This is a genomic window from Promicromonospora noduliphila (assembly GCF_056951025.1).
The window spans coordinates 5722210-5779880 of sequence record NZ_CM167806.1; the positions used below are offsets into that span (position 1 = coordinate 5722210).

Here is a 57671-nt window from a genome sequence, read left to right on the forward strand (position 1 = left end):
CAGCCCGGTGCCGGGAAAGCTCGTCCAGGCGGGCGTGTCCTCGATGCGCAGCGGCACGGTCTCGGCCAGCCGGCCGGACGGGTTGACGCGGCCGAACAGGACGTCGGCCATCGCGCCGCCGCCCGCCTGGCCCAGCAGCCAGCCCTCGACGATGGCGGGCACCCGGTCCGCGAAGCCGGACAGGCGCACCACCGAGCCGTTGGACAGCACGACGACGACGCGGGGGTTGACCTCCAGCACCCGGTCCAGCAGGTCGAGCTGCGCCGCCGGGAGCTCGATGTCCACCCGGTCGCGGCCCTCGGCCTCTGCCGACTGCGGCAGTCCCGCGAAGAACAGCACGACACCGGCGTCCTGCGCCGCGGCGACGGCCTCGGCGGCGAGCGCCTCCGCGGCGTCGGCGGCCGCTGCCGCCCTGGCCCGCCGCCTGCCGGACGCCGAGACCTTCCCGTCGACGGCGCCGGTCCTGCCGGTACCGCCCTTCTCCCGTTCGAGACCGAGGTTTCTTCGCCTTGAGACCGTCGAAAGCCGAGGAACCCCGGTCTCGAAGGGCAGACCACCGACCGGGCCCAGCTCGTACCCGGGGGCGAAGACCACGTCGGTCGCGGAGTCCTCGACGGCGGCGAGGGCGTCGTCCAGCCGGGTCGGGACGATCTGCGACGAGCCGGCACCCTGGTAGCGCGGCGTGCGGGCGAGCTCACCGATCACGGCCAGGCGGGTCTGCGGCGCCAGCGGCAGCAGCCCGCCGTCGTTCTTGAGCAGCACGATCGCCCGGGCCGCCGCCTCGCGGGCCAGGGCGTGGTGGGCGGCGTCGTGCCAGGCCTCGGGGTCGTGGCCGCGCTCGGCGAGCAGCCCGGTCGCCCCGGGCGCATCCTCACCGCGCCCGGCGGCGCGCGGCGCCCGCGCCGCGAGCGCCAGCGCGACCACCCGGGTGGCCGACCGGTCGACGTCGGCCACGTCGAGGGTGCCGGACCGCACGGCCGCGACGATCTCCCTGACCCGCTCCGGACCGCCGGCCGGCATCTCCAGGTCCAGGCCCGCGCGGAGGCCCGCGAGGCGGTCGTGCACGGCGCCCCAGTCGGACATGACGAGCCCGTCGAAGCCCCACTCGTCGCGCAGGATGCCGGTGGTGATGCGGCGGTCCTCGCCGGTGTGCGTGCCGTTGATCCGGTTGTACGACGACATGAGCGTGGCCGGCCGCGCCGTCGTCACCACGCGCTGGAAGCCACGCAGGTAGATCTCGCGCAGGGTGCGCTCGTCCAGGTCGGCCGAGACGCGCATCCGCTCGGTCTCCTGGTTGTTCACGGCGAAGTGCTTGACGCACGCGGCCACGCCGCCGCGCTGGATCCCCGTGACGAGCGCCGCGCCGATCTCACCGGACAGCAGCGGGTCCTCCGCCACGTACTCGAAGTTCCGCCCGCACAACGGGCTGCGCTTGATGTTGATGCCCGGCCCGAGCACGACGTCGACGCCGCGCTGCCGCGCCTCTTCGGCCACGGCCTCCCCGACCCGTGCGACGAGGCCGACGTCGAAGGTGCTGCCCAGTGCCACGGCGGGCGGGAAGCAGGTGGCGGGGACGGCGCCCTCGATGTCGCCGACGTCGGCGTCGAGCCGCCGCACCCCGTGCGGGCCGTCCGCGAGGTACACCGGCGGGACGCCGGGGACCTCTGCGGTGGTCCAGAACGAGTCCCCGGACAGGAGCCGCGCCTTCTGCTCGAGGGTGAGCCTCCTGACGACCGCCGACGCGGCCGGGGTGGCGACGGCGGTGTCGGCGGGCGGCTGCCTGGTCATGGCGGTCACGGTATCGGTGGCCGCGACGGGCGGCCACGGCCGGGATCCGCCGCCGTCCGGCCCCGCGTGGTCACGGCGCCGTCACCGCGCAAAATGCCGTGCGCTCCGCAGGTGCCGGGAGGACTCTTGGTCCATGACCTCGTCCTCGGCAGACCTTGCTCCGACCACAGCGGCGTGGCGGCTCGTCGACCCGCCGCACCCGTCCTCGCTCGACGACCCCGACGCGTGGGCGTACCGCGGCATCGCCGACCTGCACGTCGCGGTGGAGAACGCCGACCTCGGCAACGCTGACGGCGCCCCGACGCCGATCGGGGTGCTCGTCGGGATGAACAACCAGGACTACGTGCGCAAGCTGCGGCAGGTCGCCGTCGTGGACTCGCCCGACGGGCCGCGGGTGATCGGCGAGGCCATGCTGTCCCTGCGTCTCCGGTCCAACCCGGAGCTGGCGGTCGGCGTGGTCGTCGTGCACCCGGATCACCGGCGGCAGGGCATCGGCACCGCCCTGACCGAGTGGCTGACGAGCACGGCCCGGGCGGAGGGGCGGACGTCGCTCCTGGCCCCCGTCGACTTCGGGCCGGGGGCGGGCGACGGCGAGACGCTCGCGCCGGCGTCGGGCATCGGCGAGGTCTCCGCCGACCTGCCGGGCGTGCACCTCGCGCGCAAGCTGGGCCTGACCCTGCAGCTCGTGGAGCGCCGCTCCCGGATCGACCTGCCGGTCGCGCCGGAGGCGGTGTCGCGCTTCGAGGCCGAGGCGCGTGCCGTCGCGGGCGACGCGTACCGCGTCCACACCTGGACCGCGCCGACGCCGGAGGAGTGGATCGAGCAGTACGCCGCCCTGGAGCAGGCGCTGGTGGACGACGAGCCGCGCGGCGGCATCGAGATCGAGTCCGACGTCTGGGACGTCGACCGGATCCGCACCGAGGAGGCGGCGATCGCCGCGAAGGGCGACCAGTACGTGGTGACCGCCGCCGAGCACGTGGCCACCGGAAAGCTCGTGGCGATGACCATGCTGATGTGGAACGACGCCAAGCCGGACCACACCGACCAGCAGGCCACCGTGGTGCTCAGGGCGCACAGGGGACACCGGCTCGGCATGCTCGTCAAGGCGATCAACCTGCGCGAACATGCGCGGCTGCGGCCCGGCGCGCGGCGCATCTACACGTGGAACAACGAGGAGAACCCGCACATGCTCGCCATCAACGTGGCGCTCGGGTACGTCCCGGCGGGCGGCTGCGCGAACTTCCAGGGTCCGCTCTGACAGTCTGGCCTCCGCTGCTGAACCGGGAGTCAGCCCCGTTCAGAGCAGCTCCGGCGTCAGGTCCGGGCCGTCCCCGAACGCCTCGTCGCCGTCGAACGGGTGCACCGGGCCGCCCAGGTTGCGGTGCCGCAGCCGGAGCAGGTCCTGGTCCACGCCGCCGGGCGTGAGCATGAGCATCCAGTCCTCGGCCATGTCGTAGAGCTCGGTCTCGAGGTTGCCGATCTTCACCACCACGACGTCGGTGCCGCGCGGGTCCAGGCCGATCGCCGTGAAGTCGGACTCCAGGTGGTACGGCCGGCGCCGCTCGGTGAGCACCACCTTCAGCCCGCCGGCCGCCACCACGCACACGGTCCCGGCCACCGGGTCGTCGGTGCGGACGTGCTCGACCACGCCCTTGAGCGTGACGGGCCCGTGCGGTCCGCCGTCGACCCGGGCGCCGGCCTCCACCTCGACGACGGCGCCCACCCCGGCGTCGGCCACCGCGCGGGCGGCCGCCGCGTCGGGGAGGGCGGCGTAGATACCGGTGCGGCCGCCGTCCGCCGGCGGGGTGGTGAAGGTGGGCTCCGCCAGGAGCCGCGCGAGGGTCCAGGTCACGTCGCCCGCGCCGCCGGCCATCGGGTTGTCGCCCGAGTCCGACAGGACGAAGGGCCGCGCATCGCTCGCCAGCACGGCCTTGAGGCACTCCTCGTAGGTGCCGGCAGGGGCGACGAACTCGAACTCGTCGCGCGCGTCCCAGTACCGGCGCGCCAGCCGTTCGGCCTCGCGGGAGATGATGGCGTCGTCGTCGCCCATGACCACGACGACCGCCCGGCACCGGGGCTCGTCCGCCCACGCGTACCCGACCCAGACGGAGGCGTCGAGCACGCCGTCCAGCGCCGCGACGCGCGCCACGTCCTCGTAGATGCCCTTCGCCGGCTCCAGCCGGGTGCTCGTCTTCTCGCCCGGTAGCAGCACGGGCACCTGCACCCAGGCCTTGCGCGGCCGCCCCGCCCCGTCGATGCGGCGGACCAGGTCGGTGGCCGCGCGCTCGCGCGCCTCGTCGTCGTCCTCGTGCGGCGCCATGCGGTGGCAGGTGATGAGGTCGACGGTCGCGGCGAGCTCGCGCGACACGTTGCCGTGCAGGTCCATCGACGCGGAGACCAGGCAGTCCGGTCCGACGGCGGCGCGCACCGCGTGCGCGAGGTCGGCCTCCGCGTCGGTGTAGCCGAGCACGGCCATGGCGCCGTGGACGTCGAGCAGCACGCCGTCGAACGGGCCTTGCGCCTCCAGCGCCAGGCCGATCTCGGCGCGGACCGTCTCGTACACCTCCGTGGGAACCACGCCGCCGGGGAGCGCGGCGGCCCGCAGCACCCCCACCCACTCGGCCTCCCGGCGCAGGGGCGTGCCGTCCCGGAGGAACGGGTACCGCCGGACGAGCTCGTTGCCACGCAGGAGGGTGAACGCCTCCCAGCCCGAGCGGTGCGGGGAGAACGTGCTGGACTCGATGGCCATGCCGCAGATCGCGATCCGCGGGCGTCGGTGGGTACGGGTCACGCGCGCAGTGTAGGGGCGGCGCGTTACGGCTCCGTGTTCCGGATCAGTCGTCGCCCGCGTCGTCCGCCGAGTCGTCGTCGTCCAGGTCATCGGGGGTGTCGTCGTCCCGGCCGGCCGGCGGGTTGCCGTTCTGCTGGGCGGGCTGCTTGGCCGGCCGGTCCGCGGAGTCGGCGCCCGCGTCGTCGTAGTTCGCGTCGTCCGGCGAGTCCGCCGACTGGGCGGAGCCAGCGGTGTCCCGCGCCGACTCGTTGGGCGAGTCCGCCGACTCCGGCGACGGGTCGTAGTTCGCGTCCCCCGGCGAGTCGGCCGACTGGGCCGAACCCGGGGTGTCGCGCGCCGACTCGTTCGGCGAGTCCGCCGACTCCGGCGAGGTGTCCGCCGGCGCGGCCCCGGTACCGCCGTCGGACGCCGTCCCGCCGGTCAGGGAGACGGCCGCGGACGACTCCGTGCGCGGGGCCGGGTTGTTCAGCGCGACGGCGGTGCTCGCGCCGACGATGCCGATCACGGCCGCCGTCCCGACGACTGCCCAGCGCTTCTTCATGGTCGAGGGGTTCATCCCACTGGCCTCCCGGTCTCGTGGCACCCGGCTCGGGTACCTCCTGCCACGAGTCTGTGCCGCCCGGATGAGGTGACGAGGAGACCATGATGAGACGGTTCTCATGAAGCCCTGCGGGCGTCAGCCGCGGAACCGGTAGCCCGCCCCGCGCACCGTCTCGATCCGGTCCGCCCCCAGCTTCTTGCGCAGGTACCGCACGTACACGTCCACCACGTTGGACCCGGGGTCGAAGTCGTAGCCCCACACGCGGGACAGGAGCTGCTCCCTGGACATGACCTGGCCCGGGTGCTGGAGGAACACCTCCGCGAGCGCGAACTCCCGCGCCGACAGCTCCACCTCCCGCCCCGCCACGGCAGCGGTGCGGGTCCGTAGGTCCAGGCCGACGTCGCCGTACTCCAGCCGGTCCGCCGGCGCGGCCTCCCCGTTCGCGCGGCGCAGCCGCAGCCTGATGCGGGCGAGCAGCTCGTCGAACCCGAACGGCTTGGACATGTAGTCGTCCGCCCCGCCCTCCAGGCCCGCCACCCGGTCCGACAGCGAGTCCCGCGCGGTGAGGATCACCACCGGCAGGGTCGAGCCGACGTCGCGCAGCCGCTGCAGCACCGTGAACCCGTCCAGCACGGGCAGCCCGATGTCCAGCACCATGAGGTCGTAGCCGCCCGACATGGCGTGGGCGAGCGCCGAGGCGCCGTCGGCCACGACGGTGGGCTGGAACCCGTGCGCCTTGAGGCCCTTGCGCAAGAACTGCGCGATGCGCTCCTCGTCCTCCGCGATCAGGATCTGGTTCACCCTGCCTCCTCCGTCGCCGCGTCCTTGGTCCCTTGTGGCGTTCCCTGCGGCGTTGCCTGCGGTCCGACGGCGGCGGGCCAGGTCATCACGAAGCGCGCCCCGCCGCCGTCGGACCGTTCCACCGCGACGTCGCCGCCGTGCCCCTGCGCGATGGCCCGCACGATCGCGAGCCCCAGGCCGGACCCGGGCACCCCGCCGGTCGTGCTGCCGCGCGCGAACCGGTCGAAGATGCGGTCGGCCTCCTCGGGCGGCACACCCGGCCCGGTGTCCCGCACCCAGAGCCGGACCCGGCGCCCGGCCGGCCCGTCGAGCACCTGCGTGCCGATGCCCACCTCGTCGTCGGGACCGGTGAACTTCACCGCGTTGTCCGCGAGCTGGAGAACCGCCTGGGTGAGCCGGTGCGCGTCGGCGGCCACCTCGGCGTCGGCGCGGGTGTCGACCACCCAGCGGCGCGTGCCCAGCGCTCGCGCCTTGTCGTGCACCTCGTCGGTGAGCCGGCCCAGGTCCACGGGGGCGAGGGTCACGAAGTCGGACCGCTCCGCCTTGGCGAGCAGCACGAGCTCCTCGACGATCTGCCCCATCCGGGACGTCTCGTCGAGCAGGAGGTCCCTGGTCTCGCGCACGTCCGCCGGGTCGTCCGGGTCGAGGACCTCCAGGTGGCCGCGCAGCACCGTCAGCGGGGTGCGGAGCTCGTGCCCGGCGTCGTCGAGGAACCGGCGCTGCGTCTCGATGGCCGTCGACAGGCGGTCGAGCATGGTGTTGAAGGCGCCCGCGAGGTCGCCGAGGTCGTCGTCGGTGGCGACGGCGACGCGCTGGGACAGGTCGGTCTCGGTCACCCGGGTCGCGGTGGCGCTGAGCTGCCGCAGCGGCCCGAGCAGCCGGCTCACGACGAGCCAGGCGAACACGCCCAGCAGGACCAGCGCCACCGAGCAGACGATCGCGTAGGTGCGCATCACGGCGGTCTCCGTGGCCAGCGCCTGGTCCAGCACCGCCGCCATGACGTACGCGCCCACCTCCTCCCGCTCGGGCACCGTCACCGGAACGACGACGAACCACACCCGGCCGATCTCTGTGTTGATCTCGTGCTGCACGGTCCGCTCCGACCCCGGGGTGAGGCCGGCCACGACCTCCCGGACCACCGGGTTCTCCTCGATCATCCGCCCCGTCGCGGGCGGGTTGGAGAGCTGGTGCTCGCCGTCCAGATAGCTCACGAACACCTCGTTGGTGCCCGGGACGTTCCGCTCCATGGCAACGCTCATGAGCCGCCCGGCGCCGCGGAACTCCTCGCCCGTGTCCGGGTCCACGCCGTTGACTGCCAGCCGCTGCAGCTCCCTGATCTCCTGGTCGAAGTCCTCCGAGATGTCGTCCATGATCTGCTGGGACTGGATGGCGTGGGTGAGCAGCCCCGCCGCGAGCAGCCCGATGGCGGTCACCGCGACGACCACCGCCACCACCTTCGCCCGGACCGAGGGCCTGCGCAGGCTCATGCGAGGCCCGGCGCGAGCCGGGTCCCGTCGAGCCAGCCCGCCACGACGTCGAGACGGCGCGACGTCGCCGCCTGCCAGCCGCGCTCCTGCACCCGGTGCGGGCCGGTGGCCAGGGACAGCAGCACCCCGGCCACGCGGGCGGCCAGATCGCTCAGGTCGGCGCCCCTGCTCCCGGGGGCTGCCGCGAACCCCGCCGCGTAGTCGGCGGCCAGCCGGCGCATCCGGGCGGCACGCGCGGCCTGCGCGGAGTCCTGCCCGCCCACCAGCGAGAGCACGTCCAGGTGCGCGACGAGGCAGGCCAGGTCGTCGGCGCGGTGGCCGGGGCCGGCGGCGTCCACGTCGAGCAGCCCGGTGATCCGGCCGTCCGTGAGCATGATCTGCGCCTCGTACAGGTCGCCGTGCGTCGGGTCGGCCCCGGCGCCGCGCTCGGCGAGGCGTGCGGCGACGGCGCCCGCGAGGTCGGCCGCCCGCCCCGCCTCCGCGGGCAGCGCCGCCCCGATCACGCCCGCGTAGTGCTCCGCCGACTCGCTCCAGGCCGGCCGCCGCGGCAGGTCGCGCACCTGCGCCGGCAGCCGGTCGAGCAGGTCCAGCACCTCCAGCGGCGACGGGATGCGGCTCCCGTCGCGCACGGCGGCGCGCATCTCGGTGCCGTACAGCGGGGACAGCACGAGCAGGCCGTCGTCCGACCAGCCAAGGGGCCGCGGGACCGGCAGCCCCGCCTTCGAGAGCAGGGCGTGCCGCCGGTGCAGGTCCGCGACCTTGCGCGGCCGCAGCACCTTGAGGAACACCCGGGCCGACGCCGTCCGCGCCTCGATCACGGCCCGCCGGGTGGGCCGGTAGGCCCGGACCTTGAGCTCCGGGTGCGCCCGCTCCTGCCGGCCGACGCCAAGGTCCGCCAGGAGCTCCTCCACGGCGTCCGGGCTGAACGCGCGGGGCAGCGCGGGCAGCGCCGGGTCGCCGGGGAACCGCCACACGGCGACCGTCGCGTCGCCGTCGGACAGCGTGACGACGCCCGGCTTGCGGCCGTCGCGGGCGCGGCCCACGCTCGCGCCGAGGGTCTCGGAGCGTTCCACGCCGTCCCAGCGCACCGTCGCCCGGTAGGCCACGGTGGTGGTGGAGCCGGGCCGGTGGTCCACCTGACGCACGCGCCAGTCCACGAGCTCACCACCGGCGGTGGCCACCGCGGCGTCGAGCAGACCCGCGGCGGCCTCGCCGGTCAGGAGGTCGAGGTCCGTACTCACCCGGCCATCCTCGCAGCCGGGGCGCACGGAAGCCCCTTAACCGGGATTAGAAAGCTCTCACCGAGCGGCACCCGAACCCCTGACCAGGGTCAGTCGCGCAGCTCCCGGTACTTCGTGATCAGGGCCGCCGTCGACGGGTCCTGCGCTGCCAGGGCCGCCTCGTCGCCCGCGACCGCCGGGGCGATCTCCAGCGCGAGCTTCTTGCCGAGCTCCACGCCCCACTGGTCGAACGAGTCAATGCCCCACACCACGCCCTGCACGAACGTGATGTGCTCGTACAGCGCCACGAGCTGCCCCAGCACGGACGGGGTCAGCGCGGGGGCGAGGATCGACGTCGTCGGCCGGTTGCCGCTGAACACCTTGGCCGAGACCAGGTCTTCGGCGACGCCCTCCGCCCGCACCTCGTCGGCCGTCTTGCCGAACGCGAGCGCCTTGGTCTGGGCGAAGAAGTTCGCGAGGAACAGGCCGTGCACGTCGGCCCCCGCCGCGACGGCGCCGCCGTCGCCCGCCACGTCGGCCAGCGGGTAGGCGGGGTTGGCGACGGCGATGAAGTCGGCCGGGATGAGCCGCGTGCCCTGGTGGATGAGCTGGTAGAACGCGTGCTGGCCGTTGGTGCCCGGCTCGCCCCAGAAGACCTCGCCGGTCTCGGACGTCACCGGCGTGCCGTCCCAGCGCACGGACTTGCCGTTGGACTCCATGGTGAGCTGCTGCAGGTACGCCGGGAACCGGTGGAGCTGCTGCGCGTACGGCAGCACGGCGTGCGTGTGCGCGTCGCGGAAGTTCACGTACCAGACGTTGAGCAGCCCCATCAGCGCAGGCACGTTGCGCTCGAACGGCTGGGTCCGGAAGTGCTCGTCCATCGCGTGGAAGCCCGCGAGGAAGTCGGCGAAGGCGTCGGGACCGATCGCGACGGCGAGCGAGGTGCCGATCGCGGAGTCCACGGAGTAGCGGCCGCCCACCCAGTCCCAGAACCCGAAGGCGTTGGCGGGGTCGATGCCGAACGCCTCGACCTTGTCGAGCGCGGTGGACACGGCGACGAAGTGCTTGGCGACGGCGTCGGCGCGACCCTCCTCGGAGTCCTCGATGGCGCCGGCGGCGACCAGCGAGCGCCACAGCCAGTCGCGGGCGAGGCGCGCGTTGGTGAGGGTCTCCAGAGTCCCGAAGGTCTTCGAGGCGACGATGAACAGCGTGGTCGTCGGGTCGAGGTCGGCGGTCTTCTGCGCGACGTCGGTGGGGTCGATGTTGGAGACGAACCGGCACTCCAGGCCGTCCTGGACGTACGGCTCCAGGGCCTCGTAGGCCATCACGGGGCCGAGGTCGGAGCCCCCGATGCCGATGTTCACGATGGTCTTCACGGGCTCACCGGTGACGCCGGTCCACTCGCCGGAGCGGACCTGCTCGGCGAACGCGTAGACCTTGGCGAGCTCCTCGGCAACGTCGGCGGCCACGTCCTGGCCGTCGACGGTCAGGGCCTCGTCCGACGGGCGGCGCAGCGCGGTGTGCAGCACGGCGCGGTCCTCGGTGACGTTGATGTGCTCGCCCGCGAACATCGCGTCGCGGCGCTCGGCGAGCCCCACCTCGTCGGCCAGGGCGAGGAGCGCGGCGAGCACGTCGTCGGTGACCAGGTTCTTGGACAGGTCCACGTGCAGGTCGGCGGCCTGGTGGCTCATCCGGTCGGCGCGGGCGGGGTCGGCGGCGAACCAGCCGCGCAGGTCGGGCTGGAGGTTCTTGGCGAGCTCGGTGAGCGAGCCCCATGCGGTGGTAGTCGTGGCGTCGACAGGCTGACGGGCTGGCGCGGAGGTCATGACACCACCGTAATGCCGAGCGCCTCGGCCGTGGCCTTGGCCAGTGTCTGGTCGGTCACCTCGTAGCCGGCCTCGCCCCCGCCGCCGGGTCCTCCGGCGTCGGACACCGTGCGCTTCGCGGACAGGTGCACGGCGTCCACGCCGACGCCGAGCAGGGCCGGGACATCCGCCGCCGTCACCCCGCCGCCCGCCATGACCTCGATGCCCAGCTCTGCGCTGTGCTCGACCAGCGCCGCCAGCCGCTCCAGCCCGTCGGCCGCGCGGGCCGCACCGCCGGAGGTGAGCACGCGGGCGACGCCCAGCTCGGCGAGCGTGTCCAGGGCGGCCAGCGGGTCGGCGACCACGTCGATCGCCCGGTGGAACGTCACCTCCGCGTCGTCCGCGGCCGCGACCAGGTCGCGCAGCCGCGGCTCGTCCACGGTGCCCGACGGCGTCAGCGCGCCCACCACCACGCCGTCCACCCCGGCGTCGACCGACAGCGTGACCTCGCGGAGCATCAGGTCGGCCTCCGCCCGCGAGTACACGAACCCGCCCGGCCGGGGCCGCACCAGCACGTGCACCTCGAGGATCGGCGCGCTGTCCGACGCCGGGACCACCGCCGCGGCGTCGACCACCGCCTCGATGAGCGCGGCGCTCGGTGTGATGCCGCCGGTGGCGCCGAGCGCGGAGCAGAGCTCGACCCTCCGGGCGCCAACGCCTGCAGCGATCACCGCCCCCGCTGGGTCCTGGACGGCGAGCTCGAGAGCGACATGGTGAGGCACGGGCGCCAGCGTAGCCGTGCGTGGGGTCAGCCTGTCGCAAGCCGCTGGCGCTACCGAGTCGGTAGGGTCCCATGGCATGGCCATTGATCCCAGTGCGATCCTCCAGGGACGCGCGCCCGGACGTGCCCCGGTCGGAGTGATCGTCGGGATCGTCTTCGCCTCGGTCTGCCTGCTCTTCATCCTCGCGTTCGACGCGATCACGGGCGGCGCGTCGTTCGTCGTCGGGCTGCTGCTGGCGATCCTGCCCGTGGCCGTGTGGCTGCCGCTGGTGCTCGCGCTGGACCGGCTGGAGCCCGAGCCGCCCAGCGCGCTCATCTTCGCGTTCCTGTGGGGCGCTGGGGTCGCGGCGCTGTTCGCGACCATCCTCAACACGCTCGGGCTGTCGCTGCTCACCGAGACCGAGCTCACGGGCGAGGAGGAGGGCTGGTACGTCGTCGCGACGTTCGGCGCCCCCGTGGTCGAGGAGCTGCTCAAGGGCGCCGTCCTGTTCGGCATGCTGTGGTGGCGGCGGCAGGAGCTGAACGGCCCCACCGACGGCGTCATCTACGCCGCGATGGTGGGCCTCGGCTTCGCCGCGACGGAGAACGTCCAGTACTTCATCGACGCGGCCGAAGTGGACCAGCTCGGGTACGTGTTCGTGCTGCGCGCCATCGTCTCGCCGCTGCTCCACCCGCTGTGCACCGCGATGACGGGCATGGGCGTGGCCGTGGCGGCCCTGGCCGGACCCGGCCGGCTGCGCCGCACGGCGCCCCTCTACGGGCTGCTCGGCGCGATCGTCCTGCACAGCCTGTGGAACGGGTCCACCAAGTTCGGCATCGCGGGCCTCGCCGGCGCCTACCTCGTGGGGTTCGTAGTGCTGATCGCGCTGATCGTGATCCTGGCCAGGGACCGCCGCCGGATCGTCCAGCTCATCGCGCACTACCTGCCGCTGTACGGCCCCGTCGGCATCGTCACGCCCGACGACCTGCGTATGCTGTCCAGCCTGCCCGCCCGCCGGAGCGCCCGGCGCTGGGCCAGGTCGGCGGGCGGACACGTGGCCGAGCGCGCCATGACCGACTACCAGCAGGCCGCCACCGAGCTCGCGCTGCTGCACCAGCGGGCGGGCGCCCAGCGTGACCTCGACCCGCACGGCCTGGAGCAGCAGCGGCAGTACCTGGTGTGGCTCATGCAGCAGGCCAGGGCCACGTTCCTCGCCCACCAGCCGCACCCGCCGGCCTCGCCGTGGGGCGCCACGGGCTTCGGCCCGCCCGGCCACCGCTGACGTCGCCTGGCGTCGCCGCGGTTCGGGTCCGCTGGTGCCGTGGTCGGACCCCGCCGGTGCCCGCGGGTCCGACCGCCGGGTCAGAGCGAGAGCAGCCGCAGCACGAGGGCCGCCGCCGAGACCAGCATCAGCCCGCCGGTCGGCAGCAGGCCCGCCCAGTCCTTCGCGCGCAGGTGCGTGATGACCGCGCCGAGGAAGTACAGGACGAAGCACGCCGTCGCCGCGATGCCGATCGGCGCCCACCAGATCCCGACGAGGGTGCCGAGCGCACCCGCGACGAGCAGGGTGCCGAGCACCGGGATCAGCCGCTCGGGCACGCCGAGCTTGGTGGTCAGCGGTTCGACGACCTGCGGGTTGCCCGTCAGCTTGCCGTAGCCGCTGAACGCGGTGGCCAGGATCAGGACTGCGGAGACGATGACGGAAGCGACGAACACGGGTCCTCCGAGGACGGCGGCCGGGCGCACCCGGCGGGACGAGACGGCGCCCGTCCGGGCGCCTGGTGCATCCTGCGCCAGGTGTGGCTCCTTGCCAAGGGCCGGGTTAGCGACTCACACTAGGTAAGTGACTTCCGAGACGACAGCAGCCCTCGGCCGCGGGGCCGCACCCGGCGCCCCGCGGAACCACAGCACGCCGTCCGAGGATGAGTGCGGGCTCTTCCAGCGCACGCTGGAGCGCGCCGGCCGACGCTGGTCCGGCGCGATCCTCTACGCCGGCGTCGCAGGCGCACGGCGGTTCGTCGAGTACCGCCGCTACGTGCGCGGCATCTCCGACCGGGTGCTGACGCAGCGGCTGCGCGAGCTGGAGCAGCAGGGGTTCATCACGCGCGAGGTCGTTCCGACCATGCCGGTGCAGATCCTGTACACGCCCACCGCGGCAGGCGCCGAGCTCGTGGCCGCGCTGCAGCCCCTGGCGGCGTGGGGACAGCGGCACCCGGACGTCGTCGAAGGGCTGGAGTCGTAGCACCTCGGCGGGCTCGACCACCGTCGGTCGAGCCCGCCGAGGTGCCCGAGCGTCAGAGCTCGAGCTCGAAGCTCCCCCTCCCCACGCCGGTGAGCGTGGTCGTGTTCCTGGCGAGGTAGCGCGCCAGGTACGGCGCGGGCTCACCCTGCGTGGCGACGTCGCCGGCCGGGTCCTGCAGGTCGAGCGAGAGCCGGGCGCCCGTCACGGAGATCGGCCTGCCGGATGGCTCGGCCAGCCAGCCGCCCGACTCGATCGTCCCGACCTGCACGCCGAGCTGATGGCCCTCCGCGAGGGTCCAGTCGGCCGACTTCAGGTCGAACGCCACGCGCCCGCGCCGCTCGATGCGCGCCACGTTCTCGTCGAACATGGTCGCCGTGCCGTCCGGCGCGACGTCCCACAGCCGCACCATCACCTCTCCGGCGGCACTCGCCCTGAGCGTGACCGACGGCGTCCCCGTGATCCGCACGTCCGAGGCCACGGGCCTGGAGTACGTGAAGTACGACGACGGCGCCGCGCCGGCCGCGAACGACCGCGTCGCGATCCGCGGGGCGATCGTCGGGGCGTGTTCCATGTCCCAGCCGTCGACCTGCGCCCTGGTCGGCCCGGTCGCCGCGAGGGAGGACGCACCGCCGTCGTCCACGTAGGTGCCGTCACGGAGCCTGGCCGCCGTCGAGCCGTCGGCCTCCGGCCACGTGTCCTGCGCGCGCCAGGCGCCGGTGCTGTCCTGGATCGCGTACGCCGGGTCGTCGACGCCGGGCTCGACGCCCTTGAGGAACTCGTCGTAGAACCGCATCACCTCGTCGAAGAAGCCCTCGCGCCCCATGGCGAGGCGGCCGTCGGAGACGACGTCGTTGCCGCGCACGTGGTCCCACGGGCCGAGCCAGCCACGCTCGACGCCCGTGTGGTTGTCGAGGAAGACCTGCATGTCCTCGGGCTTGGTGTTGGGCTCGATGAAGCCCTGGGTCACGAACAGCGGCGTGTCGGTACCGATGGCGTCGTCGGCCAGGTTGCGGGCGTCCCAGTACTCCGACTCGAGGTCCGGGTTGTTGCCGTCCGCCAGGTTGTCCGACAGGCACTCCGGGTGCTGGTCCTCGTAGCGGGCGTTCGCCGCGTAGTGCGCGTCGTCACCGTCCATGGGCGCCATCGTGGCGATGCTGTTGTACGCGTTGGGCGTGCCGGTCACGTTGGGCCGCGCGACCTCGTTGCTCCACAGGTAGTTGTACATGTTCCACAGGGGCTCCTGGGCGACCACCGCCTTGAGCGGCTCCAGGCCCAGGTTGTTGCCCGCCAGGCCGGTGACGGCGTCGTACGACTTGCCGTACATGCCGACGTCGCCCGTTGACCACTCCTGGCTCGCCGACCACTCGATCGCCGCGCCGATGTCGGCCTGCTCGCCCGGCCCCACCCAGTCGAGGCAGCCGGTGCTCCCGCCGAAGCCCCGGATGTCGACCATGACGAACGTGTACTCGTTCGCCATCAGGTCGGCGCCGTCGACGAAGTCCCGGAACCGCGCGGACGGGCCCACGACGTCCCAACCCTCGGGCCCGGTCTGGCCGGCGTGCGCGAAGTACGGCCCGACCGACAGGATCACCGGCGTCCGCACGTCGGAGGCGAGGTGGGCGGGCCGCAGGATGTCGGCGTGCAGCTCCACGCCGCCCGACGACGGGAAGTACGCCTCGGTCCACGCAGCACCCTCGGGCACGCGCTCGTTCTCGTCGTGGGTAACCGGGTTGCCGGGGGTGACCGTCGTCGGACTGGCCGCGGCCGCGGCCGCGCCGGGTCGGGCGCTCACGGCGGGTCCGGCGGGTTCGGCGACCGCGGCGGGTCCAGCGCTCACGGCGGGCTCGGCGCTCACGGCGGGTCCGGCGACCGCAGCGGGCCCGGCGACCGCGGCGGGTTCGGCGCTCACGGCGAGTTCAGCGACCGGGGCGGGTCCGGCCACTGCGGCAGGTGCGCCGCTAGCGGCCAGCATGAGCGTTGCTGCTGCGGCGACCGCGGGCGCCGTTCTGCTGACTCTTGTCCGGAGACTCATCGAAGCGTCCTCCCTGGGGGAAATCCAGGTCCGATATGCCTGGTTCACCCGAGGTTAGAGAACATTCATCAGCAATGCCCGGATTTGGGTGAGAGTTGACGACCACGTAACACGCTGCCGGAACGCGGCCCGCCCCCTACCCAGTGATCTGGCCCATAACTCCCGGGAGTTTGGGGCCAGATCACTGGGTAGAAGCGCACCTACGCGTCGGGCAGGTTCGCGTCGGGCGGGCCGAGGCCGAGATCGGTCCCTTGCCTCAGCGCCGAGCGTGAGATCGGTCGGTTGCCTCAACACTGAGCGCGAGATCGGTCGGTTGCCTCGAGATCGGCCCATCGATGGACCGATCTCGAGGCAACCGACCGATCTCCGGCGGCGCGAAGTAGCAACGGACCGAACCCGGGCCGCGCACAGCAGCAACCAACCGAACTCAGCGCAGGCCCAGGAACTCCGCCACGCGGTCCGACGCCGGGGCCGCCCGCAGCTCGTCCGGCGCAGCTACCTGAAGCAGCCGGCCCCGGTCCATGACGCCGATCCGGTCCGCGACGGCGGCCGCCTCGGCGTGGTCGTGCGTCACGAACACGGCGGTGGTGCCGGTCTCGACCAGCGCGGCCCGCACGTCGCCCGCGAGCCGCTCCCTGAGCTGCCGGTCGAGCGCGGACAGCGGCTCGTCCAGCAGGAGCAGCCGGGGCCGCGGGGCCAGGGCCCGTGCGAGGGCCACGCGCTGCTGCTCACCGCCGGACAGCGTCGGCACGGCCCGCCGCTCGTACCCGGCGAGCCCCACCAGGTCGAGCAGGTCGGTCACCCGCGCGTCGCGCTCCGCCCGGGACAGCTCCTGGACCTCCAGCCCGTAGGCGACGTTCCGCCGCACGTCCCGGTGCGGGAAGAGCTGGCCGTCCTGGAACATCAGGCCGAACCGGCGCCTGTGCACCGGCAGCCCGGCGAGGTCCTCGCCGTCGTACAGCACCCGGCCGCCGGCCAGGGGCTCCAGCCCGGCCACGGCCCGCAGGAGCGACGACTTGCCGCAGCCGCTCGGGCCGAGGAGCGCGAGCACCTCGCCGGGGGCGACGGCCAGCGACACGGCGTCCACCGCCGTCACCCCTGCCGCACTGCGGGCCGTGGCCCCGTACCGCACCGAGATGTCCCGGACCTCCAGCCCAGCCATCAGAACTCCCCTCCCGCGCGCTCGTCGCGCAGCCGCTCCGCGACCATCATCACCGTCGCGGTCAGCGCGGCGAGCAGCACCGACGCCGCGAGCGCCATCCCGTAGTTCTCCGCCCCGGGCCGCCCGACGAGGCGGTAGATCACGACGGGCAGGGTGGCGCCGTCGGGCCGCGCGAGGAACGACGTCGCGCCGAACTCGCCGAGCGAGACCGCGAAGGCGAACCCGGTGGCCAGCCCGACCGACCGCAGGGCGATCGGCAGGTCGACGGTCCGCAGCACCCGGCCGGGGCCGGAGCCGAGCACCGCGGCGACCTCCCGAAGGCGCGGGTCGATCGCCCGGAGCACCGGCAGCACGGTCCGCACCACGAGCGGCACGGCGACGACCGCCTGCGCCACCGGGACGAGCAGCCCGGAGGTCCGCAGGTCGAGGCCGAGGACCGGCTGGTCCATGGTGATGAGGAACCCGAAGCCGACCGTCACCGCCGACACGCCGAGCGGGAGCATGAACAGCCCGTCGAGCGTGCCGACGGCCCGGCGCGCGCCCGCCGACCGGGGCCGGCGGGACACCACCAGGGCCACGAGCCCGCCGACGACCAGCGAGATCACGGTGGCGGCCAGCGCGATCCGCAGCGACGTCGCCGTTGCCTCCCACACCGTCACGACCAGCGCGTTCCGCTCGCCGGTGGTCCCGAGCGCCACGTAGTTCCCCGGCCCCCAGGACCCGTCCGGCTCCCGGAACGACCGGGCGACCAGCCCGGCCAGCGGGAGCACGATGACCCCGCCGACGATCGCCGCACCGACCAGCGCCGTCGCCACGTCGCCCGGCGAGCGCCAGGACAGCGCCCGCGCCGCGCGACCCGACGAGACGAGGTGCAGCGCGGCCTCGCGCCGCCGTCGGGCCCGCGCGGACAGGATCAGGGCACCGGTGATGACCACGAGCTGCAGGATCGACAGCACCGACGCGGACCGCAGGTCCAGGAACTGCGTGGTGCGGGTCCAGATCTCGGTCTCGATGGTCCCGTACCGCACGCCGCCGAGCACGAGCACCACCCCGAACGCGGTGGCGCAGAACAGGAACACGACCGAGGCGGCCGACACGACGGCGGGCGCGAGGGACGGCAGCGTCACGGTCCGAAAGACCCGCGCGGGGCCGGCACCGAGCGATGCGGCGGCCTCCTCGGCCCGCGGGTCGAGCCGCTCCCACAGCCCGCCGACGGTCCGCACCACCACCGCCACGTTGAAGAACACCAGCGCGACGACGATCCCGGCCAGCGACTCCTCCAGCCCCAGGAACCCGAGGGTGCCGCCCGGCGCGAACAGCGCACGGAACGCGACGCCCACCACCACGGCGGGCAGCACGAACGGCACCGTCACGAGCCCGCGCACCAGGCCGCGCCCCGGGAACGACCGCCGGTACAGCAGGTGCGCGAGCGGCAGGCCGAGCAGCACCGAGAAGGCCGTGCCCAGGGCCGCCTGGGTCAGGGTGAGCCCGACGAGCCGCCACGTGCGCGGCCGGGACAGCACCTCGGTGAACCCGGTGAGGTCGAGCACGCCGTCAGGCACGAAGCCGCGGACCACGAGCGCGGCCACCGGCCACGCGAAGAAAACGGTGAGGAAGGCGAGGGGGACGGCGACCGCCGCCCCCCAGAGCAGCGGCGCCGGCCGCAGCCCGCCCCTCAGCCGACCACCGTTGCGGTCCACCGCTCGATCCACTCGTCCCGGTGCTCGCTCACGTCGGCCGGGTCCACCTCGAACGGCGCCTCGGCCTGGGGCGCGAACTTCTGCCAGTCCCCGGGCAGCGGCACAGAGGAGTCGGCCGGGTACATGTACATCGACTCCGGCAGCGCGGCCTGGACGTCCTGGGTGAGCAGGAAGTCCACCAGCTCCTTGGCGCCCTCGGGGTTATCCGTCCCGGCCAGGACGCCCGCGTACTCGACCTGCCGGAAGCAGGTCTCCAGCAGGGCGCTCGTGGTGGACTCCGAGCCGTCCTCGCTCACCGTGAACGCGGGCGACGTCGCGTACGACAGCGCGAGCGGCCGCTCGCCGCCCTCCCCGGCGCCCGAGAAGTCCACGTAGTACGCGTCCTCCCAGGAGTCGGCCACCTTGACGCCGTTGTCCACGAGCGAGGCCCAGTAGTCCTCGAACCCGTCCTCGCCGAACGCCCCGATCGTCGCCAGCAGGAACGCGAGCCCCGGGGACGACGTCGCCGGGTTGGTCACCACGAGCAGGTCCCGGTACCGCGGGTCGGCCAGGTCCTCCAGCGTCGTCGGCACCTCGAGGCCGGCCTGGTCGAACCACGCCTCGTCCGCGTTGACGCAGACGTCGCCCTGGTCGACCGGGGTCAGCGCCCCGCCGACCTGCTCGGCGCCCTCGGGGAGGTTCTCGGGCGTGTACTCCTCGACCACCCCGGCGTCGAGCGCGCGCGAGGCGAACGTGTTGTCGATGCCGAACACGGCGTCCCCGAGCGGGGCGTCCTTGGTCAGCACGAGCTGGTTGACCAGGGCCCCGGCGTCACCCGCCGCACTGACCTCGACGGTCAGGCCGGACCGCTCCTCGAAGCGGTCGACCAGCTTCTCGTCGAGCGCCCAGGAGTCATGGGTCACCAGCGTCACCGTGCCCGACGCCGACGGGTCGTCCCCGCCGGTCCCGGCACCGCCGTCCGGCCCGGCGGAACACCCGGTGAGCAGCAGCGCCGCCGAGAGCGCTCCGGTGACGGCTCCCGCATGAACGGTGCCGCGGTGGGTACCACAAAGACGCAACATCGTGCCTCCGACTTCCTCCGCCGGTGTGACCCGGATCAGGTTCAAGGGTCTGCGGTTCTCCGCACTCTCAGCGCCGTCGGGGCGCTCCCCTGTCGTTTCCATGCAGCCTAGTCGGCCGTCGGGGGCTACGGTGTGGAGGTGGCCCAGACTGAGACGGAACAGACACTCGCCGAGAAGGTCGGCACTCTTGCCCTGACGCTCGCGGCCGGCTGGGTCGCGCAGAAGGCGGTCAGCATGATCTGGAAGGGCGTCACCGGCAAGGACGCCCCGAGCAAGGCGGACGACCCGGAGCTCGACCTGGTGCAGGCGACCGTGTTCGCGGCGGTCGCCGCGGGCACCGCCGTCTTCGCCAAGCGGCTGGCCGCCAAGGGCGCGCACAAGGCGGCCATGCGGTTCTCGGGGCGCGTCGCCCGCTGAGGCCCGTCCGCCCGGCAGCGTCGCCGGGACCGGGGCTGCCGGGATCCCGGCTGCCGGGATCGCGGCCGACGGCCGCCGCGAGATCTCGCAGGCCGTGGTCCCACCATCGCAGCGCGACGACGGCCCCCTGACCACGAGCGCATAGGCTGAGGCCCGTGAGCTTCACGCACCTCGACGACCGCGGCCAGGCCCGCATGGTCGACGTCACCGCCAAGCAGCCGACCGTCCGCTCCGCGACGGCGTCGGGCACGGTCCGCTGCTCCTCCGCCGTCGTGCAGGCGCTGCGCGACGGCGCGGTGCCCAAGGGCGACGTGCTTGCGGTGGCGCGCATCGCGGGTATCGCCGCGGCCAAGAAGACGCCGGAGCTCCTGCCGCTGGCCCACGTGATCGGCGTGCACGGCGCGGCGGTGGACCTCGAGGTGACCGACGACGGCGTCGCCGTCACCGCGACCGTCCGCACCGCCGACCGCACGGGCGTCGAGATGGAGGCCCTCACGGCGGTGGCCGTCGCGGGCCTCGCCGTCGTCGACATGGTCAAGGGCCTGGACAAGTCCGTCTCGCTCGCCGACGTGCGGCTGGAGCGCAAGACCGGCGGCAAGTCGGGCGACTGGGTGCGCGCGGAATGATCACGGTCCGCTACTTCGCGGGCGCGCGGGAGGCCGCCGGGCGCGCCACAGAACAGCTCAGCGGCCCGACGTCGGTCGCGGGCCTCCGCAGCACCCTCACCGCGGCCCACCCGGCCCTGGGCGCCGTGCTGCCGAAGTGCGCGCTGCTGGTCGCGGGCGCCCGGGCGACGTCGGACGAGGCGGCAGTGCCCGACGGGGTCACGGTCGACGTGCTCCCGCCGTTCGCGGGCGGCTAGCTTTCCCTGGTTGTGGGCGTAGTTCTCGCGCCCACAACCCATGTCGCCGCAGCGGCCGCGACCACGCCGAAGAAGTCAGTGGTCCCCGCCGTCGAGCTGTGACCGCACGTGCGGCCAGAGCGTCAGCACCACCTCGATCCCGTCCCGTACACCGCCGGACGACCCGGGCAGGTTCACGACGAACGCGCGCGTGCCGTCGGCGGCGCTGGCCACGCCGGCCAGCCCCCTGGACATCGCCGCGGTGGGCACCCCGGCGGCAATGCCCCGCTGCCGGACGGCCTCGGCGACCCCGGGGACCTCGTAGTCGAGCACCTCGCGCGTACCCTCCGGCGTGAGGTCGCGCGGCGTGATCCCCGTGCCGCCCGTGGTGAGGACCAGCCGCGCGCCGTCGTCCAGCGCGGTGCGCAGCACGTCACGAACGGGCCCGACGCCGTCGGGCACCAGGTGCGTGACCACCTCCGTGAGGCCGGCCTGCTGCAGGAGCCACACCGCCGTCGGACCGGACCGGTCCTCGGCCTCGCCACGTGCGCAGCGGTCGGAGACGGTGATCACGGCTACCCGGTCGGACGTCATGCCGACACGCTATCGGCCTCCGGCTCCTGCGGCTTCGGCGCCGCCTCGACCTCGGCCTTGGCCTCGGCGGCCTCAGCGGCCTTGTTCCGGCGGTGCGCCAGCACGGACCAGACGACGGCGGCCGCCCAGCCGACCCAGATCACCGCGTACACCGCAACGGCCACACCCTCGGGGGCGGCGATCCAGTCGCTGTTGAGCAGCGTGCGGGTGTTGGTGAGCACGATGACACCGCCCACGAGCGAGCCCAGGACGCGCGCCGGCACGAGCCGCACCAGCCAGGCGGCGATCGGCGCGGCGATCAGGCCACCGATGAGCAGGGCCAGCACCCAGGTGAGGTCGATGCCCTCGCCGCTGAGGCCCACGAAGAAGCCGACGCTTGCCGCGATCGCCACGAAGAACTCGCTGGTGTCGATCGAGCCGATCACCTTGCGCGGCTCCATGCGGCCGCTGGCCAGGATCGCGGGCGTGCCGACGGGGCCCCAGCCGCCGCCACCCGTGGCGTCCATGAAGCCGGCCACCAGGCCGAGCGGTGTCAGGAAGCGACGGCGGAGCGGCTTCTCCGAGCGGGTCGGCAGGCCCTGCACCGTGAACCGGAGCAGCACGTAGAGGCCGAGACCGAGCAGGATCAGCGACATCACCGGCGCGGCGACCTCGGTCGAGAGCGACGACAGGAACGTGGCGCCGGCGAACGCGCCGATCGCACCGGGGATGCCGATGCGGGCCACGACCTTCCAGTCCACGTTGCCGAAGCGCCAGTGCGAGGCACCGGACGCAAGGGTGGTGCCGATCTCGGCGAGGTGCACCGTGGCGGACGCCGCGGCGGGGTTCGTGCCGATCGCGAGCAGCAGGGTCGTGGACGTGACGCCGTAGGCCATGCCCAGACTGCCGTCCACCAGTTGCGCGCCGAGGCCGACGAGCGCCAGCAGGATCAGGGTTCTCATGGTGATGACCTTCCAGGTCCGGGGTTACGGCCGGGGCCACGTCAAGGGCCCGTGCCAGGGTAACCATCCAACCCGGTCGGAAACAACAAGCATCTCAGACATCGGATAAGTGCGCATGCGAAACGGCCCACGAGCTCGTCTGGCTCATGAGCCGTTGCGCCTCAGGAGTTCGCCCAGGCCGACTCGCCCATCGTCAGCCTGCGGACGTCCTCGGGCAGCGTTCCCGCGACCAGGTCGGCGAGCGAGACCGCCTCCAGTACCGCGCGCACGTTGGCCCGCAGGGCGACCCACACGTGCAGGAGCGGTGCGGCCGGGCCCTGGAACTCCAGGTCGGACGGCCGGTTGCCACGGACGAAGACGAGCGGACCGTCCACGGCCCGCACCACGTCGGCGATCGTGATCGTCTCGGCGGGCCGCGCCAGGCGGTAGCCGCCGCCCGCGCCGCGGTGGCTCGTGACGAGCCCGTCGCGGCGCAGGTCGCTCAGGATCCCCTCTAGGAATCGGTGCGGGATGTCCTGCGCGCGGGCCAGGGCTTCGGCGCGGACGGGTCCGTCGTGGTCGGCAGCCGCCAGCTCGGCGGCTGCCCGGACGGCGTAGTCGGCTCGTGCGGAGATCCTCATGCGTCCATTCTCCCCCGTACCCCGCGCACGATGCGCCACCGCGACCGACAGCGTTGTCAGGCGACGCCAGGCAGCCTCAGGCGAGGATCCGGCCCGCGCGCTGCGCCGAGGCCGCGAACGAGCCGGTCAGTGGCAGCTCCGGCAGGATCACCGCCTGGGCGGCGTGGTAGACGTCGGGCTTGCCCACCCACGTGCGGCCCGACGGGCGGTTCTCCGTGTCGAGCTCGTGGTACCAGGAGCCGTGCTCCGCGTCGACGAGGTGTGCGCGGATCCACTCCCACCACTCGCCCTCGAGCTCCGCGTAGCGAGCGTCACCGGTGACGCGTCCCAGCACGTTCGCGGTGGCCGCCCCCTCGGCCGCCACCCAGTGGAAGCGGCGCGGTTCGACCGGCGTGCCGGCCCAGTCGGTGGTGTAGACGAAGCCGCCCTCACGCTCGGCGTCCCAGCCGTCCGCGACCGCGCGGTCGAAGAGCGAGACGGCAGCGGCGGTCCGCTCGCCCGACGTCCCGGCCTCCGCGTCGAGCTGCAGCAGGAGCCGGGCCCACTCGAGCCCGTGCCCCGGCGTCGCGCCGTACGGCTTGAACTGGTCGCGCGGCCGGTCCGCGTTGTACTCGAGCAGGGGGGACCACGCCGCGTCGAAGTGCTCGGGGATCCGCCAGTCGTTCGCCGCGGCCCAGCGCACCACCTGGTCGCCGACGGCGGCCGCCCGCTCCAGCCACATGCCGTCCCCCGTCGCCGCGTGGGCGGCGAGCAGCGCCTCGACGGAGTGCATGTTCGCGTTCACACCACGGTAGTCCGAGGTCGACGACCAGTCGCGCGACCGCTCGTCGAGGTGCAGCCTGCGCTCGGGCTCCCAGAACCGCGCGTCGAGCACGGCGAGCGCGCTGGTGAGCAACTCGGGGGCACCCGGAATCCCCGCGACCTTGCCGGTGGAGCCGGCCAGCACCACGAAGGCGTGCGCGTAGGCCTCCTTGGTACCGACGAGCTCGTCACCCTCACCCCGCGCGGCGAGCCACCCGCCGAACTCGGCGTCGGCCAGCACGTCGTGCAGGCCGGCGATCGCCCGCGCGGCATACTCCCCGGCCCCACTCACCCCCAGCAGGTGCCCGACGGCGAACGTGTGCGCCATCCGTGCCGTGATCCACGTCTCCACGGGATGGGAGTAGTCGGGCTGCCCCGCGTCGTCGAGCCAGTAGGCAGCACCGTCCTCGCGGATCGAAGCCTCCGCGAAACGCAGCAGCGAGACGAAATGCTCGCGGCGCCATGCGGCGTCGGCGGTGCTTGCGGGTTGGGTGCTGGTAGAGCCCGCGGCGGTGCGGGGCGTGTCTGCGTTCACGTGGCCACGATAGTGGTGGCTCGGGCGTGGGCGTCCAGCGGGGGCGGGGCTGTGTGGTGCGCAGGTACAAGAAGGACGGGACCCAAAGAGGCCCCGCCCACGGCAAGGAGTGTTCCTTCCGGCTGGTGTTGGCCGGGCAGGAGGCTTCTCGTGGTGTGTGGGCAAAAGCAAGGGAGCCTTCCCCCACCTCTCAGCCAGCGGCTGGGGTGGGGAAGGCCCCCTTGGAATAGTGTTCGGCGGCGTCCTACTCTCCCACCCCGTCTCCAGGGCAGTACCATCGGCGCTGTGGGGCTGAGCTTCCGGGTTCGGAAAGGGACCGGGCGTTTCCCCCACGCTATGACCACCGTAACCTTGTCAAACCACCAGGCAACCCCCCGTCACAGTCGCACCTGGCACCGGTCGTGCTGGTGCTGGTGTGCACCCCCGGTGACCCTTGGAGGGGGTGTGGGGGTGGGGGTTGGTGCCCGTGGCCCGGGAACCGCATAGTGGACGCGACACACACTCGTCATGTTCTAAAAGAACACTCATCGTGCTCAGTGCTCAAGTGCTGTGTTGGGGTGTTGAAGTTGTTGGCAGGTTAGTACCGGTCAGCTCCACAAGTCGTTGGTCCTTGCTTCCACATCCGGCCTATCAACCCAGTCATCTCCTGGGCGCCTCCCACCCCCGAGGGGGTGTGGAAACCTCATCTTGAAGCAGGCTTCCCGCTTAGATGCTTTCAGCGGTTATCCCTTCCGAACGTAGCCAACCAGCCATGCTCCTGGCGGAACAACTGGCACACCAGAGGTTCGTCCGTCCCGGTCCTCTCGTACTAGGGACAGCCCTTCTCAAGTTTCCTGCGCGCGCAGCGGATAGGGACCGAACTGTCTCACGACGTTCTAAACCCAGCTCGCGTACCGCTTTAATGGGCGAACAGCCCAACCCTTGGGACCTACTCCAGCCCCAGGATGCGACGAGCCGACATCGAGGTGCCAAACCATGCCGTCGATATGGACTCTTGGGCAAGATCAGCCTGTTATCCCCGGGGTACCTTTTATCCGTTGAGCGACCACGCTTCCACAAGCCATGGCCGGATCACTAGTTCCGACTTTCGTCCCTGCTCGACCTGTCGGTCTCACAGTCAAGCTCCCTTGTGCACTTGCACTCGATACCTGATTGCCAACCAGGCTGAGGGAACCTTTGAGCGCCTCCGTTACATTTTAGGAGGCAACCGCCCCAGTTAAACTACCCACCAGGCACTGTCCCTGAACCAGATCATGGTCCGAGGTTAGACATCCGAAGCGATCAGAGTGGTATTTCAACAACGACTCCACCCGTGCTGGCGCCCGAGCTTCATAGTCTCCCACCTATCCTACACAAACCGCACCGAACACCAATACCAAGCTATAGTAAAGGTCCCGGGGTCTTTCCGTCCTGCTGCGCGTAACGAGCATCTTTACTCGTAGTGCAATTTCGCCGAGTTCGCGGTTGAGACAGCGGAGAAGTCGTTACGCCATTCGTGCAGGTCGGAACTTACCCGACAAGGAATTTCGCTACCTTAGGATGGTTATAGTTACCACCGCCGTTTACTGGGGCTTAAATTCTGAGCTTCACCCAAGGGTTGACTCGTCCTCTTAACCTTCCAGCACCGGGCAGGCGTCAGTCCGTATACATCGTCTTGCGACTTCGCACGGACCTGTGTTTTTAGTAAACAGTCGCTTCTCCCTGGTCTCTGCGGCCCACCCCGCCTTCACCCGCAAAAGGGGTTGGACGGTTCAGGCCCCCCTTCTCCCGAAGTTACGGGGGCATTTTGCCGAGTTCCTTAACCACGATTCGCTCGATCGCCTTAGTATTCTCTACCTGACCACCTGAGTCGGTTTAGGGTACGGGCGGCTAGTCCCTCGCGTCGAGGCTTTTCTAGGCAGCATAGGATCACCAGATTCCCGCTACTGCGGTCACTATCAGCTCTCACCCTGTATGACACCCGGATTTGCCTAGGTGTCGGGCTACGACCTTGGACGTGGACAACCATCGCCACGCCTGGCTACCTTCCTGCGTCACCCCTGTTAACACGCTTACCTACTACCGGATCAGGTCCCACGCCTCCCCAACGGTCCGGTCCGAAGACCAGTGTGCTGGTTTGGGGTGGTTAGTATCACCGGGCTCGGTATGGGCGGTACTTCGCCGGTAGGAGAATATCAACTCCTTGTCCATCGACTACGCCTGTCGGCCTCGCCTTAGGTCCCGACTTACCCAGGGCGGATGAACCTGGCCCTGGAACCCTTGGTCATTCGGCGGACGGGATTCACACCCGTCATTCGCTACTCATGCCTGCATTCTCACTCGCGTAGCCTCCACCACTAGGTCACCCTGCAGCTTCCCTGGCCACGCGACGCTCCCCTACCCACCCACACACCTGAACACACACCACAAGGGCGCATGCTGGGCTTGCGATCTAACGCAATGTGAGTGCCACGGCTTCGGCGGTGTGCTTGAGCCCCGCTACATTGTCGGCGCGGAATCACTTGACCAGTGAGCTATTACGCACTCTTTCAAGGGTGGCTGCTTCTAAGCCAACCTCCTGGTTGTCTGTGCAACTCCACATCCTTTCCCACTGAGCACACGCTTAGGGGCCTTAGCCGGTGATCTGGGCTGTTTCCCTCTCGACCACGGAGCTTATCCCCCGCAGTCTCACTGCCACGCTTACGACTTACCGGCATTCGGAGTTTGGCTGACGTCAGTAACCTGGTGAGGCCCATTAGCCATCCAGTAGCTCTACCTCCGGCAAGAAACACGCGACGCTGCACCTAAATGCATTTCGGGGAGAACCAGCTATCACGAAGTTTGATTGGCCTTTCACCCCTAACCACAGGTCATCCCCCAGGTTTTCAACCCTGGTGGGTTCGGTCCTCCACGCCGTCTTACCGGCGCTTCAACCTGCCCATGGCTAGATCACTTCGCTTCGGGTCTAGACCCGGCGACTATAGGCGCCCTGTTCGGACTCGCTTTCGCTACGGATACCCCACACGGGTTAACCTCGCCACCGAGCACTAACTCGCAGGCTCATTCTTCAAAAGGCACGCCATCACCCCCACACCCCAAAGGGCCGAGGCTCTGACGGATTGTAGGCACACGGTTTCAGGTACTATTTCACTCCCCTCCCGGGGTACTTTTCACCTTTCCCTCACGGTACTTGTCCGCTATCGGTCACTAGGTAGTATTTAGGCTTAGCAAGTGGTCTTGCCAGATTCACACGAGATTCCACGGGCCCCGTGCTACTTGGGATCCCCTCCACCAGGCCATGCCATTTCGTCTACGGGACTCCCACCCACTACGGTCCGGTATTCAACCCGGTTCGACTATGACACGACTTTCTCACTGGTCCCAGGACTGTCAGATCCTGGAAGAAGGTCCCACAACCCCGCACACGCAACCCCTGACAGGTATCACACGCGCACGGTTTGGCCTCATCCGCTTTCGCTCGCCACTACTCACGGAATATCTCTTCCTGCCGGTACTGAGATGTTTCACTTCCCGGCGTTCCCCCCACACGCCCTATACATTCAAGCGCGGGTAACCGAACATGACTTCGGCTGGGTTCCCCCATTCGGAGACCCTCGGATCACAGCTCGTCTGCCAACTCCCCGAGGATTATCGCAGGCTACAACGTCCTTCTTCGGCTCCTAGTGCCAAGGCATCCACCCTGTGCCCTCAAAAACTTCAACAACAACAAAACAATCACAGAAACCAAGACAACACACTCACCCGACAACCACACCCACAAGCCACCCCACACAAAAGCAGGACAACCCAAAAACAGGATGCAGTCACACCGGCGAGCGGTCTTGGAAACATTCAAAGATGCTCGCGTCCACTATACAGTTCTCAAGCAACGGACAAACCCACCAGGCATCCCGCACACACCAATCACCGGTCCAGCCGGCTGGTCTGCGTACGACCCAGTGACCCGTATCCTCCAGAAACACTCGACCACTCACACCCCCACCCACCCGTCCGAAGACCATGCGATCCGAAGACCAGGGAGAGCGGGACGCGAGGCGGCCGGTTGCCTCAGGACCCAACAGTGTGCTCAGCAAGCCCCGCCGGCGTCGACCCCCGTGTTCCAACCAGTGACAAGCACCGGCGTACTAGCGTGGGTCACCACCGAAGGTGACTCTTCGTCAATGTTCCACCCATGAGCAACCACCCCAGACACGCACGGCCTGGGCGCGGCCTCTGCCACCACCAGCCCATAAGGCTCGGTAGTGGAGACATGCTCCTTAGAAAGGAGGTGATCCAGCCGCACCTTCCGGTACGGCTACCTTGTTACGACTTAGTCCCAATCGCCAGTCCCACCTTCGACCACTCCCTCCCAAACGGGTTGGGCCGTGAGCTTCGGGTGTTACCAACTTTCGTGACTTGACGGGCGGTGTGTACAAGGCCCGGGAACGTATTCACCGCAGCGTTGCTGATCTGCGATTACTAGCGACTCCGACTTCACGGGGTCGAGTTGCAGACCCCGATCCGAACTGAGACCGGCTTTTTGGGATTCGCTCCACCTCACGGTATCGCAGCCCTCTGTACCGGCCATTGTAGCATGCGTGAAGCCCAAGACATAAGGGGCATGATGATTTGACGTCATCCCCACCTTCCTCCGAGTTGACCCCGGCAGTCTCCCATGAGTCCCCACCATCACGTGCTGGCAACATGAGACAAGGGTTGCGCTCGTTGCGGGACTTAACCCAACATCTCACGACACGAGCTGACGACAACCATGCACCACCTGTGTACGAGTGTCCAAAGAGAACCCCATCTCTGGGGCGTTCCCGTACATGTCAAGCCTTGGTAAGGTTCTTCGCGTTGCATCGAATTAATCCGCATGCTCCGCCGCTTGTGCGGGCCCCCGTCAATTCCTTTGAGTTTTAGCCTTGCGGCCGTACTCCCCAGGCGGGGCACTTAATGCGTTAGCTACGGCACAGAACCAGTGGAACTGGCCCCACACCTAGTGCCCAACGTTTACGGCATGGACTACCAGGGTATCTAATCCTGTTCGCTCCCCATGCTTTCGCTCCTCAGCGTCAGTAACTGCCCAGAGACCTGCCTTCGCCATCGGTGTTCCTCCTGATATCTGCGCATTCCACCGCTACACCAGGAATTCCAGTCTCCCCTACAGCACTCCAGTCTGCCCGTACCCGATGCAAGCCCACAGTTGAGCCATGAGATTTCACACCAGACGCGACAGACCGCCTACGAGCTCTTTACGCCCAATAATTCCGGACAACGCTTGCGCCCTACGTATTACCGCGGCTGCTGGCACGTAGTTAGCCGGCGCTTCTTCTGCAAGTACCCTCAACCCCAAAAAGAGGCCTTGTTCCCTGCTGAAAGAGGTTTACAACCCGAAGGCCGTCATCCCTCACGCGGCGTCGCTGCATCAGGCTTGCGCCCATTGTGCAATATTCCCCACTGCTGCCTCCCGTAGGAGTCTGGGCCGTGTCTCAGTCCCAGTGTGGCCGGTCGCCCTCTCAGGCCGGCTACCCGTCGACGCCTTGGTAGGCCATTACCCCACCAACAAGCTGATAGGCCGCGAGCCCATCCCCCACCGAAAAACTTTCCAATAACCCACCATGCGGCAGATACTGAATATCCGGTATTAGACCCCGTTTCCAAGGCTTATCCCGAAGTAGGGGGCAGGTTGCTCACGTGTTACTCACCCGTTCGCCACTAATCCACGGTGCAAGCACCGCTTCATCGTTCGACTTGCATGTGTTAAGCACGCCGCCAGCGTTCGTCCTGAGCCAGGATCAAACTCTCCGTAAAAGAGAAAAACACCCACACCCCACCCACAACAGGCAAAGGCACGAGCATTCAATGATACCGGCCAGACCAAACCAAAAACTAGCTGGTCCAAACCAAACAATCACGACCCCCACCAACACAACCCGCCAACCCCACCAAGGGCCAGCAGACCACGCTCGCAGAAGCCAACAAACAATTTGGCATTGACTATCAAGCACACTGTTGAGTTCTCAAACAACCGACACACACCGCCAGGACCACCATCCACCAGACGATGACCCCACCCGGGGCAACCTCTTCAACTTACCAGACCGGAATCCGCCCCGCAAACCCGCTGATCTCGAAGATCAAGCGCACTTGCGTGATGTGACCCGCATCCGGTGACCCACAAGCCAGTCCAAGACCGGCTCGCATCAGAGATGGGTTTCAGCCCCGGCGCGGCCACCCTGCCGTTCCCGGCTGGTGTGTCCGTCGGCCCGTCGGGCTGACATCCAGAACAGTACGTCAGGCCAGGGGGTCCGTCAAAGCCAGGGAGGCGTGACAGCCGACACAGAACCGCTGCTCACCGGCCGTTTTTCCAAGAAGCTCTCAGTGTGGACCGGTCCGAGGTCATGCTGGGCTGCGCCCGCCGCCCCGCGGAACGCCGGGTTGGGCGGCGTCGGACCAAGAACTCACCCGCTCGGCCATGTCCACGTAATCTTTGGTTCAGATTTCGCCATCCGCCGCGAGCGCTCGGTCCTGAAGCCTCGCCACGGCCTCAGTTCGCGGCGTAGCGGTCCAGGACACGGTCCACGATCTCCTCCGCGGCGCCCGTGTCCCAGGTCGCGTTCCGGTCGGCCGCACCCTGCTTGCCCGACACCATCTCCGCGACCCTCCCGAAGACCGCTCCCGGCGACGTGAGCGGCGGCGCCGACCGGGCGCCCGTACCGTCGCCCGACGCTCTGTCCGCGCTCGACTGTCGTGCGAGGTTCCGCGCCGCCGCTTCGGTGTCGAGCACCAGACCCGCGCACAGCTCGGCCCCCGTGTGCGCCGACGCCGTCGCGTGCCGGGTCAGGTCCTGCAGCGCCGGCCACTCGGCGTGCCACGCGCCGTCGGCCCCGTCGTCCGCAGCGAGGCCGGCGGCCGTGACGACCTGTGCCAGCAGCGGCGGGGCGGCGAGCGCCGAACGGCGCAGCAGGACGGACAGCACCGGGGTACCCACCGACGAAACGGCGCCACGTCCTGCCGCCTGCGGTTCGGCGAGCTCGCCCACCTCGGGCCGGACACCGGCGAGCACGTCGGACGCCACCTTGCCCAGCGCCGAGCACACGCCGGCGAGCGCGGCCGACGCGCGTTCCACCGGCTGGCGGGTGACATGCCAGGGCGCCGCCGTGACAATCAGGCCGAGACGGTCGGCCCAGGCCTCGACCAGGTCGAACCGGTGCTCCGCGGGCACGCGGTCCAGCGTCCCCGCCCGGCCACCGTACGCGACAGGGAGCAGCTCGGCCTCGGCGGCGAGCCGCTCGTCCGCCTCGGCGACGGCCTGGAGCCAGGTCGCGGCCCGGGCGCCGAAGGTCGTCGGCACGGCCGCCATGGTGTGTGTGCGTGCCAGGACGGGGGTGGACCGGTGGGTCCGTGCCAGGTCGACCAGGCTCTCTCTGGCTCGGGCGAGGTCCGCGCGCACCAGGGCGGTCGCATCGCGCAGCACGAGCATCAGGGCGGTGTCGACGACGTCCCGCCGGGAGAGCCCGGTGTGAATGGCATCAGCCACCTCCGGGCCCACGCCGTCGGGCAGGGCTGCCCGCAGTCGCCTCACCAACGGGAGCACCGGGTCGCCGGTCTCGGCCGCCTCGCGCGCCACCTCGGACGCCAGGGCCAGCGCATCCTCAGAGTCGGTGACCGCCGGGTCGTCCAGGCTCCCCTCGCCCCCGAAGAGCTGCTCGATCGCGCTCACGACGGCCTCCGCCGTCGTCTCCGGGACGAGGCCAAGGTCTGCCTGGGCTCCCACCCAGGCGAACTCGGACCAGACCATGCCCCAGACGACGGCGACGTCGTCGGTCACGGACGCCGGGGAGCCCGGCGCGAGGTGCGCGCCCGGGGTGAGCAGGCCGACGTCAGGCATGTGCGGCCTCCGTCGAAGCAGCGGGGCAGTACACGAACACCGTTTTGTCCTTCCGCGGGCAGCCAGGACTCGAAGCGTAGCGAGGCTCCGGCCTGCGACGGAGCACACAAGCACTGCCGGACGTCGGCCGCGGCGCGGCGAGCGGGCCGCGCCGCTGGCAGAACCCCCACCAGCGGCGACGTCCGGCTCAGGCCCGCGTACGGGCCAGGTCCGCCTCGATCTCGCCCGCGGCACGCAGCAGGGGCGGCAGGACGTCGGCCACCAGCTCCTCGACGGCGCCGCGGCGTACCGGCGCGGACACGTTCACCGCTGCTACCACCCGGCCGGCTTGGTCCCGCAGGGGCGCGGCGATCGAGCGCAGCCCCTCCTCCAGCTCCTGGTCGACGAGCGCCCAGCCCTGGCCGCGCACCTTGGCCAGCTCGGTGCGCAGCAGCTCCCTGTCGACGATCGTGCGGGGGGTGAGCGGTTCCAGGACGACGCCGTCCAGGAAGGCATCGCGGTCGCCGGAAGGCAGGTGCGCCAGGATCGCGCGGCCCATCGACGTCACCGCGGCCGGGAACCGGGTACCCACCTGGATGACCGCCGACATGATCCGGCGTGTCGCGACACGGGCCACGTAGACGATGTCGGCGCCGTCGAGCACTGCCACCGACGACGACTCCCCGACGTCCTCCGCGAGCCGCTCGAGGTGGGGCTGCGCCACCTCGGGCAGCGAGAGGCTCGACAGGTAGGCGTACCCGAGCTCGAGGACCTGGGGGCGCAGGGCGAACACCCGCCCGTCGGTCACCACGTACCCGAGCTCCACGAGGGTGAGCAGGAAGCGCCGCGCCGACGCCCGGCTCAGGTCGGCCTCACGGGCCACCTCGCTGAGCGTCATCCGGGCCCGGTCCGAACCGAACGCGCGGATCACCGCCAGCCCGCGCTCCAAGGACTGCACGAACTCACCCGACCGGGCACCGGCATCCTGAACCGTGTCGCTCATCCGAGCTCCTCCTGCCGTCCATGCGTCCGCCGCACATCCACGGACGAGTATTCGGCCGCCTGCACCCGCCCGCACCCGCGACCGGGCGGTGGGTCGCTGGGCGGCACGCCCGCCCGGGGGCCTCCCCAGGTCCGACGGCGGAGCGCGCCGTTGAGCTCCGATGCCCCGCAACCTGGTCGTTCTCCGAACGGGTGTGCCGCTCGTGAACGTAGCGACCGTCGGAAGCGCGGGTCAACAGTTCCGACCCTGCGTAACAGGAAAGGCCCCTCACCCGGCTCTTCGCCTGATGAGGGGCCACTGTGCGCCCGAAGGGATTCGAACCCCCAACCTTCTGATCCGTAGTCAGATGCTCTATCCGTTGAGCTACGGGCGCTGGTCGCACTGTTCTGCCGTTGGCCAGCCGTTCACACGGCCGACCGACGAGAACATTACCGCCTGTTCGGCGCGGGCCCAAACCCAAATCCGCGCTTGCCAGGGAGAACTCCGTCACAGGCCTCCGCGGGTTCGATCACGTACCGAACTCGTTCGGAGACCTTCGCAGAAAAGGTCCCGGGCGTCACGCGCGGCCGGGACCTTCCTGGCGGAGACGGAGGGATTTGAACCCTCGAACGGGTTGCCCCGTTACCACCTTAGCAGGGTGGCGCACTAGACCTGACTATGCGACGTCTCCTCGCGACAGCCTGTACCCACGCCGGGTGATGCCGCGCGGACCAGGGTACCTGCCGCACGGCACGCTGAGCAAAGCGAGCGTGCTGTGCCCGCTCGGCCCGCCGTGGATCGCCGTCGGCTCGCCGTTCTCGCCGTCCGACCGAGCGTGTTGCGAGCCTGGTTCGGAGCATGCCGTCCCCGGCAGGCATACGGCCCGGCGAGTCCCCCACCGCCGTCGGCGGCGTATTTCACTCAACGTCAATAAGCGGTACATTTTCGCCCATGGACTACGACGTCTTGGTGATCGGGTCGGGCTTCGGCGGCAGCGTTGCCGCCCTCCGCCTCACCGAAAAGGGCTACCGGGTGGGCGTGCTCGAGGCGGGCCGCAGGTTCGAGGACCACGAGTTCGCCAAGAACTCCTGGCACCTCAAGCAGTTCCTGTGGGCTCCGGCCCTCGGGTGCTACGGGATCCAGCGGGTGCGGCTGCTGCGCAACGTCCTGTGCCTCACGGGCGCGGGCGTGGGCGGCGGATCGCTCGTGTACGCCAACACGCTGTACCGCCCCCTCGACCCGTTCTACGCGGACAGCGCCTGGTCCCACATCACCGACTGGAAGTCCGAGCTCGCGCCGTACTACGACCAGGCGGAGCGCATGCTCGGCGTCGTCCGGTACCACGGCCGGTCCCCCGCCGACGACGTCGTCCGCAGCGTCGCGGAGGACATGGGCGTCGGCGACACCTTCCGCCCCACCCGCGTGGGCGTGTACTTCGGCCCGGGCGGCGCCGAGGCGCCGTCGCCGGGCGAACGGGCAGCCGACCCGTACTTCGGCGGCGTGGGGCCGGAGCGCAGGGGCTGCACCGAGTGCGGCGAGTGCATGACGGGCTGCCGGCACGGCGCCAAGAACACCCTGGTCAAGAACTACCTCTACCTCGCTGAGCGGGCCGGCGCCGAGGTGCACCCGCTCACCACCGCCGACGTCGTGCGGCCGCTGGCCGGCTCCCCGGGCTACGAGGTGCGCACGCACCGCACCGGCAAGCGGTGGGGCGGCCGGCGGACCTTCACCGCACGGCACGTGGTGTTCGCCGCCGGAACGCTCGGCACGCAGCGGCTGCTGCACGCCATGAAGGACGCCGGCACGCTGCCGCGGCTGTCCGAACGGCTCGGGCACCTCACGCGGACCAACTCCGAGGCGCTGCTCGGCGCGATGACGCACAAGGTCGGCTCGACCGACTACTCCCGCGGCGTCGCCATCACCTCGTCGTTCTACCCGAACGAGAACACCCACATCGAACCCGTGCGCTACGGCCACGGCTCCAACGTCATGGCGGCCCTGCAGCACATCCTCGTCGACGGCGGGCCGTACCGGTTCGTGCGCTGGTTCGGCGAGATGGGCAAGAACCTGAAGTGGCTGCCCGTGCTGCTCGACTGGCGGCGCTGGTCCGAGCGGACGGTCATCGCCCTGGTCATGCAGGCCCACGACAACTCGCTGACCACGGTGACCCGGCGCACGCCCTTCGGCCGGTTCATGACGTCGAAGCAGGGCACCGGCGCCCCGAACCCGAGCTGGATCCCCGAGGGCCACGAGGCGGTGCGCCGGATGGCCGACAAGCTGGGCGACGACGGTGTCGAGGGCATAGCGGGCGGCACGATCGGCGACCCGTTCAACATCCCGCTGACCGCGCACATCCTCGGCGGCTGCGCCATCGGGTCGGACGCCGAAGGCGGCGTCGTCGACCCGTACCTGCGCGTGTTCGGGCACGAGGGTCTGCACGTCATGGACGGGTCGGCCGTGACGGCGAACCTCGGCGTGAACCCGTCGCTCACCATCACGGCGCAGGCCGAGCGCGCGTGCGCGCTGTGGCCCAACGCCGGCGAGCCGGACGAGCGGCCGGCCCTCGGGTCCGCCTACGCGCCCGTCGAGCCCGTGCGGCCCCGCGCACCGGTGGTCCCGGAGGCGGCCCCCGCCGCGCTGCGCCTGCCCATCGTGGGCATCAGCTAGGACTGCACGGTTCCCGACCGCGCCGAGCACCGTCCTCCTCGGGCGGACGGCGCGCGACGGCTCGGCCGCGTCCTTCCTGGCCGAGTTCCTGCAGATCGTGCCGCGGGATCGGTCGGCTGCGGCCGACCCCGCGGCCCGGTAACCCTTCCCGGCATCAGCAACGAGCCGGCATCAGCCACGAGCGGAGGGCGAGGGATTCGAACCCCCGGTGCGTTGCCGCACAACGGTTTTCAAGACCGTCACATTAGGCCGCTCTGTCAGCCCTCCTCGCGCCGTCCGCCCCCGCGGGCGGGGACGGCGCAGCCACACAGTCTAGCTACGGAACAGCGACGGCGGGCCGCCCTCAGGGTGGCCCGCCGTCCGCGGAGTGCTGAAGAGTGGCTCAGCCCTGCGCCTGGGCACCGGACCGAAGCTGGCGCATCGCGAGCTGGACCAGCGCGATGAGCGTCTGCTTGGTCGCCGCGCGGGAGCGGGCGTCCGTGTAGAGCATCGGCACGTGCGTGGGGATCTGCAGCGCCTCGCGCACGTCCTCGAGCCGGTGCTTGGCCACGCCGTCGAAGCAGTTCACGCCGACGACGAACGGGATGTTGCGCGACTCGAAGTAGTCGATCGCCGGGAAGCACTGCTCCAGGCGGTCGGTGTCCACCAGGACGACGGCGCCGATCGCGCCGCGCACCAGGTCGTCCCACATGAAGAGGAAGCGGTCCTGGCCCGGGGTACCGAACAGGTACAGCCACAGGTTGCCCGGGAGCTCCACGCGGCCGAAGTCCATGGCCACCGTGGTGGTGGTCTTGCGGTCGGTGACACCACCGGCGTCGTCGACACCCACCGAGTGCTCGGTCATGGCCGCCTCGGTGTTCAGCGGCTCCACGTCGGAGATCGAGCCGATGAACGTCGTCTTGCCCACCGCGAATCCACCGGCGACGACGATCTTGACGACCGTCGGCGCGGTGCGCTCGGCCGCCGGCTGCGGGCCAGGAGCAGTCTTGGCCCCAGCGGTGCTGGCCGGCGCCTGCTGCATCACCGGCGGCGCGGGCTGGGCCTGCGCAGGACGCGAGACCTGCGCGGCGGGCGCGGAAGCACCACCGCCACCGCCCAGCACGCTCTGGCGCGCGGGCGCGTTCGAGGAAGCGGTCGCAGTGCCGGCGTTACCCGACACCGGGGCCCAGTTGGGACCGCTACGGGCCCCGCCGTCAGAGGGCGGAAATGCCATTAAGAACACTCTCCAAGACGCTCAGCGACAGGCCCGAGTTCGAGCTGCCGTGGCCTGTGTGGACGTTAACCGGGGTCGAGGTGTGCACGGTGACGTGCCCTTCCTCCTGCATGTCCGCCACAAGGATCCGGACGACACCCAGGGGCAGCCGCAGAAGGGCCGAGAGCTCGGCGATCGACACGTACGTGTGGGCGGCATGCTGGAGGATCGCGCGCTTCTCGGGAGGCAACCCGAAACTGCTGACCGCCCCGGGCAGAACCTCCACCAGGGCCTCGAGCGGCAGGTCGGACAGCTCCGACCGCACCCGGCCTCCGGTGACCGCGTAGGGGCGCACGGTGGACGTCTCGCGGACATCCCCCTGCCCCTGGGAACCGAAAGGTGCGTACGTCATGGTCGAGTCCTCATCCCACGCTGGCGGCTCGGGTCTGCCCATCGACCGGGAGGCTGCCACGCATCTCCGAGATCAGCTGTGGCGTGAGCGTGGCCTCGGTGCGGGACACCAGGAGGGCCATCTCGTAGCCGATGAGGCCGATGTCGCACGTGGCCTCCGCGACCACGCCGAGCACCGACCCGTTCGAGACGTTCATCAGGAAGAGGAAGCCGTTGTCCATCTCGATGATCGCCTGACGGACATTACCGCCGTTGAGCTGCCGGGACGCTCCACGCGTGAGGCTTGACATACCCGAGACGATCGCCGCGAGCTGGTCGCCGCTCGTCCGGTCGAGCTGATCGGACATCGCCATGAGCAGGCCGTCGGCCGACACCACGAGCGTATGCCGGCTGCCGGGAACGGTACGCACGAAGTTGTCGAGCAGCCACCCGAAATTCGTTGCTTCGGTGCTGAGGGTCACTCTCTGTTCCTCCTAGTCAGAATCCACAGACGCGCTTGCTTGTCACCGCGACTGCGGCGCTGAGTCAGGGACATGATTCACGGTCGAGGGTGCCCACGTCGAGTCCCCATCGCCCTTCTTGCCGTTCTCGTGCTCCGACTTGCCCTCGTCGACCGACTCCGACCGGCCACGGGCTGTGGCCGACTGGAACGCCGAGAGACGGGAGCGAAGCTGCTCAGGATCACGGTCGATGCGCGCAGAGAGCCGCTCGACGGCGGGGTCCGCCCCGGTGCCCGAGGCACCACGAGTGCGGCGGGTCAGCCCACCACCGGCAACCTCGGTGCTGACGGTCGCCGGACGGTACGAGTCGCTCTCTTTCACATCATCTTCCTGATAAGCCCCTCGACGAAGCAGACTCGTCATCTCCTCGTAGAGAACGGCCGAGGCCGTCCACTCCGACCGGGCCTCCACCGAGTCACGCACGTACTCGGGGTCTAGTGGGTCCTTCCCGTCGCCGTCCGTGCCGGCGGCCCGCTTGGCCAGCGGTGCCCCCGAGCCGTACGACGGGTCGTACACCGCACCCGTCGGGTACGGCTCGGTGAACTCCCGGACCGGAGCCTCGAAGGACTGCTGCGGTGCCTGCTGCGGAACCGCCACGGGCACGGCCTGGGTGGCCGGGGCGGAGGCGAACGAGGACGGCGACTGCGCGGGTGCCGGCGCGGCGGCCGCTGCCGCCGCGGCCGCACGAGGTGCCGCGTCCACGAAGGGGTTGGTGCCAGGGGTGGTGGCCGGTCGAGCGGCGGGCGCGGAGACCTGCGCGACGGGCACCGGAACCGTGCCGCCCGCCGGGCTGCCCGGCAGCGACGAGTTCAGGGACTCCTGGACCGCCTTCTGGTAGCCCTCCTGGTAGCCGCGCTGGTACGTCGGGTCGGCGGCGAGCGGCGGCTCGGGAGCCTGGACCGGGAGCACGCCGGTGACCGGAGCGGGGTTGCCCTGCGGCGGACCGCTCAGCGGCTGGAAGCCCTGGGTCTCGAAGTTCGGCGACTCGAAGCTCGGCACCTCGACGTTCGGCGCGGGCACGTTCGGCGCGGGCACGTTCGGCGCGGGCACGGTCGGAGCGCCGAAGGTCGGCACACCGGCGACCGGACCACCGCCGACGGCCTGGATCGGACGCGACACCGGGCGCTCCTGCGCCTGGTAGGCCCGCAGCTCGCCGGTGGCGGGCTGGCCCGGCCGGCGCCCGAACAGGCCGCGCCGCTGCTGGGCCGGCTTGCCGCCCTGCTGGGAGCCCGTCCCGGTCGTGCGGCGGCTCGGGAGGTCCGCCATGAGCTCCTCGAACGCGGGCAGCGCCTCGAACGACGAGTCGGGGCCCTGCGGGGCCTCCGCCCCGAAGCCCTGCGTCTGGTTCCCGTCACCCTGGCCGGAACCGCCGAAGCTCTCCGCCGGGGTGCCGAAGCTCCGGGCCGGGGCGGGCGCGGGAGCGCTGCTCGCCGCCGGGAACCGCATCACGTCGGTGTCGGACATCCCCGGCAGCGCGGCCGGGTCCTGCGTGACCGGGTCGAGCTGCAGCGACTGCGTGCCACCGTCGCCGGGATCCATCGTGTTGAGCGAGCGGAAGCTCGAGAAGAGCGCGCTGCGCTGGTCCACGTCGACGGCGGCCGGCGTGGTGTCCTCGAACACCGGCGCGATCGGCTCCTCCTGCTGCGGTGCACGCTGACGGCTCGGGAGGGAGCTGCCCGCGGACACGCTCGACGGCGGCGCCCACGCGTTGTCGTCGTTGTACTCCTGCGGGAGCGACGGGGTCGGGATCTCCGGCAGCACGATCGAGCCGGTCGGCGTCGTCTCGGCGACCGGCTGCGCCGCCGTCGAGCTGCGGCGCCGGGCCAGGCCGAGCGCCGTCGTGCCGTCCGTGAGGGCGTTGATGTCCACCTGCTGCGCGGTGGGAGCGGGCTGGGCCGCGAACGCGGCCGCCGCGACCTGCGACGTGCCCGTCGGGACCGGCAGGCCACCCTGCGCGGGGACCGAGGTCGTCGGCGTGCCCGCGCTGCGCATCGCACCCGTGCCGGGACCCGTCGCCAGGCCGCCCGACATCTGCGAGGCGGCCGCCTGCGTGTTGGCCTCCAGCGGGTCGGTCGGCATCGGCAGCGGCATCGCGTTGTCGGGCATGAACAGCACAGCGGGGAAGCGGACCGTCACCTCGGTGCCGGTGCCGCCCTCGCCCGTGCCGAACGTCACCTGGGCGCCGAGGCGGTCCGACAGGCGGCCGACCACGTAGAGGCCGAGGCGCTGGGCGCCCACGGCGTCCGACGCGGCGTGGCTGAGCACCTTGCGGTTCGCCTCCGCGATCTCCTCGGGATTCATCCCGAGGCCGTGGTCGCGCACGATGACCGTGACGAACTGCTCGTCGCGGGCCGTGGTGACCTCCACCGGCGTGTGCGGCTCGGAGAACATCGTCGCGTTCTCCAGGAGCTCCGCCAGCAGGTGCGCGGCGTTCAGCGCGTTGTGGCCCAGCATCATCGGGTCGACGACGAGGTTCAGGCGCACCCGGTCGTACAGCTCGATCTCGGACGACGCGGTGCGGATCACGTCGGAGACCGGCATCGGCTGGCGCACGCGACGGCCGGAGTCGATGCCCGCGAGGACCAGGAGGGACTCCGCGTTGCGGCGCATCCGGGTCGCAAGGTGGTCGAGGCGGAACAGGTTCGACAGCGTCGACGGGTCTTCCTCAGAACGCTCGAGGTCGTCGAGGAAGGCGAGCTGCCGGTTGAGGAGCACCTGGTCGCGGCGGGCCACGTTGACGAACATCTCGGCAATGGAGCCGCGGAGGGCCGCCTGCTCGCGGGCGACGTCGATGGTGGTGCGGTTCACGTCGTTGAACGCGGCCGCGAGCTGGCCGATCTCGTCCGAGGACTCGACGGTGATCGGGTCGAGGTCGATGCTCGGCCCCTGCCCCGGCACCGACACCTGCTCGACCAGGGTGGGGAGGCGGTCACGGACCACACCGGCAGCCTGCGTGAGGCGGCGCAGCGGGGAGACCAGGCGGCGGGCGATGACGAGCGCCGTGATGATCGAGAAGCCGAGGGCCGCGATCGCGATGCCACCGGTGAGGTACGCGCGGTTCGCCGCGATGTCGGCCTGCTCCTGCGCGAAGGCCGCCGAGTCCTCGCGGACCGCGTCACGGACGATGCGGCCCTCCTCGACCCACTTGGCGGACTCGTCGGGGAACGCCTGGGCGTCGGCGGGCTGGATGGACGCCAGGTCGCCGCGTGCCACGTAGCCGCGGACGCTGCCGTAGACGCCGTCCATGCCGGGCACCTGGTAGTCGCCGGGGATCCGGTCGAAGAGGTCCTGCGTGCTGTCCCACTCGCGGTCACCCAGGTTCACCAGGTCGGCGGCGCGCAGCGCCATGGTCCTGGCCGCCTCGGGGGACTGGGCGGCGATGGCGAGCGTCAGCGCGACCACCGGGCGCTCGTAGGTGTTCGTCAGCATGAGCTGGTCGATCGAGTGGTACGCCTCGAGGCGGGTACCCAGCTCGCGGTCCTCTGACGTGTCGGCGATCGCGTCCATCACCTCGAGCGCGCCGTCGATGTAGGTGCCGTACGCGTCGGTGGCCGTCTGCTCGGTGAGGCGGCCCTCCGCGACCTTCTTCTGCACGTCCGTGATGGCGGCGCGGTCCTCGATGGTCTGCGCGACGGCGTCCTTGACGCGCTGGTCCAGCATCGAGATGTCGATGTCCAGCAGCGCGTCGTCGCGCCGGTCGAGGGCGCTGATCGTCTGCGCCTGGGCCGCCGGAGCGTCCCACACGGGGTTGCCTGCGTCGTCCGTGACCGGCTTGCCGTCCTTCAGCTTGGGCGTGCCCTGGAGCAGGGCGAGACGGGCCTGGTCACCGGATTCACCGTCGTCGATCATCGCGACGATGTTGAGCGACCGCTCCTGCGCGAACGTCGTACCGGCCATGTCCTGGTATTCCAGCGCGGCGACGAGATCGCTCGTCTGCTGGGCGCGCATCGCGTCGACCACGGACAGGCCGATGATGTACGCGGCCGCGATGACCAGGACGATGGCAGGCGTGACAAGAGTCGCAAGAACTTTCCCGCGCACTCCCAACCTGCGGAACATGCGTACCTCTCTCCATCACTGTCCGGAAGGGGATGGCGTGCGTGGTGCCCGCCGAACATCCCTCGGTGCTGCGTACAAGTTACCGGCACCCGGTTTCCGCTGGCGACCACCGCGGGCCACACGGAAGTAGGCTTCATCGATGTGCGAGCCGTCACGATATCCGGACCGGGCCCCTCAGGGAAACTCTCCCTTTCATCCCTGAACCACCCGATTGCTGGCCAAAGGGACGTGGTGATCGCGGTCGCCGCTGCCGGAGTGAATCGCGCTGACCTGCTACAACGCGCCGGATACTACTCCCCTCCGCCGAATGCCCCAGACTGGCCAGGTCTTGAGATATCCGGAACTGTGACGCGTGTCGGATCCGGCGTGTCGCGCTGGCGTGTCGGAGACCGCGTCGCCGCGCTGCTCGAAGGTGGCGGTTACGCGGAGGAGGTGGCGATCCGCGAGACGCAGGTCCTCCCGGTGCCCGACGGCGTCGACCTGGTCGACGCGGCGGCGCTTCCCGAGGCGGCGTGCACGGTCTGGAACAACCTGGTCGACGTCGGCGGGCTGCGGGCCGGCGAGTGGGTGCTGGTCCACGGCGGGTCCGGCGGAATCGGCACCTTCGCGATCCAGGTCGCCCGGGCGCTGGGCGCGCGCGTGGCCACGACCGCCGGCGGGCCGGAGCGCACGGCACGGTGCGCCGAGCTCGGGGCGGACCTCGTGATCGACCACCAGCAGCAGGACTTCGTGGACGAGGTGCACAAGGCGACGGAGGGCCGGGGCGCCGACGTGGTGCTCGACCTGCTGGGTGGCGGCGGGCTCGACGGCAACGTCCGCGTCCTGGCCCGCGGCGGCCGTCTGGTGGTCATCGGGATGCAGCGGGGCAGGCGGGGCGAGCTCGATCTCAGCGCGCTGCTGGCCCGGCACGGCACGGTCACGGGCACGCTGCTCAGGTCCCGGCCCGCGGACGAGAAGGCGCGCATCGTGGCCGACGTGGAGCGGCACGTCTGGCCGATGGTCGCCGACGGGCGGGTGCGGCCGGTGATCCATGCGCGCATCCCGTTCTCGGAGGCGCAGTCGGCGCACGAGCTGCTGGAGTCGGGCGAGGCCTTCGGCAAAGTGCTCCTGGTCCCGTGATCAGCTCATGCCTATATATAGGCATGGTCGACAATTTCGTTCCCGGCCATCGGATGCAATGCGGGCGACAGCCGATTCGGGCAAGACTGGACCCATGACCGACGAGCGAGGCAACCCCCAGTCCGACGAGCGACCCGACGACCGCGACGACCGGCCGCGCGACGGTGCCCCTACGGTGCACCCCCAGGTGGTGACGCCCGACGGCGCGGCGGTGCCGCCGGAGCGCGAGGCCAAGGGTTCGGGTGACGAACGTGAGGTCGACGAGGCGGAGGCCGTGGTGGGCCAGGTCGAGGAGCCGGCAAAGGTCATGCGCATCGGCGGCATGATCAAGCGGCTGCTCGACGAGGTGCGCGACGCCCCGCTGGACGAGGCCGCGCGCACGCGGCTGGCCGAGATCCACGAGCGCTCGATCCACGAGCTCGAGGACGGCCTCTCCCCCGACCTGATCGACGAGCTGCACCGCATCACCCTGCCGTTCTCCGACGACTCCGCCCCGTCGGAGGCCGAGCTCCGCGTGGCGCAGGCGCAGCTCGTGGGCTGGCTCGAGGGCCTGTTCCACGGCATCCAGACCGCGCTCGTGGCCCAGCAGATGGCGGCCCAGGCCCAGCTCTCGCAGATGCGGCGTGCCCTGCCGCCCGGTACGGCAACCTTCGGCCCGGCCGGTCCGGGTGGGCCGGGCGGGCCGACCATGCCGGGCAGCCGGGACGACGAGTCGAGCGGTGACCGCCGCACCCCGGGTCAGTACCTCTGACTCGGGCGACCTCTGAGCCGGGCGCTCAGAGGTCGGCCGGGTCCACCAGGAAGCCGTCCTCGTCGGCGACCTCGCCGCCCGCGGCGTCCTGGATCACGCTCGCGAGGCGGGCGACCAGCTCGGCCGCGCGCTTGCGCGCGACCCGCAGCTCCATGGCGGGAAACTCCCGCTGCGACTCCACCAGGTCGTGCGGCTCCCAGTGCACCCAGTAGCGCACGGCGCCCTGCTCCGCCCATGGCAGACCGCGGAGCAGGCGCGGCAGCTTCTCCTCGCCGCTGATCTCCACCGACACGAGCCCGTCGACGCCGAGCTCGACGACCAGCCCGTACCCGTCGAGGACGCGCGGGCCGGTGAGGGCCTTGATGTCGTAGTCGTCGGCGGCGGCGTGCAGCTTCTTGCGCAGCTCGGGGTCGAGGGTCTCACCCGGGTACAGCGGCTTGTCGGCGATGCCGGCCGGCGGCCCGTCCCACTCCTTGCCGTCCATGTGCAGGCGGGTGCGCGGGTGGACCTGGTGCAGGATCGTGTACGCGGCCTGCGGGTCGAGCCAGACGTTCGAGTACACGGTCATGTCGATGGCGGCGCCCGCGTCCGGGGTGAGCACGACGCCGGCGCCGGGCTTCGCCGTCGGGCCGCCCGGGGCGGTCTTCACGTCCCACAGGCCGCCCACGTCGAGGCGGAGGGAGCCGCCCAGCCTGCGCGCGACGGCGACGAGCCACTCGACCAGCCGGCGCTCCTCGCGCTCGGGCATCCCCGCGGCGAAGGCCCGCCCGATGCCGTCGCGGTCGCCCGCGGGGAACGGCGGCTCGCCCCGCTCGCGGTGGCAGACGACGTCGAAGGCCATCGCGGCGCCGGGCGGGACGCCGAGGTCGAACCCGTCGCCCGACGGCTGGTACGGCCCGTTGATCACCGCGTGCCGCGAGACCCGCAGCACGCCCGGCTCCCGGCCCTGCGCGCGGCGGCCCTGCGGGGCGCCCGCCACGTTGCCGGGCAGGATGCCCGCTGGAACCACGTCCCACCGGGTGGCGGAGAACCGGGAGAGCGCGAGGACCTCTATCTCGTCCAGCTCCACATCACCGGGCACCGTGAGCACGTGCCGTGCCTGGTGGGCCTGCGCGACCGTGCGCGGCAAGAGCGGGAGCTGGGGAGAGGCCATCGGGATCCCTTCTACGTCCGGGTTTGCCCGGACCGCGCCGGGCATCCGGAGCCTACCGCCCGGCGCACCCCGGTCACGGCGCCCACCACCCGTCGAAACCCGGGCCGTGCCGCCGTCCGGCCGTCACACCGTGGTGCGGTGGAAGTTCTTCGCCGAGCGGGACGCCGTCGGGCCGCGCTGGCCCTGGTAGCGCGAGCCGTACAGGTCGGACCCGTAGGGATGCTCCGATGCCGACGACAGCCGGAAGAAGCAGAGCTGCCCGATCTTCATGCCGGGCCAGAGCTTGATCGGCAGCGTCGCGACGTTGCTCAGCTCCAGCGTCACGTGGCCGCTGAACCCGGGGTCGATGAAGCCGGCCGTCGAGTGCGTCAGCAGGCCCAGGCGACCGAGGGAGGACTTGCCCTCGAGGCGGGCGGCGACGTCGTCAGGCAACGTGACGGCCTCGTACGTGCTGCCCAGCACGAACTCGCCCGGGTGGAGCACGAACGCGTCGCCGTTCTCCGCCTCCACCAGGCGGGTCAGCTCGGGCTGGTCCGCTGCCGGATCGATGAAGGGGTACTTGTGGTTGTCGAACAGCCGGAAGAACCTGTCGAGGCGCACGTCGATGCTCGACGGCTGCAGCATGGACGCTTCGTACGGGTCGAGGACCACGCGGCCGGCCTCGAGCTCGGCGCGGATGTCACGGTCGGAAAGAAGCACCCCGACACGGTACTGGGCACAACGGAGCGGCGTCGCCCCGTCCGCCCGTGCCGACGGCGGGACGGGACGACGCCGTGACGTCATCGGGCGCCGGTCACCACTGCAGCGGCCGGTGCTTCGCGTCCACCGACCAGTAGCCCTTGCGCATCACCAGGTACAGGATGCCCTCGATGGCGCCCCAGACGGCCGGCACGAACCACGCCTGGCCGAGCGACACGACGGTGATGAGCAGCATGATCCAGCCCAGGCCCCGGTAGCCCAGGTAGAACCGGTGCGCACCCACCACGCCCAGCAGGATCCCGAGCAGGCCGGCGGTGATGCGGGACTTGCGGCCCGGCACGTGCTCGACCGGCGGGGTGGGCCGGTCGTAGTCGTACTGCTGCTGGTAGTTCGCCGGGCCGCCCTGCGGCGTCCTGGCGCCGCCCGAGGTCTTCGGCGTCTGCATGGCCCGGGTCTCGCGCGGCGGCTGCGGGGGCTTCGGCGGCCGCGGGGGCAGGGGCTTGGTTTCCTGGTAGATCGGCTCGGTCGGCTTCTCGCTGGGGTGCTCGCTCACTGCTGCTCCGGCTGCTCGGCGACTCGCGCGGAACCCGGTTCGGGCATCCGGGCGAGGTTGGGTATGATCGGGTCGCGCGCCAGGTTCAGGGGCGCCGTTCCGGAACCCTAGCGGGATTCCGCGAGTGGCAGATACCCGGACAGAACCGGACGTTGCGGGTGTAGTTCAATGGTAGAACTTCAGCTTCCCAAGCTGACAGCGCGGGTTCGATTCCCGTCACCCGCTCCACAGGCTCCGCCCCAGGTCAGAGGATAGTTCCTGACCTGGGGCGGAGTTTTTTCCGATCGGCGGCGAGCAGGGTCCACGGGTCAGGTCCATTCGCCTGGGTTGGTGGGTTGGTAGGTGACGGGCATGGCGGGTGCGGAGCTGGTCCATGGCGAGGCGCCGTGGGCGAGGTGGTCGGGCGGGATGGCGAGTTTGAGGGCGGGGAGGCGGATCAGGGCGCGTTCGACGGCGGTCTTGACGATGATGCGGGCGGGGGTCTTGGCCGGGCATTGGTGGGGTCCGGCGCCGAAAGCCAGGCTGTCGCGGTTGGTGCTGTCCCAGATCGGGTCGGCATCGCGGTGTGAGGATCGGGATACCTGGGCCACGTCGCAGATGACGGCGTCGCCGGTGTGCAGTGTGCGCCCGCTGCCGGGGCTTCTCACGCTCTCCAGGATGGTGTTGGTGGTGACGAACCGGGCGGGTGCCTTCGAGACGGGCGAGTCGTAGATCAGGACCTTGTCCAAGGCCTCGTCGACGCCGAGCCGGCCCCGGGTGACCCGGTACCCGTCTTCGACGTTGCCCAGCAGGTACTGGAACGTGGTCGTGGTCCAGGCTTCGGCCCCAGCGTGACCGGCCGACTGCACCATCTGGGCCGTGGCGACCAGTTCTTGGGGGGTCAGGCGTACGGGGTGGTGCACGAGCGCGGACAGCATGTCGGTGCCGGGGTACTTGAAGCGGTGCTCGATCAGTTCTTGCATCATCACCACGAGGCTCTTGAAGGCGTCGGGGGTGCTTGCGTTGTTGGCGAAGATGGCCGTGGCGTAGCCCAGGAGCCGGTCGGCCAGGTGCCCGGGTAGGTCGAACAGGGCCGCGACGCCGAGCTGGGGGACGGCGGCGGTGTAGGCGGCGACCAGGTCAGCCTGGCCCTGTGGTGCGATGCGGGCCAGCATGGTGTCGCAGGCCGTGCGCATGGTCACGGCCAGGGCGTGCTGATCGACGACCTGGAACGCATCGTCGACCGCCCGCCGGAGGCGGGCGCGGACCTTGCCGTCGCGGTAGAAGGAGTTCTCGCTCATGGGTGGGGCGAAGAACGCCGCGGTGCCCGCTGATACCCGCCCGTCCTGCAGCGCGGTCCAGTGCTTGGCGTCGCGGGAGTAGGTGTGCTCGTTCTTCAGGACCAGCAAGGCCAGCTCCCGGTCGGTGACCAGCCAGGCGTTGACGCCGGGTTCGAGCTCGACGGGGGCGATGGGTCCCCACTGCGCGTGCAGCTTCTCGTAGACGGGGGCCGGGTCCAGGGTGGTGGTCGTCGCGGACAGCGGGGTCAGGCCGGTCAGCTCGTCCAGACGGACGGCTGGTTCCTGCCGGGTGGCAGTGGACACGTCGTGGCTTCTCTCAGCTCAAGGAGGAACCGGGCTCAAGGAGGAACCGGCTCAGGGAGGAAGTGGGGTGCCCGGCCCGCGCACGGCGCGCGGGCCGGGCTGGTGGGGGTGCGTGGCCTGTGGGGTTCAGTGGGGGCGGGGTGGGTCGAGGGTGACCAGCAGGCGCTGGTAGCCGTTGGTGATGAACCCAGGGTTGGGCGGGATGTCAGCCACGTCCTCGACCAGCGCCAGGCGGTAGCGCCCGAACAGCATGGGCAGCGCGACCAGGGCCTCCAGGCGCGCCAGCTCGGAGCCGGGGCAACGGTGGACGCCGAGTCCGAACCCGTAGTGGTCCTTCGTGGCGCGGTTCGGGTCGAACACGTGGGGCCGGTCGTGGATCCTGGGGTCGCGGCCGGCGCCGGCGAACGCGACCAGGACCGGCGTGCCCTGGGCGATGGCGAACCCGTCGATCACCAGGTCCCGCACGGCGAACCGCATGGGGACGGCGTTGGACGTGCTGCGTACCCGCATGGTCTCGTCGATGACCGCTAGCCACGCCTCCTGTGCCTTGGGCGAGCCCGGCTCCAGCGCGAGCACAGCGTCCAGGTGCTGCGGATGAGTCAGCAGCAGGACGATGCACTGCGCCAGCAGGTGCGCGGTGGTCTCGTACCCGCCCACGATGAGGATTCGGACCGTCTCGGCCAGCTCGGCAGCGGTGTAGGTGTCACCGTCCTGGTTGGCCTCGATCAAGCGGCTGGTCAGGCTCTCGTCCGGCCGGGCGCGCTTACGCGCCACCAGCTCCTGGATCGCGCCGACCAGCCCCATAAACCTCGCACCGAGCTCCTGGGGGCTGAGGCTGGTGTCGAACAGGGCGTCCGCACCGGACCGCAAGGCCGGGAACAGGTCCTCGTCCACACCGAGCATCCGGCCGATCACCGTGATCGGGACCGGGAAGCAGAACGAGGCGACCAGGTCCACCGGGTCCCACCCGTACAGGGCGAACGCATCACGCAGGTCAGCCGGGTTGTCCACCGTGATGTCGTCCAGAACCCCGGCCACGATCTCCTCGATCGCGGGCTTGAGCCTGTCGACCTGCCGCTTGGTGAACGCTGCCGTCATCAGCTTCTTCAACCGCCGATGCTCGGAGCCGTGGGCGCTGAACGCCCCTGCGGAGGTGACCCACGGCAGCGTGGCGGAGTCGGCCGGCTGAGTGGCCAGGTCGGGCCAGTGCGCGGCACCGTCACGCGACACGTCCGTGTGCAGCACGACCTGCCTGATCGCGGCGGCGTCGGTGACCATGACCGCACGCAGACCGTCGGGCAGCTCGACCCAGCCCACACCACCCATGGACCGCACGCACTCGATATCGGCGAAGTTGTCATCAGTCAGGCGGTACGGGTCACGGGAGAAGATCTCGGGGGGCGTCTCAGTCGTCATAGCGCAGGACTCCTCTGCGGATCGGGAAACGGGTGCGGGTCAGGAAGATCGGCAGACCGCGCGTGCACGACGACCCGCGGCCGGAGCTTGATCCCGACAAGCTCGGCCGTCAGGGTCTTGGCGCCCTCGGCGTCGGCGGTGTAGATCTCGGCTTCGTCACCGTCAGGTCCGGCATGCAGGCGGACCAGGACGACCGCGACCTCGGCCTCGTCGATGGCCGCCAAGAGGTCGAGGAAGGTGGAGACCTGGTTCAGCGCGATCGTCCCCCCTGGCGCCTCGTCGGCGACGATCAGGTCGACGTGCAGCGGGCGGGTCGTGACCGCGGGGAAGGGAGTACCGGACCAGTCGGGCCCCTCTTGGTCGCCGTCCTGGTGCTCGAGCTTGAGAATCGCCGCGAGATCCTGCGCAGACTCCTGCTGTGGTGTGGTGATCTGCAGACCGATGGCCCAGACAGGTACGGGGTCCGCATGGTCGAGCGGGTCATCCCCCACGGGCGTCGCCACGACCCGGACCTCAGCAACCTCCAGGTCAGGGCCCATGACCGTCACCAGAGCGGCAGCACCGGCCACGTCCGCCAGGGCGAGGCCCGGCGAGCTCGGTGGCTCGGTCTGGTGGGTCAGGGAGCGCAGGACAGCTACCACGCCGCCCTCGTCGATGGACCCGGTGGTCTCATGGGCGGCCTCACGCACGGCCGGGGGAGCTTGGCCCATCGCCACGGCGCGGGCAGCCCAGGCGAGCATCGGCAGGTCGTTGATGCCGTCGCCCACGGCGACCGTGTGCGACGGCGCCACCTTGAGACGCCGGCGCACCGCGTCCAGCGCGGTCGCCTTGGACACGCCCGTCGGGGTGACATCGATCCAGTCCGGGCCGTCCGGGTTCGCGGTCACCCCCAGGGCACGTATCGGCTCCAGGAGCGTGTCAGCGGCCCCGCGGCCGGCGAGGATCACCCGGGGTGACCGCGTCGCCCACAGCTCCGCGACCGCACCCGTGAGGCGCTGTGCGCCGTTGACTTCGTCGGTACCGAACAGCCGGGTGACCAGGTACCCCCATCCGACGTCTTCGACGCCGACCTGCACGCCAGGCATCAGGCGGCACGCGAGTCGCACGACCGGCTCGACGTCGAGCGTGCGTGCCTCGACCACGACGTATCCGCCACGAGCCCCCGGGTCCAGGTGCACGGTGACGGCGCCGTTGGACGCGACCGCCCACCCGTCGTCCAGATCCAGCGCCCGCGCGATCGGCAGGACACCGACCAGTGACCGGCCGGTGGCGAGCACGATGTGGTGACCGATCGCAGCCGCGCCCGCCACGGCCCGCACGGTCGGCTCGGGCACGGTCCGCCGCCCGGCGGGGGTCAGGGTCCCGTCGATGTCCAGGGCGACCATGCGCACGGCCATGTCTACGTTCATGTCGCCACCTCGTCATCGCGCCCCGCCGCCACTCCGACGACAGGTGCTTCACCAACCCGACGCTCGAGCAGCTCGGGGTCGATCTCCCACGCGTCGAACAGCAGCCCGACCTCTAGACCGAGGTAGTCCCTCTCGCCCCGCCAGCGCTGCCATGCCGCTCTACGAGAGCAGCCGAGCACCTCGGCGATGTCCCGCGCGTCCTTGAGACGCTCCGCGGCCAGGCCCCGCACCGCGGCGGCGTACCGCTCTCGGATGTGATCCACGCCGCGACACTAGTTACATACGTAGCTAGAGTCAACACAGACGTAGCCATTTCGGCTCCGTGTATACCTATAACCTTCCGCACCGCTCACACCCAAGCGGCCCCGTTTTGGCCACGCAGCGGACCACATTCGTCCGATTCCGGCATATCTCAGCCACACATGGGGCATGATGTGACCGTGAGCACCGACCGGAAAGCACGAGCAGCGGCATGGAATCGCGCCCTGGGCGACGCCCTGCAAGCAGAACGCGGCGTGAGGAGGATGTCCGTGGCCAAGCTCTCCGACGAGTCCGGCGTCCCGGTATCCACGCTGAGGAACTACCTCGACGCCACGCGCCCCATCCCAGTAACGGCACTCGTGATGCTCGCCGAAGCACTACGCATCGACGTCGTCAAACTCTGGATACGCGCCAGAGACCGGATGAACGCCGACCCCGACGCGTGACGTGCGCACAGCTCGCCGTCGGAGGACGGCTCATGCAGGCCAGGCCCGGACGGGACGACCAGTGCCGCGTAGGTCGCCGTAGACATACATGTCCATGCCGTTCCAGTGTCCGGTCCACATGGTGAAGCCGGGGGTGGTGGCCGGGTAGTCGGTGGCCACCGTGATCCCTAGCTGTGCGGCGATCGCGGCGCCTTCTGACTGTTGTGCGGGGTGGACCACCAGGTGGTCGCGGAACACCTCCACCCACTTGATCCGCGCGTCCCCGACCTCCGCCAGCAGCGCCGCCACACCCGCCGCCGAATCAGCCAGGTTGCCCGAAATCGTCGCCATCTCTCCCACCTCTCCGTGCCTACCTCTAGGCGCATAGACAGCCTCTTGGGGGTCAGCCGGAGCGCGCAAGCGCTACGCGGAAAAGTTGCGTATACGCACTGGCTGCGGGTTAGGTGGGTTCCGTGTCTAGAGAGGGACGTGTGACTGCCGCAAGCATCGCCAAGGATCTTCGTGCCGCGATCCGCTCCGGGACCTACAAACCGGGCGATCGCCTTCCGAGCGAAGCAGCGCTCATGTCGAACTACGGCGTGGCGCGCATGACCGCGCGCCACGGCCTGTCGATGCTCAAGGACGAGGGCCTGACGGTGACCCGTCACGGTTCCGGTGTTTTCGTCCGCGCCTTCGAGCCGATCGTGCGGGACAGCACGGGCGGGAAGGCGGACGGGTCCACCGTGACGGCGGAGGTCGACGAGACGGGCGCGGGGCTCACGGTCCGCACGCTCGCCGTCACCGCGGAGGCCGAACCCTCCGAGAAGATCCGCACGTCGCTGGGCCTCGCGGAGGGTGACAAGGTGACCGTGCGCGAGCGCCTGCACCTGCGCGAGCGCAAGCCGGTGCTGTTCGCGACGTCCTACCTGCCGGCGAAGATCGCGGCCGGGACGCCGATCGCGGACCAGGAGGTCGGGCCCGGCGGCACGCACGCCCGCCTGACCGAGGCCGGGCACGCGCCGGTGAAGTTCCGCGAGGACGTGGTGGGGCGCATGCCCACGATCGAGGAGATCGAGGAACTGCGGATCGAGCCGGGCACGCCGGTGCTCTCGGTCACGCGGACGGCGTTCACCCGGGACGGCGCGCCCGTCGAGGTGAGCCACGTGGTGCTCGACGCGGGCGAGTTCATGCTCCGGTACGACATCGACCAGTAGGGACTCACAGCAGCCGGAGCCGCCGTTCGGCCACCCCGATGCGGACCTCCTGACCCCACGAGACCTCAAGATCGAGTACTCACCCCTTGCGGCGGCATTCTGCCCGCCGGAGTTCACGGTCGCCGAGCTGCGCGGCGTCTACGAGGCGGTCTGGGGCACCCAGCTCGACGCACGCAACTTCCACCGCAAGGCGACGGGCACCCCAGGTTTCCTGGAGCCGACCGGGCGCCTGGGCGGAGGGTGCCCCGGCCGCCCGGCCGAGCTGTTCCGGCTGGCGGAGGGCGTCGACCCGACGGCGGCCGTGCTGCACCCGCCGCTGCTGCGGCCGGTCAGCCCTGCCCCGGCCGCGTCCTCGGCCTGAGGCGCAGGTCCGGCAGCGCCGGCGCACGCAGCGGGCCGCTCGGATAGCCGAGCACCTGGCCGAACAGGCGCCCCTCCGCACCGGCCGCGTACCCCGTCGCCCCGCCGTCGAGCTCGGCGATCTGCGCCATCCAGCCGTCGCGCGCCCGGACGATGTCCTCGTGGGTGCGGCCCATGAAGTTCCACCACATGACGACGTCCTCGCCGAACGGCAGCCCGCCGATCAGGACCGCCCGGACCGGCGCGCCCGCCCCCGCCCGGACCACGAGGGCCGGCCGCCCGGGCGCCACATAACCGAGGTTCGACGGCGGCACGGCGCTCCCCTCGAACGTCACGTCACCCGCGTCCACGAGCAGGGCGTGCTCGTGCTCCGCGTCGACGTCGAACCGCACCTCCGCGCCCGGCTCCAGGTCGATCTGGGCGCCCACCAGCGGCGTGTAGGTGGTCGCGGGCGAGGCCAGCTCGTGGCCCGCCACCGCGAGGCGTCCGATGAACACCCGCACGACGGCGCCGTCGTGCCGCACGACCGGGAGGTCGCCGTGGTGCTCGAAGTGCGGGTCGATGCCGAGCGCCGAGCCGGGCAGCGCCGTCCAGAGCTGCACGCCGTGCAGCAGGGGCGGCCGGCCCTGCGCGGGCGACTCCTCCGAGTGCGAGATGCCGATGCCCGCCGTCATGAGGTTGAGCTCGCCCGGCCGGACCGTCTGCAGCGAGCCCACGGAGTCGCGGTGCAGGATCTCGCCCTCGAAGAGCCAGCTCACGGTCTGCAGCCCCGTGTGCGGGTGCGGGGGAACCTGCATGCCCTCGCTCGCCGAGACGTCGTCAGGACCGTAGTGGTCGCTGAAGCACCACGCGCCCACGAGGGAACGTGCGCGCTGCGGGATGGTGCGCCGTACGTTCATCGCGCGCGGCCCGCCGAGCGGCACGTCGCGCGGGGTGAGGAGCTCGATGCCGTCGCCCTGCTCGCCCGCCGCGCAGACCTGCTCGGCCGGCCGGGTCTCGAGGTTGCTCATGCGCTGAGCCTAGAGCGTGGGCCAGGGCCCCCGGGGCAGGCCGGGGGCCCTGGCGGAACCGCGTACCCATGGCCCGCACTGGGCGCGGGCCAGGGGCGCCGTGTCGACGTCACGGCTCCGATGTACCCGTCAGACCCGGGTCGCCAGGCCTGTTCTCCACGGACACCTCGAACGCGGGCGGTCTTCCGGCCCCGTACAGGCACCTGCGGCGTCATCCACAGCCCGCACCGCGGTACGGGACGTCCTGTCGTTCTCCGGTCGACCATGTGTCCGACGTCCGGGCCGGTCGGTACTGCTGCAGCGCACCGCATCTGCGCCCGGATCGTCGAACCATTGCCAACGTTTCTATCCGCGCGCCGCAGGCGCGGCAACCGCTCCACCGTTGTAATTTTCACCCGCCACACCGCCCACAGTTCTGTCCACAGGGAGATCCCTGGATTTCCCACACCACGCACAGGGCTGTGGACCAAATCTGTGGATAACTCTGCCTGTGGACAACCGTGGCCGCGGGTCAGACCCAGGCGCGAGAACCCGGGGCGCCGCCTGCGGTCGGGTCGTTCCGCCCCTCCAGCTCCTCGGTGGTGGCGATGAAGCCGCCGTCGTCCACGAGGATCCCGGCGATGCGGCCCTGGAGGGCGACGGCAAGGCGGGCGAGCGAGGCGCGCATGCGCGCCCGGGCGATGACGTGCAGCCCGGACGCGTGCTCCAGCTCGAGCTCGTAGGGGTCGGCGGGCACCCAGCTCATCCGGTACGCGAACGGTCCGTAGCTGCGCCAGTCGAGCGAGCCGAGCGCACGCGGCACCCGGTCGACCCGCTCGACGTCGACCACCAGCGCGCCGTCGTACGGGGTGCTGCCCGCCAGCGTGTAGCGCGGCGAACCGTCGGGCGTCACCTGCTCGGCTGACACGTCGGCGGTCGCGATGAGCGAGCGGAGCATGGGCAGCACGTCGCCGGGCAGCAGGGCGTGCGCGGCGTAGAGCGCCAGGTTGACCGAGGCGCCGGGGTCGGGGACCAGCGCCTGCCGGCCGTCGGCCAGCACACCGCCGCCCGTCTTGCGGGCCGCCGCCACCATCCACTGCACGATGCGCAGCTCCTCGCCCTGCGGGAGGGCGTGCGGGAAGGCGCGCGCTATGCCGTCCCGGTCGTCGTACGACGTCGGCGCGGCGCCGCGCACGTCCCGCAGGCCGTCGTTGCGCCCGACGGAGTACGCCTCCGCCTTGGCCGCGGGCATCTCCAGGTCGGCGAGCTGCGCCTCACCGACCTCGAAGGGGCCGGTCGCGACGTGCCCCTCCCCCAGGCGCAGGACACCGGGAACGAGGGACTCGGGCTGCGCCATCCCCCGGAACCGGGCCCCGGCCATCCGGCGCGGACCTGTGGTGCGGGACGGTTCGCGGAGCCACGCGACGTCGGGGAACCAGGCGGCGGCGAGCTCGCTGACGGCGACAGGGCCGTTCGTGCTCGGCAGGATCAGAATGTGACCCGAGGCGTGTTCCGCTGGAATCACGCCCGCCAGAAAAGTCATGCGGGCACTTTACTGCCGGGCACATTCCCCGATGATGCGGGCGTGTTACAGAGAGGAAACACGCTGGTGACAGCGAGCGCATACAAGCGTTGTGGCCTGGCCACTGGTTTTTCACCCCTGTCGGCACCGCGCGCCGCGCCGATTGTTTCGGGCGACTGAGTCTCAGTACAAGAGGGGTGAAAATGATCGCATTTCGGATGCACAAAGGCGATGTATCAGGACTTAACGCCACCTCTCATGAGAGGCCGTCTTCCACCCGCTAGCGCGGTCCGATCCGGCGTTCCAGTTACCTGACGACGCGGGCATATGATGTCAGCATGCCCAAGATCATCGGCAAGAGCCTGCACGAGCACCGCCAGATGACGAGGCACAAGCTGTTCACCGCTCTGTCCACCCTCATGGCGGAGCGCGGGTTCGACACCATCACGCTGGCCGACATCGCCGCAGCGGCGAACGTCGGCCGGACCGCCGTCTACAACCACTTCCACGACAAGGAAGCGCTGCTCCTCGGGTTCATCACCCGCGAGACCGAGCAGTACGCGCACACGCTGGAGCGGGCGCTCGACGGCGTGAACGACCCCGTGGAGCAGCTCCGTACCTACATCCGCCAGCAGGCTCAGCTCACCCGCGTCTTCCACCTCGCCCCCGGCCCGGACCTGCGCACGGTCCTGTCCCGCGCCACGCAGCAGCGGCTGCGCGAGCACGCCGACATCGTGGAGGCGATCCTGCGCCGGATCCTCGCAGCGGGGATCGACGCCGGGACGTTCCCGCCCCAGGACATCGAGCCGACGGTGCACCTCGTCAACGCCTGCCTGTCCGGCCGCCTCATCCCGGACGAGCCCGTGGCCCGCGAGCGCACCATCCGCGCCGCCGAGGCGTTCGTTCTGCGCGCGGTGGGGGCGCGGGTGCCGGAGCGCGTCCCCGCCTGAGCCGGAGGAGCAGCGCAGGGTGGGGCCGAGGCACGAGGCGCCCGCCCGGAGCGGAACCGCAGGCTCAGGCGGCACGGGCAGAGCCTGAGCCGGAGGTGCGGCGCACGAGGCGCCCGCCGGAGCGGAGCCGCAGGCTCAGTCGGCAGGCAGGCAGAGCCTGAGCCGCCGTCGACCCGACGGGTGAAAACCGCCGCCAGCGGGACGGTAGCCTCTGGCGGGTGTCTTCCACCGCCGTGAACTCCGAGCCAGCGCCCGCGAGGAGGCCCGCGCCGCTCGGCGGCGCGTTCGCCAAGGTCGTCGCCGCCAACCTCAGCTCGAGCCTCGGCGACGGCATCGCCCGCGTCGCGGCGCCGCTGCTGGCGGTGCAGCTCACGAACGACCCGCTGCTCGTGTCGCTCGTCGCGGTCGCCGGGCTGCTCCCGTGGCTCCTGTTCGCCATCCCGGCGGGCGTGCTCGTGGACCGGATCGACCGCCGCCTCGCGCTCGCCCTCGCCGGCTGCGTGCGTGCGCTCGTCGCGGGCGGCCTGCTCGCGCTGCACCTCACCGATGCACTCACCATCTGGTGGCTCCTGCTGGTCGTGCTCCTGTACGGCGTGCTGGAGACGGTGTACGACGGCGCGATCCGCGCCGTCGTACCCTCGCTCGTCGGCAAGAGCGACCTGCCGCGCGCGAACTCACGCATCGAGGCCGTCGAGATCGTGGTCCAGCAGTTCCTCTCCCAGCCGCTCACGTCGTGGCTGCTCGCCGTCTCGGCGGTCTGGGCGCTGGGCCTGAACACGGCCGCGTACGCCGTGGCGGGCGGGCTCGCGCTGACCCTGCCCGCCGTCGCGTCGGGCATCGCGGCCCGACGGCGGCAGGCCGAGCCGGCGGACGCCGTCGCATCGGACTCGCCGCGCGCTGATCAGGTTGCGGCCGAGCCGGACCCACCGGGCGCCGATCAGGGTGCGCCGGGGCCGGACCCGGCCGATCGAGGCTCCGGCGCCGCGGCGGCGACCGGCTGGCGGGCCGAGCTCGTCGCGGGCTTCCGGTTCATCTGGGCCGACGCGATGCTGCGGCCGCTGTGGGTGGTGAGCGTGCTCATCGGCATCTGCCACGCCGCCATCACGTCCACGCTGGTGCTGTTCATCCTGGAGCGGCTCGACGTGCCGGAGGCCTGGTACGGCACCTTCATGCTGGCCGGCGCCGTCGGCGCGCTGACGGCGGCGGCCGTCACGAACCGGCTCAAGGCGCGCTTCGGGACGGGACCGGTCATGGCGGTGGTGAACGCCGCAGGCCTGGGGGCGTGGTTCCTCGCCGGCGCGTTCCCGGTGCTCTGGGTCGGAGCAGCGGCGATCTTCGTGTCGTTCGGCTGCGTGACGACGTGGAACGTGCTGGTCATGTCGCTGCGTCAGGCCGCGGTGCCGAACCGCCTGCTCGGCCGGGTGCACGGCACGTGGCGCACCGCGCTGTGGGGCGCGATGCCGC

General features: G+C 71.0%; 47 protein-coding genes, 4 tRNA genes, 3 rRNA genes and 1 riboswitch (2 of these 55 only partly in view). Of the genes, 15 read left to right on the forward strand and 39 right to left on the reverse strand.

All coding sequences use genetic code 11. From position 1 onward, the window contains the following. On the reverse strand, positions 1–1788 hold the 5' portion of the coding sequence (locus AC0QU1_RS24980) for a glycoside hydrolase family 3 C-terminal domain-containing protein (RefSeq protein ID WP_483573295.1). Its footprint begins 807 nt before the window's first position; 1788 of the gene's 2595 nt are visible here — the first part of the coding sequence; its start codon is at positions 1786–1788; its stop codon lies beyond the left edge, outside the window. 133 nt (positions 1789–1921) lie between these two features. Between AC0QU1_RS24980 and AC0QU1_RS24985 the strand changes: the two genes are divergently transcribed. Further along, complete coding sequence (locus AC0QU1_RS24985; protein WP_483573297.1) at positions 1922–3046, forward strand: GNAT family N-acetyltransferase; 1125 nt, start codon at positions 1922–1924, stop codon at positions 3044–3046. Between the two features lie 39 nt (positions 3047–3085). Here AC0QU1_RS24985 and AC0QU1_RS24990 read toward each other — a convergent pair whose 3' ends face one another. From AC0QU1_RS24990 to AC0QU1_RS25020, 7 genes are all read right to left on the reverse strand, one after another. Then, complete coding sequence (locus AC0QU1_RS24990; RefSeq protein WP_483616570.1) at positions 3086–4537, reverse strand: M81 family metallopeptidase; 1452 nt, start codon at positions 4535–4537, stop codon at positions 3086–3088. Positions 4538–4622: 85 nt separating this feature from the next. Continuing rightward, positions 4623–5135, reverse strand: coding sequence for a hypothetical protein (locus AC0QU1_RS24995; RefSeq protein ID WP_483573301.1), 513 nt, complete (start codon positions 5133–5135; stop codon positions 4623–4625). A 120-nt stretch (positions 5136–5255) separates the two neighbouring features. Further along, complete coding sequence (locus AC0QU1_RS25000; RefSeq protein ID WP_483573303.1) at positions 5256–5921, reverse strand: response regulator transcription factor; 666 nt, start codon at positions 5919–5921, stop codon at positions 5256–5258. Beyond that, positions 5918–7408, reverse strand: coding sequence for a sensor histidine kinase (locus AC0QU1_RS25005; protein ID WP_483573305.1), 1491 nt, complete (start codon positions 7406–7408; stop codon positions 5918–5920). The genes AC0QU1_RS25000 and AC0QU1_RS25005 overlap by 4 nt, the downstream gene beginning before the upstream one ends. Further along, positions 7405–8649: a phosphotransferase gene (locus AC0QU1_RS25010; protein WP_483573307.1), complete on the reverse strand. Its 1245-nt coding sequence runs from the start codon at positions 8647–8649 to the stop codon at positions 7405–7407. The genes AC0QU1_RS25005 and AC0QU1_RS25010 overlap by 4 nt, the downstream gene beginning before the upstream one ends. Positions 8650–8738: 89 nt before the next feature. Continuing rightward, the gene (gene pgi / locus AC0QU1_RS25015) at positions 8739–10454 is read right to left on the reverse strand and encodes a glucose-6-phosphate isomerase (RefSeq protein ID WP_483573309.1); all 1716 of its coding nucleotides are present in this window, start codon (positions 10452–10454) and stop codon (positions 8739–8741) included. Next, on the reverse strand, positions 10451–11215 hold the full coding sequence (locus tag AC0QU1_RS25020; RefSeq protein WP_483573311.1) for a copper homeostasis protein CutC: 765 nt from the start codon (positions 11213–11215) through the stop codon (positions 10451–10453). Before AC0QU1_RS25020 ends, pgi begins: the two co-directional genes overlap by 4 nt. Before the next feature lie 76 nt (positions 11216–11291). Here AC0QU1_RS25020 and AC0QU1_RS25025 point away from each other — a divergent pair, with 76 nt between their 5' ends. Further along, positions 11292–12476: a PrsW family intramembrane metalloprotease gene (locus tag AC0QU1_RS25025; protein ID WP_483573313.1), complete on the forward strand. Its 1185-nt coding sequence runs from the start codon at positions 11292–11294 to the stop codon at positions 12474–12476. Between the two features lie 80 nt (positions 12477–12556). Here AC0QU1_RS25025 and AC0QU1_RS25030 read toward each other — a convergent pair whose 3' ends face one another. After that, positions 12557–12910, reverse strand: coding sequence for a DoxX family protein (locus tag AC0QU1_RS25030; RefSeq protein WP_483573315.1), 354 nt, complete (start codon positions 12908–12910; stop codon positions 12557–12559). Between the two features lie 127 nt (positions 12911–13037). Between AC0QU1_RS25030 and AC0QU1_RS25035 the strand changes: the two genes are divergently transcribed. Continuing rightward, positions 13038–13436 (forward strand): winged helix-turn-helix transcriptional regulator, encoded by a 399-nt coding sequence (locus AC0QU1_RS25035; RefSeq protein ID WP_483573317.1) that lies wholly within the window; start codon positions 13038–13040, stop codon positions 13434–13436. 52 nt (positions 13437–13488) lie between these two features. Here the strand turns inward: AC0QU1_RS25035 and AC0QU1_RS25040 are convergent, their stop codons facing one another. The 4 genes from AC0QU1_RS25040 to AC0QU1_RS25055 form a co-directional block, all read right to left on the reverse strand. Further along, positions 13489–15345, reverse strand: coding sequence for a CocE/NonD family hydrolase (locus AC0QU1_RS25040; protein ID WP_483573319.1), 1857 nt, complete (start codon positions 15343–15345; stop codon positions 13489–13491). Positions 15346–15895: 550 nt separating this feature from the next. Beyond that, on the reverse strand, positions 15896–16630 hold the full coding sequence (locus AC0QU1_RS25045) for an ABC transporter ATP-binding protein (protein WP_483573321.1): 735 nt from the start codon (positions 16628–16630) through the stop codon (positions 15896–15898). Beyond that, positions 16630–18330, reverse strand: coding sequence for an ABC transporter permease (locus AC0QU1_RS25050; RefSeq protein WP_483573323.1), 1701 nt, complete (start codon positions 18328–18330; stop codon positions 16630–16632). Before AC0QU1_RS25050 ends, AC0QU1_RS25045 begins: the two co-directional genes overlap by 1 nt. Next, positions 18306–19391, reverse strand: a complete 1086-nt coding sequence (locus AC0QU1_RS25055; protein ID WP_483573325.1) for a thiamine ABC transporter substrate-binding protein — start codon at positions 19389–19391, stop codon at positions 18306–18308. Before AC0QU1_RS25055 ends, AC0QU1_RS25050 begins: the two co-directional genes overlap by 25 nt. Beyond that, a riboswitch (TPP riboswitch) is annotated at positions 19387–19492 on the reverse strand. It overlaps the preceding gene by 5 nt. A gap of 37 nt (positions 19493–19529) precedes the next feature. Here AC0QU1_RS25055 and AC0QU1_RS25060 point away from each other — a divergent pair. The 3 genes from AC0QU1_RS25060 to AC0QU1_RS25070 all read left to right on the forward strand — a co-directional run bounded on the left by AC0QU1_RS25060 (position 19530) and on the right by AC0QU1_RS25070 (position 20670). Further along, entirely contained in the window at positions 19530–19808 is a 279-nt protein-coding gene (locus tag AC0QU1_RS25060; RefSeq protein ID WP_483573327.1) for a DUF4235 domain-containing protein, read from the forward strand. 155 nt (positions 19809–19963) lie between these two features. Next, positions 19964–20434, forward strand: coding sequence for a cyclic pyranopterin monophosphate synthase MoaC (moaC, locus tag AC0QU1_RS25065; RefSeq protein WP_483573329.1), 471 nt, complete (start codon positions 19964–19966; stop codon positions 20432–20434). Then, a complete protein-coding gene (locus AC0QU1_RS25070) occupies positions 20431–20670 on the forward strand; it encodes a MoaD/ThiS family protein (RefSeq protein WP_483573331.1) in 240 nt (79 codons plus the stop codon). Before moaC ends, AC0QU1_RS25070 begins: the two co-directional genes overlap by 4 nt. Before the next feature lie 75 nt (positions 20671–20745). On the opposite strand, the gene AC0QU1_RS25075 is transcribed toward AC0QU1_RS25070, so the two are convergent. The 11 genes from AC0QU1_RS25075 to AC0QU1_RS25125 form a co-directional block, all read right to left on the reverse strand. After that, positions 20746–21243, reverse strand: a complete 498-nt coding sequence (locus AC0QU1_RS25075; protein WP_483573333.1) for a MogA/MoaB family molybdenum cofactor biosynthesis protein — start codon at positions 21241–21243, stop codon at positions 20746–20748. Further along, on the reverse strand, positions 21240–22184 hold the full coding sequence (locus AC0QU1_RS25080; RefSeq protein WP_483573335.1) for a sulfite exporter TauE/SafE family protein: 945 nt from the start codon (positions 22182–22184) through the stop codon (positions 21240–21242). The genes AC0QU1_RS25075 and AC0QU1_RS25080 overlap by 4 nt, the downstream gene beginning before the upstream one ends. A gap of 161 nt (positions 22185–22345) precedes the next feature. Then, positions 22346–22804: an RrF2 family transcriptional regulator gene (locus AC0QU1_RS25085; RefSeq protein WP_483573337.1), complete on the reverse strand. Its 459-nt coding sequence runs from the start codon at positions 22802–22804 to the stop codon at positions 22346–22348. Between the two features lie 76 nt (positions 22805–22880). Then, complete coding sequence (locus tag AC0QU1_RS25090) at positions 22881–24140, reverse strand: AGE family epimerase/isomerase (RefSeq protein WP_483573339.1); 1260 nt, start codon at positions 24138–24140, stop codon at positions 22881–22883. 231 nt (positions 24141–24371) lie between these two features. Continuing rightward, positions 24372–24488, reverse strand: a 5S ribosomal RNA gene (gene rrf, locus AC0QU1_RS25095). Positions 24489–24697: 209 nt separating this feature from the next. Beyond that, positions 24698–27841: ribosomal RNA gene (locus AC0QU1_RS25100) — 23S ribosomal RNA — on the reverse strand. A gap of 559 nt (positions 27842–28400) precedes the next feature. After that, a 16S ribosomal RNA gene (locus AC0QU1_RS25105) occupies positions 28401–29933 on the reverse strand. The 16S, 23S and 5S rRNA genes sit together here, the layout of an rRNA operon. 736 nt (positions 29934–30669) lie before the next feature. Then, positions 30670–32013 carry a lyase family protein gene (locus AC0QU1_RS25110; protein WP_483573341.1) on the reverse strand — a complete coding sequence of 448 codons (1344 nt, stop codon included), beginning with the start codon at positions 32011–32013 and terminating at the stop codon, positions 30670–30672. 187 nt (positions 32014–32200) lie between these two features. After that, positions 32201–32995, reverse strand: coding sequence for an IclR family transcriptional regulator domain-containing protein (locus AC0QU1_RS25115; RefSeq protein ID WP_483573343.1), 795 nt, complete (start codon positions 32993–32995; stop codon positions 32201–32203). Positions 32996–33295: 300 nt separating this feature from the next. After that, positions 33296–33368: transfer RNA gene (locus tag AC0QU1_RS25120), tRNA-Arg, on the reverse strand. Positions 33369–33573: 205 nt separating this feature from the next. Then, a tRNA-Ser gene (locus AC0QU1_RS25125) sits at positions 33574–33665 on the reverse strand. Between the two features lie 260 nt (positions 33666–33925). Between AC0QU1_RS25125 and AC0QU1_RS25130 the strand changes: the two genes are divergently transcribed. Further along, complete coding sequence (locus tag AC0QU1_RS25130) at positions 33926–35641, forward strand: GMC oxidoreductase (RefSeq protein WP_483573345.1); 1716 nt, start codon at positions 33926–33928, stop codon at positions 35639–35641. 182 nt (positions 35642–35823) lie between these two features. Here the strand turns inward: AC0QU1_RS25130 and AC0QU1_RS25135 are convergent. From AC0QU1_RS25135 to AC0QU1_RS25155, 5 genes are all read right to left on the reverse strand, one after another. Continuing rightward, positions 35824–35908: transfer RNA gene (locus AC0QU1_RS25135), tRNA-Ser, on the reverse strand. 115 nt (positions 35909–36023) lie between these two features. Continuing rightward, positions 36024–36662 (reverse strand): GTP-binding protein, encoded by a 639-nt coding sequence (locus AC0QU1_RS25140; protein WP_483576594.1) that lies wholly within the window; start codon positions 36660–36662, stop codon positions 36024–36026. Positions 36663–36834: 172 nt separating this feature from the next. Then, a complete protein-coding gene (locus tag AC0QU1_RS25145; protein ID WP_020017526.1) occupies positions 36835–37245 on the reverse strand; it encodes a DUF742 domain-containing protein in 411 nt (136 codons plus the stop codon). Between the two features lie 10 nt (positions 37246–37255). Next, positions 37256–37705 (reverse strand): roadblock/LC7 domain-containing protein, encoded by a 450-nt coding sequence (locus AC0QU1_RS25150; RefSeq protein ID WP_020017525.1) that lies wholly within the window; start codon positions 37703–37705, stop codon positions 37256–37258. A gap of 42 nt (positions 37706–37747) precedes the next feature. Beyond that, positions 37748–41803: a HAMP domain-containing sensor histidine kinase gene (locus AC0QU1_RS25155; RefSeq protein WP_483573348.1), complete on the reverse strand. Its 4056-nt coding sequence runs from the start codon at positions 41801–41803 to the stop codon at positions 37748–37750. A 141-nt stretch (positions 41804–41944) separates the two neighbouring features. Here AC0QU1_RS25155 and AC0QU1_RS25160 point away from each other — a divergent pair, with 141 nt between their 5' ends. Together AC0QU1_RS25160 and AC0QU1_RS25165 are read left to right on the forward strand one after the other, a co-directional pair. Next, a complete protein-coding gene (locus AC0QU1_RS25160; protein WP_483573349.1) occupies positions 41945–42922 on the forward strand; it encodes an NAD(P)H-quinone oxidoreductase in 978 nt (325 codons plus the stop codon). 94 nt (positions 42923–43016) lie between these two features. Further along, positions 43017–43673: a bacterial proteasome activator family protein gene (locus AC0QU1_RS25165; protein WP_483573351.1), complete on the forward strand. Its 657-nt coding sequence runs from the start codon at positions 43017–43019 to the stop codon at positions 43671–43673. Between the two features lie 25 nt (positions 43674–43698). On the opposite strand, the gene AC0QU1_RS25170 is transcribed toward AC0QU1_RS25165, so the two are convergent. The 3 genes from AC0QU1_RS25170 to AC0QU1_RS25180 form a co-directional block, all read right to left on the reverse strand. Next, positions 43699–44826 carry a hypothetical protein gene (locus tag AC0QU1_RS25170; RefSeq protein ID WP_483573353.1) on the reverse strand — a complete coding sequence of 376 codons (1128 nt, stop codon included), beginning with the start codon at positions 44824–44826 and terminating at the stop codon, positions 43699–43701. 123 nt (positions 44827–44949) lie between these two features. After that, positions 44950–45525 carry a dCTP deaminase gene (gene dcd, locus AC0QU1_RS25175; RefSeq protein WP_483573355.1) on the reverse strand — a complete coding sequence of 192 codons (576 nt, stop codon included), beginning with the start codon at positions 45523–45525 and terminating at the stop codon, positions 44950–44952. Between the two features lie 94 nt (positions 45526–45619). Next, entirely contained in the window at positions 45620–46078 is a 459-nt protein-coding gene (locus AC0QU1_RS25180; protein ID WP_483573357.1) for a TM2 domain-containing protein, read from the reverse strand. Between the two features lie 154 nt (positions 46079–46232). Between AC0QU1_RS25180 and AC0QU1_RS25185 the strand changes: the two genes are divergently transcribed. After that, positions 46233–46306, forward strand: a tRNA-Gly gene (locus AC0QU1_RS25185). Between the two features lie 80 nt (positions 46307–46386). Here the strand turns inward: AC0QU1_RS25185 and AC0QU1_RS25190 are convergent. The 4 genes from AC0QU1_RS25190 to AC0QU1_RS25205 all read right to left on the reverse strand — a co-directional run bounded on the left by AC0QU1_RS25190 (position 46387) and on the right by AC0QU1_RS25205 (position 50749). Then, positions 46387–47661: a cytochrome P450 family protein gene (locus AC0QU1_RS25190; protein ID WP_483573359.1), complete on the reverse strand. Its 1275-nt coding sequence runs from the start codon at positions 47659–47661 to the stop codon at positions 46387–46389. Between the two features lie 126 nt (positions 47662–47787). Next, positions 47788–49077 carry a cytochrome P450 gene (locus AC0QU1_RS25195; protein ID WP_483573361.1) on the reverse strand — a complete coding sequence of 430 codons (1290 nt, stop codon included), beginning with the start codon at positions 49075–49077 and terminating at the stop codon, positions 47788–47790. Continuing rightward, positions 49074–50486: an HAD family hydrolase gene (locus AC0QU1_RS25200; protein ID WP_483573363.1), complete on the reverse strand. Its 1413-nt coding sequence runs from the start codon at positions 50484–50486 to the stop codon at positions 49074–49076. The genes AC0QU1_RS25195 and AC0QU1_RS25200 overlap by 4 nt, the downstream gene beginning before the upstream one ends. Continuing rightward, the gene (locus AC0QU1_RS25205) at positions 50483–50749 is read right to left on the reverse strand and encodes a hypothetical protein (protein ID WP_483573365.1); all 267 of its coding nucleotides are present in this window, start codon (positions 50747–50749) and stop codon (positions 50483–50485) included. Before AC0QU1_RS25205 ends, AC0QU1_RS25200 begins: the two co-directional genes overlap by 4 nt. 177 nt (positions 50750–50926) lie before the next feature. Here AC0QU1_RS25205 and AC0QU1_RS25210 point away from each other — a divergent pair, with 177 nt between their 5' ends. Then, complete coding sequence (locus AC0QU1_RS25210; protein WP_483573367.1) at positions 50927–51193, forward strand: helix-turn-helix domain-containing protein; 267 nt, start codon at positions 50927–50929, stop codon at positions 51191–51193. A gap of 30 nt (positions 51194–51223) precedes the next feature. Here the strand turns inward: AC0QU1_RS25210 and AC0QU1_RS25215 are convergent, their stop codons facing one another. Then, on the reverse strand, positions 51224–51523 hold the full coding sequence (locus AC0QU1_RS25215; RefSeq protein WP_483573369.1) for a hypothetical protein: 300 nt from the start codon (positions 51521–51523) through the stop codon (positions 51224–51226). 140 nt (positions 51524–51663) lie between these two features. Here AC0QU1_RS25215 and AC0QU1_RS25220 point away from each other — a divergent pair, with 140 nt between their 5' ends. Continuing rightward, positions 51664–52386: a GntR family transcriptional regulator gene (locus AC0QU1_RS25220; RefSeq protein ID WP_483573371.1), complete on the forward strand. Its 723-nt coding sequence runs from the start codon at positions 51664–51666 to the stop codon at positions 52384–52386. Positions 52387–52513: 127 nt separating this feature from the next. Beyond that, positions 52514–52747, forward strand: a complete 234-nt coding sequence (locus tag AC0QU1_RS25225; RefSeq protein WP_483616572.1) for an NrtR DNA-binding winged helix domain-containing protein — start codon at positions 52514–52516, stop codon at positions 52745–52747. Here AC0QU1_RS25225 and AC0QU1_RS25230 read toward each other — a convergent pair. Together AC0QU1_RS25230 and AC0QU1_RS25235 are read right to left on the reverse strand one after the other, a co-directional pair. Next, positions 52716–53756 (reverse strand): pirin family protein, encoded by a 1041-nt coding sequence (locus AC0QU1_RS25230; protein ID WP_483573373.1) that lies wholly within the window; start codon positions 53754–53756, stop codon positions 52716–52718. The genes AC0QU1_RS25225 and AC0QU1_RS25230 overlap by 32 nt on opposite strands. Positions 53757–54267: 511 nt before the next feature. Further along, positions 54268–55278 carry a hypothetical protein gene (locus AC0QU1_RS25235; protein WP_483573375.1) on the reverse strand — a complete coding sequence of 337 codons (1011 nt, stop codon included), beginning with the start codon at positions 55276–55278 and terminating at the stop codon, positions 54268–54270. A gap of 317 nt (positions 55279–55595) precedes the next feature. Here AC0QU1_RS25235 and AC0QU1_RS25240 point away from each other — a divergent pair, with 317 nt between their 5' ends. Both AC0QU1_RS25240 and AC0QU1_RS25245 read left to right on the forward strand, forming a co-directional pair. Further along, positions 55596–56207, forward strand: a complete 612-nt coding sequence (locus tag AC0QU1_RS25240) for a TetR/AcrR family transcriptional regulator (protein WP_483573377.1) — start codon at positions 55596–55598, stop codon at positions 56205–56207. A gap of 218 nt (positions 56208–56425) precedes the next feature. Further along, on the forward strand, positions 56426–57671 hold the 5' portion of the coding sequence (locus AC0QU1_RS25245) for an MFS transporter (RefSeq protein WP_483573379.1). It continues 146 nt past the right edge of the window; only the first 1246 of its 1392 coding nucleotides appear in the window; its start codon is at positions 56426–56428; the stop codon falls past the right edge of the window.

Excerpts from the sequence above, each read along its gene's own strand:
- pgi (WP_483573309.1), bottom strand. The coding sequence starts at position 10,454 with ATGACCTCCGCGCCAGCCCGTCAGCCTGTCGACGCCACGACTACCACC.
- AC0QU1_RS25080 (WP_483573335.1), bottom strand. The coding sequence starts at position 22,184 with ATGAGAACCCTGATCCTGCTGGCGCTCGTCGGCCTCGGCGCGCAACTG.
- AC0QU1_RS25110 (WP_483573341.1), bottom strand. The coding sequence starts at position 32,013 with ATGCCTGACGTCGGCCTGCTCACCCCGGGCGCGCACCTCGCGCCGGGC.
- AC0QU1_RS25155 (WP_483573348.1), bottom strand. The coding sequence starts at position 41,803 with ATGTTCCGCAGGTTGGGAGTGCGCGGGAAAGTTCTTGCGACTCTTGTC.
- AC0QU1_RS25215 (WP_483573369.1), bottom strand. The coding sequence starts at position 51,523 with ATGGCGACGATTTCGGGCAACCTGGCTGATTCGGCGGCGGGTGTGGCG.
- AC0QU1_RS25195 (WP_483573361.1), bottom strand. The coding sequence starts at position 49,077 with ATGACGACTGAGACGCCCCCCGAGATCTTCTCCCGTGACCCGTACCGC.
- AC0QU1_RS25165 (WP_483573351.1), top strand. The coding sequence starts at position 43,017 with ATGACCGACGAGCGAGGCAACCCCCAGTCCGACGAGCGACCCGACGAC.
- AC0QU1_RS25025 (WP_483573313.1), top strand. The coding sequence starts at position 11,292 with ATGGCCATTGATCCCAGTGCGATCCTCCAGGGACGCGCGCCCGGACGT.
- AC0QU1_RS25145 (WP_020017526.1), bottom strand. The coding sequence starts at position 37,245 with ATGACGTACGCACCTTTCGGTTCCCAGGGGCAGGGGGATGTCCGCGAG.
- AC0QU1_RS25075 (WP_483573333.1), bottom strand. The coding sequence starts at position 21,243 with ATGACGTCCGACCGGGTAGCCGTGATCACCGTCTCCGACCGCTGCGCA.
- AC0QU1_RS25235 (WP_483573375.1), bottom strand. The coding sequence starts at position 55,278 with ATGACTTTTCTGGCGGGCGTGATTCCAGCGGAACACGCCTCGGGTCAC.
- AC0QU1_RS25200 (WP_483573363.1), bottom strand. The coding sequence starts at position 50,486 with ATGAACGTAGACATGGCCGTGCGCATGGTCGCCCTGGACATCGACGGG.
- AC0QU1_RS24995 (WP_483573301.1), bottom strand. The coding sequence starts at position 5,135 with ATGAACCCCTCGACCATGAAGAAGCGCTGGGCAGTCGTCGGGACGGCG.
- AC0QU1_RS24985 (WP_483573297.1), top strand. The coding sequence starts at position 1,922 with ATGACCTCGTCCTCGGCAGACCTTGCTCCGACCACAGCGGCGTGGCGG.
- AC0QU1_RS25170 (WP_483573353.1), bottom strand. The coding sequence starts at position 44,826 with ATGGCCTCTCCCCAGCTCCCGCTCTTGCCGCGCACGGTCGCGCAGGCC.
- AC0QU1_RS25045 (WP_483573321.1), bottom strand. The coding sequence starts at position 16,630 with ATGGCTGGGCTGGAGGTCCGGGACATCTCGGTGCGGTACGGGGCCACG.
- AC0QU1_RS25115 (WP_483573343.1), bottom strand. The coding sequence starts at position 32,995 with ATGAGCGACACGGTTCAGGATGCCGGTGCCCGGTCGGGTGAGTTCGTG.
- AC0QU1_RS25055 (WP_483573325.1), bottom strand. The coding sequence starts at position 19,391 with ATGTTGCGTCTTTGTGGTACCCACCGCGGCACCGTTCATGCGGGAGCC.
- AC0QU1_RS25085 (WP_483573337.1), bottom strand. The coding sequence starts at position 22,804 with ATGAGGATCTCCGCACGAGCCGACTACGCCGTCCGGGCAGCCGCCGAG.
- AC0QU1_RS25230 (WP_483573373.1), bottom strand. The coding sequence starts at position 53,756 with ATGAGCAACCTCGAGACCCGGCCGGCCGAGCAGGTCTGCGCGGCGGGC.
- AC0QU1_RS24990 (WP_483616570.1), bottom strand. The coding sequence starts at position 4,537 with ATGGCCATCGAGTCCAGCACGTTCTCCCCGCACCGCTCGGGCTGGGAG.
- AC0QU1_RS25005 (WP_483573305.1), bottom strand. The coding sequence starts at position 7,408 with ATGAGCCTGCGCAGGCCCTCGGTCCGGGCGAAGGTGGTGGCGGTGGTC.
- AC0QU1_RS25240 (WP_483573377.1), top strand. The coding sequence starts at position 55,596 with ATGCCCAAGATCATCGGCAAGAGCCTGCACGAGCACCGCCAGATGACG.
- AC0QU1_RS25070 (WP_483573331.1), top strand. The coding sequence starts at position 20,431 with ATGATCACGGTCCGCTACTTCGCGGGCGCGCGGGAGGCCGCCGGGCGC.
- AC0QU1_RS25130 (WP_483573345.1), top strand. The coding sequence starts at position 33,926 with ATGGACTACGACGTCTTGGTGATCGGGTCGGGCTTCGGCGGCAGCGTT.
- AC0QU1_RS25140 (WP_483576594.1), bottom strand. The coding sequence starts at position 36,662 with ATGCAGCAGGCGCCGGCCAGCACCGCTGGGGCCAAGACTGCTCCTGGC.